The following is a 57,671-nucleotide window of genomic DNA, read 5'->3' on the forward strand; positions in this document are numbered from 1 at the left end:
TAGTCGAAATCATCGATGTCGAGAAGGTACTGGCGGAAGTTGCGCCGACACCCGAAGCGATTTCGGTCGGCGTGGTCGATGTCGAGACCCAGCACAAGGCGTTGTCGTTGCGGGTGTTGACGGTCGATGACTCGTCGGTGGCGCGCAAGCAGGTCTCGCGTTGCCTGCAAACGGTCGGCGTCGAAGTGGTGGCGTTGAACGACGGCAAGCAGGCGCTGGATTACCTGCGCAAGCTGGTCGATGAAGGCAAGAAGCCGGAAGAAGAGTTCCTGATGATGATCTCCGACATCGAGATGCCGGAGATGGACGGGTACACCCTGACGGCGGAGATCCGCAGCGACCCGCGCATGCAAAAGCTTCATATCATCCTGCATACTTCGTTGTCCGGGGTATTCAATCAGGCGATGGTCAAGAAAGTCGGTGCCGATGACTTTCTGGCCAAATTCCGCCCTGATGACCTGGCATCCCGGGTAGTCGACCGGATCAAAGCAGCAGATATCAGCTAGGGGCGTTTTGTCCCTGGTGATCAACACGATTTAAGAGGCGGCATCATTGTCTACGGGTAATTTGGATTTCGAACAGTTCCGGGTCTTCCTGGAAAAGGCCTGTGGCATTTTGCTCGGCGAAAACAAGCAGTACCTCGTCTCGAGCCGTCTCAACAAACTGATGGAACAGCAAGGCATCAAATCCCTGGGTGAGCTGGTTCAGCGCATCCAGACCCAGCCGCGCAGTGGTTTGCGCGAGCAAGTGGTCGATGCCATGACGACCAACGAAACCCTGTGGTTTCGGGATACCTATCCGTTTGAAGTCTTGAAGAACAAGGTGCTGCCCGAGGCGATCAAGGCCAGCCCCAACCAGCGTCTGCGGATCTGGTCGGCGGCCTGTTCGTCGGGTCAGGAACCGTATTCGCTGTCGATGTCGATTGACGAGTTCGAGCGCGTTAACCTCGGTCAGTTGAAGATGGGCGTGCAGATCGTTGCCACTGATCTGTCCGGTCTCATGTTGAACAACTGCAAGACCGGCGAGTACGACAGCCTGGCAATCGGTCGCGGTTTGTCGCCCGATCGCCTTCAGCGTTACTTCGACCCGAAAGGGCCGGGCCGCTGGGCAATCAAGGCGCCGATCAAGAACCGCGTGGAGTTTCGCTCGTTCAACCTGCTCGACAGCTACGCCGCTCTGGGCAAGTTCGACATCGTGTTCTGCCGCAACGTACTGATCTACTTCTCCGCCGAGGTGAAGAAAGACATTCTGTTGCGTATTCACAGCACGTTGAAGCCGGGTGGTTATCTGTTCCTTGGCGCTTCCGAAGCGCTGAACGGTTTGCCGGATCATTACCAGATGGTCCAGTGCAGCCCGGGGATCATTTACCAGGCGAAATGATTGCAGCGGCAATACAAAAAACGGCAGGCCCGCAAAGGCCTGCCTTTTTTTTTGCCCGGAGAAATTCTCCCAGACACCAAAAATCCCTGTGGGAGTGAGCTTGCTCGCGAAGATGCCGTCATATTCTGCATTTGCATTGGCTGACACTCCGCCTTCGCGAGCAAGCTCGCTCCCACAGTTGTCCGGTGGTGACAGTAAGAGGGGGGGGGGCAAGCGGCAGAAAAGCGGCATCTGGCGGAAACCGGTTGCCGCTTTTCTGGCATTGCCGCATTGCCGTTGCCCGCAAAGCCCCGGTTTTCGGGGGTTTTAAAATTGGCACGCGGCTTGCTATAGCCCTGTTACGAAAAACCCGGTCACCTGAAGGTTCCCGACATGAGCATCAGCTTCGATAAAGCGCTCGGAATTCACGAAAAAGCCCTGGGCTTCCGCGCCCAGCGTGCCGAAGTCCTGGCCAACAACATCGCCAACGCCGATACCCCGAACTACAAGGCTCGGGATCTGGAATTCTCCAAAGTGCTTGAAGCACAGAGCCAGAAAACCAACAACGGCACCATCGCCCTGAACATGACCAACAGCCGTCATATCGAGGCCGAGGGTCTGGGCAATGGCGACGAGTCGCTGATGTATCGCACGCCGATGCAGCCTTCGATCGACCAGAACACCGTGGATGCCCAACTGGAACAGTCCAACTACGCGGAAAACGCCGTGGGCTTCCAGGCCAGCTTCACCCTGCTCAACAGCAAATTCAAAGGGCTGGTTTCAGCCCTGCGCGGAGAGTAATTCATGTCTCTATCCAGTGTTTTCAACATTGCCGGTAGCGGCATGAGCGCGCAGACCACGCGTTTGAACACCGTGGCCTCGAACATCGCCAACGCCGAAACCGTCTCGTCGAGCATCGACCAGACCTATCGCGCCCGTCACCCGGTGTTCGCCACCATGTTCCAGGGCGGCCAGAGCGGCGGCAGCGATTCGCTGTTCCAGAACCAGGACGCTGCCGGCCAGGGCGTACAAGTCATGGGCGTGGTCGAAGACCAGAGCAACCTCGAAGCACGCTACGAGCCGAACCATCCGGCGGCCGATGCCAAAGGCTACGTCTACTACCCGAACGTCAACGTGGTGGAAGAGATGGCTGACATGATTTCCGCGAGTCGTTCGTTCCAGACCAACGCCGAAATGATGAACACCGCCAAAACCATGATGCAGAAGGTACTGACCCTCGGTCAGTAATAAGGGGCGACTGCGATGAGTGTTTCCGATATCAGCAACACCATAAGCACCAAAGACCTGTTGGCCAACTCGTCGAAAAAGACCGGTTCGACCGCCGATGGCATTGCTTCGGCCACTAACAGTTCCACCGGCGGCCAGGCGCTGGGCAAGGACGCGTTCCTGCAATTGCTGGTTACCCAGCTGAAAAACCAGAACCCGCTCGACCCGCAGGACAACAGCGCATTCGTTGCCCAGTTGGCACAGTTCAGTAGCCTGGAAGGCATCACCACGCTGAACTCTACCGTGAGTGGCCTTGCTGGCAACTACAACTCCTCGCAAGCGCTGCAAGCGTCGTCGCTGGTCGGCCGCAACGTGATCGTGCAGACCAACACGGCACAGCTCGATGATCCGACCAAGGGCCTGACCGGTTCGGTCACAGTGCCTTCGTCCATCGCTGGTGGCACCGTGACCATCACCGACAAGGACGGCAAGACTGTTCGCACTATCGACTTGGGTAGCCGCGCCGCTGGCGCCGCCAGCTTCACTTGGGATGGCAAAGACACCGCCGGCACCGTCGTGCCTGTTGGCACATACACCTTTAAGGCCAACGCACCGATCAACGGCACCGCGACGGACTTGGCGACTTACCTTCCAGCTACCGTCAACAGCGTGACGATCAGCCAGACCGGCGGCGAGCTGATGCTAAACCTGGCCGGCAAGGGCTCCGTTGCCCTGTCCAAAGTACAAACCATTGGTATATAGAGCCGACTAACCGGCACAAAGGAGTGGAATATGTCTTTCAATATCGGCCTTAGCGGTCTCTATGCAGCCAACAAACAACTGGACGTGACCGGCAACAACATCGCCAACGTCGCGACCGCCGGATTCAAATCGTCCCGTGCAGAATTCGAAGACGTCTACTCAGCGACTCGCCTGGGTAGCGGCAGCAAAGTGATTGGTAACGGCGTGCGCCTGGCCAACGTTTCCCAGCAGTTCACCCAAGGTGACATAAACAACACCGGTAACGTGTTGGACATGGGTATCAACGGTTCCGGCTTCTTCACCATGAGCAACAACGGCTCGATTTCCTATACCCGTGCCGGTACGTTCAAGGTTGACGACGCTGGTTACATCACCAACACCGATTACACCTCGCGTCTGCAAGGCTACGGTGTGGATGCCAATGGCAAGATCATCAACGGCGTGTTGACTGACCTCAAGCTCGATACTTCGAACCTGGCGCCGAAGTCCTCATCGCTGGTGACATCGAGCATCAACCTGGACTCGACTGCTCCGGTGATCGACGACACAGTGGCGGCCGGCAAGTTCGACCCGACGAACCTTGCGACCTACACCAAGTCGTTCAGCACGCCGATTTATGACAGCCAGGGCAACATGCACCCTATGGATCAGTACGTGGTGAAAACCGGTGCCAATACCTGGAAGGTTTACACCCTGGTAGACGGTCGCAACCCGGATGCTACCGGTAGCGATCCGAAAACCACTCCGCCAGTGGCCTCCACCATGACTTTTGACTCTGCGGGTAATCTGACTCAAATCAGCACGCCTAATCCGGCGAATCCTGCAGCTCCAATCATCAGCAGTGACCTGACCCTGAAAAACTGGAAGCCGGGCACTGTAACCAACGGTACCTTTACGCCTAACGGCGCATCTGCCAACACGGCGGGCGTGACCATTTCCATGGCCAAGACCACTCAATACAACGCTGACACTTCGCGCACGATTCCAACTCAGGATGGCTACGCCACTGGCCAGATCACCAACCTGACCATCGATGGCACCGGTACGCTGTTCGCCAACTTCAGCAACAACCAGAACAAGGCGATCGGCCAGGTTGCTCTGGCCAGCTTCACCAACGAACAGGGCTTGCAGGCAGTCGGCGGTACCAGCTGGAAGGAAACCTTCGCATCGGGGATCCCGGGCTATGACTCTCCGGAAACCGGTACTCTGGGTTCTATCCAGTCCAACTCGCTGGAAGAGTCCAACGTTAACCTGACCAACGAACTGGTAGACCTGATCAAGGGCCAGAGCAACTATCAGGCGAACGCCAAGACCATTTCCACTCAGAGCACCATCATGCAGACCATCATTCAGATGACCTGATATTGATGCTTTGTAAAAAGCTGTAACGGAAAGCCCCTCTTTGAGGGGCTTTCTTGTTTAATGCGCGCGCCGGGGCCATTCGCCTGCGGTAATCGTATTTGGGCGGGCGTATTCATGCGCTTGCTCACGCACTACCCGGGCACCAATGAGCGGTTTGCCCAACCACTGACAGGGATGTAACGATTACTCCATGGTTTTTTTATCTCGCTCCCGAATCGCGTTCGGGACGCTGCCCGTTATTGCCCTGCTGGTCTGGTTTTTATGGGACCAAGGGTGGGGCACCACTCCAAAGAAATACCTGACGACGTCAGTCACCGTCGAAGATCTTGAAGAGACCGTATTGGCCAGCGGTATGGTCAAGCCCTTCCAGCAAGTCAGTGTCGGCGCTCAGGTCAATGGGCAACTCCAGAGCCTGAAGGCCGGGTTGGGCGATACAGTGCGCCAAGGCCAGCTACTGGCAGAAATTGACCCGCTGTTGCAACAGAATGAGCTGCTCAAGTCGCGGGCTGCGTTGCTCAGTGTCCAGGCGCAATATAAAGCCCGGCAGGCGATGATCCGCCAGTACGAGCTTGATTTCCGTCGCAAGCAAAACCTGGTTGCGAGTGAGGCCGGATCGCGGGCCGATCTGGAAATTGCCGAGGCGCAATTGCAAAGTTCGCGCGCCGAATTGGCATCCCTTGCGGCACAAATCTCCCAAGCGGAGATTGAAATCAGGATCGCCGAAGTTAACCTGGGTTACACGCGTATCAGCGCGCCGATGGACGGTGAGGTCATTGCCGTGGTGACCAGGCAAGGCCAGACCGTCGTTTCCGCACAGAGTGTTCCGACATTGCTGATCCTTGCCAGACTGGACCGGATGACAGTCGAGGCGCGGATATCTGAGGCTGACGTGGTTCGGGTCAAGGCAGGCCAAGCCGTATCCTTCAATATTCTGGGCGATCCGGATCGGCGCTTTACAAGTCGTATCCGTGCGGTAGAGCCAGCCCCTGAGTCCATTGCCCGGCAGGATCAAATGCAGGGTTCTGGAGGCTCGACAGCAGGAGGCGCGGACGCGGCGGTGTATTACAACGCTCTGTTTGACGTACCCAATGACGATCGTTCGTTGCGCACCTCGATGACGGCGCAAGTCAGTGTTTTGCTCGATTCGGCGCAAAAAGCTACAACGGTTTCGGTGGCTGCGCTGGGCAAGCGCGCCGCTGACGGCCGCTACGAAGTGCGCCGACTGGTTAATGGTCAACCGCAGACGGTGCTGGTGAAAACCGGTTTGCGCAATGACTTGAATGTTCAGGTGCTGGACGGGCTCAAAGAACATGACGAAGTCGTCCTCGGCGAAGAGCCGGAGCCTCAATGAGCAGCGCCAATGATCTTTGCGGTTTGACGCCAAACCCCTTGAAAGAAGTGCTGCCAGTCACGCCGTTGTTGTCCTTTGAAAGCGTGCAGCGGTGGTTCGCCGATGGCGAGGCCAGGACTCATGTGCTGCGTGACGTGAACCTGGCGATTACCGCTGGTGAAATGGTAGCGATCATAGGGCCTTCCGGCTCTGGAAAGTCCAGTCTGATGAATATCCTCGGATGCCTGGATCGTCCTTCCGCAGGTCGCTACTGCATCAACGGTGTCGATATGGCCCGGATGAGTAGTGATGAGCTGGCAACGCTGCGTCGTGAGCATTTTGGATTCATTTTTCAGCGCTTTCATTTGCTGTCGCATCTGAGTGCCGAGGCCAACGTTCAGGTGCCGGCCATCTACGCCGATCAACCGTTTATCGAGCATCAGCAAAAAGCCAGGGCGCTATTGCTGCGCCTGGGGTTGGGGCAGCGCATGCAGCATCGGCCGGGGCAGCTTTCCGGTGGTCAGCAGCAACGGGTCAGCATTGCCCGTGCGTTGATCAATGGTGGTGCGGTGATCCTTGCCGACGAACCCACCGGTTCGCTGGACTCGCGTAGTGGTGAAGAGGTGATGGCGATCCTGCGCGAGCTACATCGCAGCGGTCACACCGTCATTATCGTGACCCATGATTCGCAGGTGGCGCAGTACGCTGACCGCATCATCGAGATTCATGACGGCGAGATCATCGCTGATCAATTAAATGCCGAGTGCAAAGCGCTTCCGGCACAGACACCTGAGCCTGAAGAAAATACAGATCAAGGTCGCGATGGAGTGGCGGTGCATTGGCGTCGCTTCAGCGAGGCTTTCAAGATGGCCTGGATTTCCCTGTGCAGCCATCGTATGCGTACATTGTTGACTATGCTCGGGATCATCATCGGTATCGCCTCGGTGGTTTCGGTGGTGGCGCTGGGGCAGGGTGCACAGACCCGAGTGCTACGCGATATCAGTGCCATGGGCACCAATACCATCGATGTTTATCCCGGCAAGGATTGGGGGGATGAGCAGGCAAGCTCGATCCGGACATTGCAGCCTGTGGACTTGCGGATCATCCAGGCGCAGTTCTGGGTCGACAGCGTTTCTGCAATGGTCAGTGCCAGCCGGACGATTCGCTACCGCAACCTGCATGTCAACGCTACCGTCGATGGTGTCAGCCAGGATTACTTCCAGGTGATGGGCATCCGCATGACCAAGGGGGCGGTGTTCAGTGCAAGCGATGTGGTGCGCCGCAGTCAGACCCTGGTCATTGACCACAACACTCGACAACGGCTGTTCAAGGACTGGGAGCAACCGCTGGGCAAGGTGATTCTAGTTGGCGATCTGCCTTGCACGGTGGTGGGGGTTATGGAAAGTCGCGATGACGGTTTTTCAGGGCCGAGCCTGCAGGTCTATTTGCCTTATACAACGGTGATGGGGCGTCTATTGGGGCAGAGTCATTTCAGTTCGATCAAGGTTCGGCTCAAGGATCGGGTTGCCAGCGCTGCTGCAGAGCAAGCGCTGCAATCATTGTTGCTGGCACGTCATGGGCGTCCGGATTTTTTCCTCAGTTCCAGCGACAGCATCCTCAAAATTGTGCAAAAAACCACAGACACCCTGACGCTGCTGATCTCTGCTGTGGCGTTTATTTCACTCCTGGTCGGTGGTATCGGGGTGATGAATATCATGCTGGTATCGGTCACCGAACGAACCCGAGAGATCGGCATCCGCATGGCTGTCGGCGCACGGCGTGTAGACATCTTGCAGCAGTTTTTGATCGAGGCAGTGCTGGTATGTCTGCTGGGTGGCTTGCTGGGCGTCCTGTTGTCGTTGTTGATCAGTCAGGTGTTTGGCTACTTCGTGCAGACGATCGTCATGGAGTTCACGGCGCTGGCAATGATTTCAGCCTGTTTGTGTTCGCTTCTGGTCGGGGTGTTGTTCGGTTATATACCTGCGCGCAATGCCGCACGGCTTGATCCTATTCAGGCGTTGTCCCGAGAATGAAATACATGAATTGCAACTGGGCTTCGGTATTGCTGTTGCCTTTGTGTTTGGCGGGGTGTGGCGCTCTGTTGCACAGCGAGTACCGTCAACCGGAGGTGAAGACGCCGGCTTACTGGTTTGGTGATACGTCGCGCGAACGTTCATTGGATTCGGGGGAGCGATGGTGGGAAACATTTGGCGATCAGCGTCTGAATTCATTGATCGGCGACGCCTTGGCGCACAATAACGATCTTGCTGTTGCCGCCCTCAAAGTGCGCCGGGCCACGCTTCAAGCAGGGCTTGCCGGTACCAATATCGCGCCTGATCTGGATGTGGGCGCGGCGGCGGACTGGAGCAGAAGTCTACGTCATGACAGTTCAAGTCAGCGTCGATTTTCCACGACCTCGTCGGTGCGTTACGAAGTCGATTTATGGGGGCGGCTGGCGAGCACGCGTGATGCTGCGCAATGGGCGTTGCTGGCGACCGAGTTTGATCGGCGCGCCAGTGCCTTGAGCTTGATCGGTAACACCGCACGTTGGTACTGGCGAATCGGTCTTTTCAACGAACTGGCCCGGTCGGCCCGAGAAAGTATCCAGTACGCCGAGCAGACGCTGCGATTGGTGCAGTCCCAGCGTCTGGCAGGAGCGGCGACTTGGCTTGAAGAGGCCCAGGCCGAACAAGTAGTGGCAACACAACGCGCTGTATTGAGCGATTATCTTCAGCAACTTGAAGTGGCGCGCAACGCCCTGGCAATTGTCTTTGATCAAGCGCCCGAGCAACGGTTTGCAGAACTTGAACAATTACCTGTCCTGATATTGGCGGGTGTGCCGGCAGGCTTGCCGGCCGATTTGGTTTCGCGGCGCCCGGATCTGCAGGCAACTGAGTGGCGATTGCGTCAGGCGCTGTCGAACTATGATGCAACGCGTGCGAGTTTCTATCCCTCGTTTACGCTGACTGGCAGTCTGTCGACTGGCAGTAGTCGAGAGTTAAGTCAGGTAGTTAATAATCCGGTCACGCTGTTAGGTGTTGGCATAAACTTGCCGTTTGTGCAGTGGAATGTCCGTAAGTACACAGTCGGAATATCCTCGGTGGACTACGAAGCCGCGATTATTGAATTTCGTCAGAACCTTTATACTGCGCTGGCGGAAGTTGAGGATGCGCTTTCGGCACAACTGCAGATTGCTGATCAGGCTGTGCAGCGTGAGCACGCTCTGGCAGCCGCATTGAAAGCTGAAGGGTTAGCAGAGATTCGTTATCGCAGCGGGCAAACCGCGATCAAGGAGTGGCTGGATCTGCAAGAGAGTCGTCGCGCCGCGCAGATCTCGCTGGCGCAAAATCGCTTCGAGCGGTTACAGGCGCAAATGGGCCTGTATCTGGCGCTGGGTGGAGGCTTCGCGCGTTAGTTCTTTACGTATCTAGACGTTAATGTGATGGAAGTTTTTTTGTAATCAAGGAAGGTTGTGTTGCGAGTCTGAGTTTATTTAGTTTGTTCTATTGATGTTGATCAATATTTTTTATGCAATATAGGTTGTAGGGTTTTTCTTGTTTGTCGATTTTCGGTTTGTTTATTTAATTAATAAATAGTCTGGTTTCTTTGGTTTTGCTTTATTGTTTTTAGTTGTCTCGTAACGTAAGGTGCGCGCTCTTTCGTCAGGGTCCTTGATGATGGGGTGGGTACTCGCTTGCAGTACTCTTATTGTAATCTCTGATTGAGTCGGCAAGATGATGAGCTCTTTGAGTTCATGGTGCCGATAGCAGTCTGAGACGTTTATTTGAAATGGAGATCGTTATGTCGTTGCGTATGGGTTTTGGTCTGACTTTGGCCGCAAGTTTGTTGCTGGGCGCTGTAATTGTTCAAGCTGCCCCGGCTTCCTGGTGGCTTTACGAGTCGGCATCGACCGGCCGCACTATGTGCAGCAATGTTCCGCAAGCCAGCGGTTGGGTGCGTGTTGCGGGTCCTTACAATAACGGCGGCTGCCGCAGGTAAGCATCGATAAGAGGCTCCTTCTGTGAAGGGGCCTTTTTTGTATCTGCTAAAACCTGTTCGTTAGAATCACGGTTTTTTTCAGGTCAAAAGAAAACCCCCGACAAACCAGAAGTCTGTCGGGGGTTTTTTTTGCCTGAACAGTATCAGGCGTCTCGCAACGCCTGAATCAGCTCAGCTTATTGGCAAGCTTCGCAATCCGGCTCGTCAATTGCACAAGCCTTTGGCACTGGAGCCGGGCCGGCAGGGGCTGCCAGAACCGAATCGTCGCCGTGGTTGCCGCCGCTGGATACAGCGTTCAGCTTGCCGGTGTTGATGGTCGACTTCTCGGTGCTGGTCGCGGCCAGGGCACGGAGGTAGTAAGTGGTTTTCAGACCACGGTACCAGGCCATGCGGTAGGTCACGTCGAGTTTCTTGCCCGATGCGCCAGCGATGTACAGGTTCAGCGATTGGGCCTGGTCGATCCACTTCTGACGACGGCTTGCCGCGTCAACGATCCACTTGGTGTCCACTTCGAAGGCAGTCGCGTAGAGCTCTTTGAGTTCTTGCGGGATGCGCTCGATCTGCTGAACCGAACCGTCGTAGTACTTCAGGTCGTTGATCATGACCGAGTCCCACAGACCGCGAGCCTTGAGGTCGCGAACCAGGTACGGGTTGATCACGGTGAATTCGCCCGACAGGTTCGATTTCACATACAGGTTCTGGTAGGTCGGTTCGATCGACTGCGATACGCCAGTGATGTTGGCGATGGTTGCGGTCGGAGCGATGGCCATGATGTTGGAGTTACGAATGCCTTTCTGTACACGGGCGCGAACCGGTGCCCAGTCCAGGGATTCGTTCAGGTCAACATCGATGTACTTCTGGCCACGTTGCTCGATCAGGATCTGTTGCGAATCCAGTGGCAGGATGCCTTTGGACCACAGCGAGCCCTGGAACGTCTCGTAAGCGCCGCGCTCGTCGGCCAGGTCGCAAGAGGCCTGGATAGCGAAGTAGCTGACCGCTTCCATCGACTTGTCGGCGAACTCGACGGCAGCGTCGGAACCGTAAGGGATGTGCTGCAGGTACAGCGCGTCCTGGAAGCCCATGATGCCCAGACCGACCGGACGGTGCTTGAAGTTGGAGTTCTTCGCTTGTGGCACCGAGTAGTAGTTGATGTCGATAACGTTATCGAGCATGCGAACGGCGGTGTTCACGGTGCGTTCCAGCTTGGCGGTGTCCAGCTTGCCGTTGACGATGTGGTTCGGCAGGTTGATCGAGCCCAGGTTGCAGACAGCGATCTCGTCCTTGTTGGTGTTCAAGGTGATCTCGGTGCACAGGTTCGAGCTGTGAACCACGCCGACGTGCTGCTGCGGGCTACGCAGGTTGCACGGGTCCTTGAAGGTCAGCCAAGGGTGGCCGGTTTCGAACAGCATCGACAGCATCTTGCGCCACAGGTCTTTGGCCTGGATGGTCTTGAACAGCTTGATCTTGCCCGGGTACTGGGACAGAGCTTCGTAGTACTCGTAACGCTCTTCGAAGGCTTTACCGGTCAGGTCGTGCAGGTCCGGTACTTCGGATGGCGAGAACAGGGTCCACGGGCCGTCATCGAAGACGCGCTTCATGAACAGGTCAGGGATCCAGTTGGCGGTGTTCATGTCGTGGGTACGACGACGATCATCACCGGTGTTCTTGCGCAGCTCGATGAACTCTTCGATGTCCATGTGCCAGGTTTCCAGGTAGGCGCAGACAGCGCCTTTGCGCTTGCCACCCTGGTTAACGGCTACAGCGGTGTCGTTCACTACCTTGAGGAACGGAACCACGCCTTGCGACTTGCCGTTGGTGCCCTTGATGTACGAACCCAGTGCGCGCACCGGAGTCCAGTCGTTGCCCAGGCCACCAGCGAATTTCGACAACATGGCGTTGTCGTGGATCGCGTGATAGATGCCCGACAGGTCATCCGGCACGGTGGTCAGGTAGCAGCTCGACAGCTGTGGACGCAGGGTACCGGCGTTGAACAGGGTCGGAGTCGAGGACATGTAGTCGAAGGACGACAACAGGTTGTAGAACTCGATCGCACGATCTTCTTTATTCTTCTCTTCGATCGCCAGGCCCATGGCCACGCGCATGAAGAAGATCTGCGGCAGTTCGAAGCGCACGCCATCCTTGTGGATGAAGTAGCGGTCGTACAGGGTTTGCAGGCCCAGGTAGGTGAATTGCTGATCGCGCTCGTGGTTGATCGCCTTGCCCAGTTTTTCCAGGTCGAAGGTGGCCAGCACCGGGTTCAGCAGTTCGAACTCGATACCCTTGGCGATGTAGGCCGGCAGTGCCTTGGCGTACAGGTCGACCATTTCGTGGTGGGTAGCGCTTTCGGCCACGCCGAGGAAGCCCAGGCCTTCGGCACGCAGGGTGTCCATCAGCAGGCGGGCGGTCACGAACGAGTAGTTCGGCTCGCGCTCAACCAGAGTACGGGCGGTCATCACCAGAGCGGTGTTGACGTCGGTCAGAGCCACGCCGTCGTACAGGTTTTTCAGGGTTTCGCGCTGGATCAGGTCGCCGTCGACTTCTTCCAGACCTTCGCAGGCCTCGGTGACGATGGTGTTCAGGCGGCCCATGTCGAGCGGCGCGAAGCTGCCGTCGGCGCGGGTGATGCGGATCGACGGGTGAGCGTTGACCGCTTCTTCGGTCGGCGCGTGGGCAGCGCGTTCTTTCGAACGACCGTCACGGTAGATCACGTAGTCACGCGCGACTTTCTGCTCGCCGGCACGCATCAGGGCCAGTTCGACCTGGTCCTGGATTTCTTCGATGTGGATGGTGCCGCCCGAAGGCATGCGACGCTTGAAGGTCGCGGTGACTTGTTCGGTCAGGCGGGCAACGGTGTCGTGGATTCGCGACGAAGCGGCAGCGGTGCCGCCCTCAACTGCGAGAAACGCTTTGGTGATAGCGACGGTGATCTTGTCATCGGTGTAAGGAACGACAGTGCCATTACGCTTGATCACGCGCAGTTGGCCCGGTGCGGTGGCAGCCAGATCCGAATTCGAATCAGCGGCCTGCGGCAAGGTGCCCTGCGGGTTCTCGCGAGTTGTGTCGGTTTGCATGGGTGTCTCCACGTTCTCTATGTTTGTTTGGGCACCATCACGGTGCCCACCGTTCCGTCCTGAAGCACTACAACCGGCGGGGGCCGGGCATAACGACTTCGGGACAGTTCAGGAAGGGGCCTTGTGGGCGCCGCTTCCATGCCGAAGTCTTCGGTTCGCGCTGTACGCGTGAAACCGCATTCCGTTGGGGGGCAGTTTCGGACTGCAACACCCGTACCGTTATCGCCGTGGTCGGCTGAAAAACAGTAGCCATCCGCAAGTGCGGTTTGGTCTTCTGAAAATACGTTTGGTTCAACCCGACAATGGCAATAAAAAGCCTTGAAATCACTGTCTGGTTTGTGTTTGGTTTTTTAGCGTCAAACCCTACATGTAGGGTTTTTTTGCGCTCGGGCTACAAGATAATGCGTTTTGGGGGGTGATTGCAACGCACAGCCTGTGGATAAACCTGTGCGTAAATTGTGTGTGAAAGAGCGAAAGAGCGTGTAGGCCGCGAACCTGCTGAGCTAGACCGTTTGTCACTGTTTTTTTGTCTGGAAAAACGCTTCAGCGGATTTTTAAGGGCGCGAACCCTATCACAAAAAACCGCCTTGTCCGAACGCATTTAGCGACTTGTGTTCTCGTCGTACGCCGTTTATACAATCGGCCCATGCGTACGCATTCTTATCCTCCCAAAACATGACAAAAAGACGGGAGGATAGTGTGGCGAGGGAGCTTGCTCCCGCTGGGGCGCGAAGCGGCCCTTCTGTTGATCCATAGAAGAGGGACTGCTGCGCAGTCCAGCGGGAGCAAGCTCCCTCGCCACAAAAGCCCTTCCTTTATTCCTAACTTTGGCAAGCAGAGGTCACCGGTGGAGCAAGAAGCCTGGCAGGTATTGATAGTCGAGGACGACCAGCGTCTGGCCGAACTCACCCGCGAATACCTGCAAGCCAATGGACTGCGCGTGGCGATTGAAGGCAATGGGGCGCTGGCGGCGGCGCGGATCATCAAGGAACAGCCGGATCTGGTGATCCTCGACCTGATGCTTCCCGGTGAAGACGGCCTGAGCATCTGCCGCAAGGTGCGCGACCGTTATGAAGGACCGATCCTGATGCTCACCGCACGCACCGACGACGCCGACCAGATCCTCGGCCTCGACCTTGGTGCCGACGATTACGTGTGCAAACCGGTGCGCCCACGGCTGTTGCTGGCGCGGATTCAGGCGCTGTTACGCCGCAGTGACAGCGCCGAGCCGGTTTCGGAAAAACCGCGACGTCTGCAATTCGGCCCGTTGGTGGTCGACAACGCACTGCGTGAAGCCTGGCTCAGTGACAACGGCATCGAGTTGACCAGCGCCGAATTCGATCTGCTCTGGCTGTTGGTGTCCAACGCCGGGCGGATCTTGTCCCGCGAAGAAATCTTCACCGCCCTGCGCGGCATCGGCTACGACGGCCAGGATCGCTCTATAGACGTGCGCATCTCGCGCATTCGCCCGAAGATCGGCGACGATCCCGATCATCCGCGCCTGATCAAGACCATCCGCAGCAAAGGCTATCTGTTCGTCCCTGAAGCCTGCGCAGACATGCCGCTGTGAACTCGATCTTCCTGCGGATTTATGGCGGCATGTGCGCGGCGCTGATTCTGGTCGCGGTGCTTGGTGTTCTGGCGCTGCACCTGCTCAATCAGGTGCGCAGCGAGCAATATCGCGAGCGGTTGGCGCACGGCACGTTCTCGCTGATGGCTGACAATCTGCAACCGATGAATCAGACCGAGCGCCATCGTGCGTTGCTGGTGTGGGAGCGCTTGTTGGGAATTCCGCTGGCGCTGCAAACCTTTCCTCAGACCGATCTTGATCTGACCCAGCGCACCCGTGTGCTGCGCGGTCAGGCGCTGGTCGAGCAGACCGGCCCGCATGCGGCGAAGGTTTATCGACTGGTCAGTGACAAGGAACAAACTGTGCTGGTCGGCGAAGTGCAGCAGATCAGCGAGCAACTCGCTCGGGCGACTATTTACCTGCTATCCGATGAGCTGGTGCGGGTGCCGGTGGCCGATCAGCCCAAGCGGCTGGCACAACTGAAGGAAGACAAAGGTTTCGGTTTCGATCTGCGGCTGGTCACGGTCAACGAAGCCGACATGGATGAGGATCAGAGCCGTCGCGTTTCCGAGGGCGATACGGTGATGGCGCTGGGTAAGGGCGGCGATTCGATCCGCGTGTTTGCCGGCATGGTTGGTACGCCGTGGGTGCTGGAGATCGGCCCGCTGTATCAGATGAATCCGTATCCACCGGAATGGCTGGTGCTGATCGCGGCCCTCGGCTTGAGCCTGATCGGTTTGATTGTTTATCTGCTGGTGCGGCAGTTGGAGCGGCGTTTGCGCGGCCTCGAAGCGGCGGCGACACGGATTGCCAAGGGCAGCCTGGAAACCCGCGTACCGGCTCGCGGCGCTGACTCGGTCGGCAAACTCGCTGCGGCGTTCAACGGCATGGCCGAGCACTTGCAGCAGTTGCTGGCAATCCAGCGTGAGCTGGTGCGCGCCGTTTCCCATGAGTTGCGCACACCAGTGGCACGCTTGCGTTTCGGGCTGGAGATGATTGGCACGGCGACCACCCCGCAAGCACTGGAAAAGTACCGCGAGGGCATGGATCACGACATCGAGGACCTCGATAAGCTGGTGGACGAAATGCTCACTTACGCGCGGTTGGAGCAGGGTTCTCCGGCGCTGACTTTCCAGCGCATCGACCTTGATGCGTTGGTCAATCAAGTCATCGAGGAGTTGGCGCCGTTGCGCGCCGAAGTCACGGTGCAGCGCGGGATGTGTCTGTCGGCGGCGGATTGCGATGATGCCTGGGTCGAAGCTGAGCCGCGCTTTCTGCATCGTGCGTTGCAGAATCTGGTGAGCAACGCGATGCGCCATGCGCGCTCGAAGGTCACGGTGAGTTATCAGGTCGGGCAGTTACGCTGTCGGGTCGACGTCGAGGACGATGGGCCGGGTGTGCCGGAAACGGCGTGGGAGCGGATTTTCACGCCGTTCCTGCGTCTGGATGACAGCCGCACCCGGGCGTCGGGCGGGCATGGTCTGGGGTTGTCGATTGTGCGGCGGATCATCCACTGGCATGACGGCCGGGCGATCATTGGCAAGAGCAAGAGTCTGGGCGGGGCTTGTTTCAGCCTGAGTTGGCCGAGGAATCAGGAGCGCAGGTGAGATTTTGTGTTGGCTTTGCGGGCCCCATCGCTGGCAAGCCAGCTCCCACAGTGTTCGCGGCGAACGCAGATTTTGTGTACACCCTGAAACCTGTGGGAGCTGGCTTGCCAGCGATGAGGCCCTGTCAGGCCCCCAAAGATCTCAAGCGCTGATGCTGACCAGACTCAACAACTGCCCATCCTGCATGCCGAACTGTGCATCCAGCTCCGTGCCATGGCACCACTCTGCGGACAAATCCGTCAGCAGCCGCAAACGCACATCCCCTTGTTCACTCCACTCCAGCACTTCGGCGTGCTCAAAGTAGAAGCGCTTCTGCACAATTGGATAGAGCGCCTTGAACAGGCTTTCCTTCACCGAAAACGTCAGCGTCACCAGTAACGCCAATTGCTCGCGTGACCCCGCCGTCATGCGCTGCATTTCTGCAGGAGTGAGAATCTCTCCAGCCAGACGCTCGGCGCGTTCGGTATTGAGCAGGTTTTCCAGATCCATGCCCAGACCGCGCCAATGCTGTTTATTGGCGACGATAGCGGCGGCACGGCCGGTGCTGTGGGTGATCGAACCGCAGATGTGCGCCGGCCAAACCGGTGCGCGATCTTCGCCAATCGCCGGAATCACGCTGGAACCTTCCAGTTGTTGCAGCGCGGCGCGGGCGCAGATCCGTCCGGCGAGAAACTCTGCCTTACGCTTGGCCACTGAACGCTGAATGCTCGCAGGCGCCTCGACGGCGCTGCGCTGGAAGTCATCGCCGAGCAATCGGGCCGGATCGAAATGGGTGCTCAGCAACACGGTGTCGGGCAACGTAGTCGGCAACGGCCAATGAGCGTCGAGCGGCGTGCAGCAGGCGGGAAGGGCAGGGGTTGAATTCATGGCGGCATTTTGCCGGTTAGAGTTGTAAGCGCATAGAGGCTGCAATGCTTTTGTGGCGAGGGAGCTTGCTCCCGCTCGGCTGCGTAGCAGTCGCAATAACTGCAAGCGAGATCTGCCTGAGATATCTCGGTCTTAGAGATTGAGGGCGCTTTGCGCCCCAGCGGGAGCAAGCTCCCTCGCCACAGAACTCATTCAGGTCCTGGTTTAGCTGAAGATTTTCTGGAAGAACGCTTTCATGTCTGCCCAGGATTTTTCATCCGCTGCCTTGTTGTAGCCGATATCCGGGCCACCGTGATCGCCGTGGCTCAAACGGTCGGCGTCCGGGTTGCTGAAGCCGTGCTTGGCGCCATCGAGGCTGACGAAAGTGTAGTCGGCGCCGGCCTTGTCCATTTCAGACTTGAACGCGGTGACGTTGTCCGGCGTGACCATGCTGTCCAGTGCGCCATGTTCGACCAGCACTTTGGCTTTGACGCTGCCCGGTGTCGCCGGGGTATTGGTCGCCAGCGCGCCATGGAAACTCACCGCGCCCGCCAGTGGTTCACCCTGCCGCGCCGCGTTGAGCACCACACCACCGCCGAAGCAGTAACCGATGGCGCCGAGTTTTTGCGGATCGGTCTGCGGTTGTTTCTTCAGCAGATCCAGTCCGGCCTCGAAGCGTTTACTCGCAGCGCCCGCGTCTTTATTGGCGGCCTGCATGAACGCCATCGCATCTTTCGGGTGCTCGGTGTTCTTGCCTTCGCCGTACATATCGATTGCCAGCGCGCTGTAACCGAGCCCGGCCAGATCCCGTGCGCGACGCTTGGCGTAATCGTTCAGGCCCCACCATTCGTGGACGACCACGATGCCCGGGCGCGGGCCTTTTATCGCGTCGTCGTAGGCGTAATAACCGATCAACTTGGTGCCGTCGGCGCTCTGGTAGGGAATTTCCTCAGTCTTGATTGCAGCTTGAGTGAGGCTGCTTAACGTCAGCAAGGCGAGGGTGAGGAACAGGCGCATGGTCGGTCTCCTTATCGAAAGTGGTCAAAACAGCCTAGTCGATTTGATTCGACAGAGGTTCAAGGAACGTTCAGGGGCGGTACAGGGGGCGGACAGTAACCTAGTGCCATACTCAAACCGTGCCGTGTTGTTTGAACAACTGCTGCTGGATCACAGACCACGCCAAACGTCTGACTTCGCCAGCTCGCACAATGGCATTAGACTGCGTCAGGAGTTCCTGGCAGTCAGCCTTGTGCGAGTGAAGATTCGGCGATTCCACAGGTACGCTGTTGGAGATTCTGATTTACCCGGGAGAGCGTTATGAAATTGTTGGTCGTCGAAGATGAAGCGCTGTTGCGCCATCACCTGCAAACCCGTCTCACGGAGAGCGGCCACGTGGTCGAAGCCGTGGCCAATGCGGAGGAGGCGCTGTACCAGACCGGTCAGTTCAACTTTGACCTGGCGGTGATCGACCTCGGTCTGCCGGGCATGGGTGGCCTCGATCTGATCCGTGAACTGCGCTCTGGCGGCAAGAGTTTTCCGATCCTGATTCTCACCGCGCGTGGCAACTGGCAGGACAAGGTCGAAGGCCTGGCCGCCGGCGCCGACGACTATGTGGTCAAGCCGTTCCAGTTCGAAGAACTCGAAGCGCGACTGAATGCGCTGCTGCGTCGCTCCAGCGGTTTTACCCAATCGACCATCGTTGCCGGCCCGCTGTTGCTCGACCTCAATCGCAAGCAGGCTTCGCTCGACGAACAGCCACTGGCGCTGACCGCATACGAATACCGCATCCTTGAATACCTGATGCGCCATCACCAGCAAGTGGTGCCCAAGGATCGCCTGATGGAGCAGCTCTACCCGGACGACGACGAGCGCGATCCGAACGTGATCGAAGTGCTGGTCGGGCGCTTGCGCCGCAAGCTCGAAGGCCCCGCCGGGTTCAAGCCGATCGATACCGTGCGTGGTCTGGGCTACTTGTTCAATGAGCGCTGCACTTGATCCGTTCGCTACGCGTTCGGCTAATGCTTGCCGCCACCACGTTGGCGGTGTTGTTCATGCTCGCGTTGCTCCCGGCAATGCAGGGTGCTTTCAGTCTGGCGTTGCAGGATTCGATCGAGCAACGCCTGGCCTCTGATGTGACCACGCTGATTTCCGCCGCTCGCATTGAAAATGGCCGGCTGGTGATGCCGGCGCAGTTGCCCGATGAGCGCTACAACCTGACTGATGGCCGGTTGCTCGGCTACATCTATGACCGTGAAGGTCATCTGGTCTGGCGTTCCAAAGGCACGCAGGAAGAGCAGATCAACTACAAACCGCGCTACGACGGAAAGGGCAACGAGTTTGCGCGGATTCGCGAAGCCAGTGGTCAGGAGTTCTTCGTCTACGACGTCGAAGTCAAACTGCTCGGCGGCAAGAGCGCTGCCTACAGCATTGTCGCGCTGCAACCGGTGCGCGAATACGAATCCACCCTTGAAGGCCTGCGCGAGAATCTCTATCTGGGGTTCGGCGCGGCTTTGCTGGTGTTGCTGGCGTTGCTGTGGATCGGTTTGACCTGGGGCCTTAAAGCCTTGCGTCGATTGAGTCAGGAACTCGATGAAATCGAAGGCGGTACCCTTGAGAGTCTCAGCGAGCAGCATCCGCGCGAGTTGCTGCGTCTGACCGGTTCGCTTAACCGTTTGCTGCACAGTGAGCGTCAGCAGCGCAGTCGTTATCGTGATTCTCTGGATGATCTGGCGCATAGCCTGAAAACGCCGCTGGCGGTGTTGCAGGGGGTCAGTGAAGACATGGCGCAGCGTCCTGAGGATCGGGATCAGGCCTGGGTGTTGCAATCGCAGATCGAGCGGATGAGCCAGCAGATCAGTTATCAGTTGCAGCGGGCCAGTTTGCGTAAAAGTGGTCTGGTGCGACATCAGGTGCGGCTGCAACCGGTGTTGAAAAGTCTGTGCGATACGCTGGACAAGGTTTATCGCGACAAGCGGGTGCGGGTGGCGTTTGATTTGCCGGAACATTGTTATGTGCCGATCGAGCAGGGTGCTTTGTTGGAGATGATGGGGAATTTGCTGGAGAACGCTTATCGGCTGTGTCTTGGTGAGGTGCGCATCAGTGTGCGTGAGAGCCTGGCCGGGGTTGAGTTGTGTATTGAGGATGATGGGCCGGGGGTGCCGCCGAATCAGCGGGCGCGGATTCTTGAGCGTGGTGAGCGGCTGGATCGGCAGCATCCGGGGCAGGGGATCGGGTTGGCGGTGGTGAAGGATATTATCGAGAGTTATAACGCGAAGTTGATGTTGGGGGACTCGCCGATGGGGGGGGCTGCGTTTCGGATTCATTTTCCGGCGGTTTGAGACTTGGCGGCCTTTGGGCCGACCATGCTCTTGGGGTTTTGGGTGTATATCCGTTGCTTCGGTAGCTGCGGCTGGCGGTTTCGCTTTTACAGCGACTCACTTTGGCAAACGCCGGAGTGCCGGCCCAGCCCAAAGTAAGCAAAGGTCTGGGCCCCAACGTTCGGCCCGCTCGCTGGGGCTCGGGGTTCCTTCGCTCCGGGTTTCATCCGGGGGGATCGCCTACGGTTTGCTGCGCTGCACCTCCTCTCGATCTGTTTGGCTCCGCCAAACGGCGCTGCGCGCCTCCCCCCGGATGAATCCCTCCACTCAGCCTGCCGACGGGGCCATGTGGATCAAGGTCAAGAGCACAGTCGAGCTAACGCTCATTCTGTGAGTGGTTAAAAGCGGCGCGGGGCTGCTGGAGTGAGCCTGCTCGCGATGGCGGCCTGACAGCCGACCTGTCTCTATATGATGTACCCAATCCCTGTGGGAGCTGGCTTGCCAGCGAAGGCGACCTGCCATCCAACCATTCTCTATCAGATACACATCAATCATGTAGGAGTGAGCCTGCTCGCGATGACGGCCTGACAGCCGACCATTTCCTGTCAGATGTAAATCAATCCTTGTGGGAGCTGGCTTGCCAGCGATGGCGGCCTGCCAGCCAACCATTCTCTATCAGATACACATCAATCCTGTGGGAGTGAGCCTGCTCGCGAAGACTGCCTTTCAGCCAATCAATCTCTGTCAGATGCACCCCTCCTCATTGCTCCTGTGCCCGATAAGCCCCCGGTGTCAGCCCCGTCCATTTCTTGAACGCCCGGTGAAACGCCGAAGGTTCTGAAAATCCCAGCTGCTCGGCGATCTGTTGCAACGACAGATCCGCCCGTCCCAAATGGTAGATGGCGATATCCCGCCGCAGTTGATCCTTCAGTTCCTGAAAACTCGTTCCTTCCTCACGCAAATGCCGGCGCAGGGTCTGTGGGCTGATGTGCAGATGGGCCGCCACTGCTTCCAGATCCGGCCAGCGTGCGCTGTCGCTGCTGAGCAAGCGGCGCAGGCGGCTGCTGAGGCTGTCGCCGTCGTCCGGGCGTGAAAGCAGGTCGGCGGGGGAGCGTTCGAGGAAGTGTTTGAGGGTGCGTTCGTCCTGCAAAAGGGGCATGTGCAGGTAGCGGCTGTGGAACAGCAGGCTGCTCTGGTCCGTGGAGAAACTCATGGGGCAGGGGAACAGCAGGTCGTATTCGGCGCCGTGGGCGGGTTTCGGGTAGCTGAATGTCACTTGTTCCAGGCGGATTCGCTGGCCGATCAGCCAACTGCCGAGGCGATGCCAGATCACTAGCAGGCTTTCGCTGAGGAAGTGATCCGGGTCCCGGAACGTTGAATCATCAAGGCTCAGGCGCACCCATTCGTCTTCGCGGGTGAGGCTCAGGCGCGGGGCTTCGGGGAATAGGCTATAAAACAATAAGCCGCGTTGCAGAGCCTTTTCCAGATTGCGGCAATGAATCGAGGCATGGCACATCATGGCGAAGCTGCCGGGTTTGCTCGGCGCGTTGCCGAAACCCAGGTATTCGTCGTCCAGTGCCAGCCACAGGCTCTGGATCAGGCGGGTGAACTGTTCCGGGGCGATGCGCGCGCGTGGTTCGTCGAGCAACTCGGGGCTGATCCCCAGTTGCAGCAGCAGGCCCGAGTAGTCGAACCCCGAGCGGCGTGCGCCACCGAGGGCGGCACGGGCGAAATGGCTGGCGATGGTGCGTTCACGCATAAGCGGCAAATCCTTCCTCTGGCGCCGGATCTTAGCTGTGGGTTGGCGATGGCAACAAGGCGGATTTCCGCCAAATTGTAGGACGAGGTTCGGTGAGTTGGCGGAAATCCGCCACTCTCGGGTAACCGGATAGCGACACAGAAAGCGCTGTAACCCCTGATGTCAAAAGGCTTGCAGCGAAATGCACCAAAGTGGCACGAGGTTTGCGATAAGAGCGACAGAAGCGTGCGTCGAGCCTGTCCGGAAAGCGCCGCTCGAACAACAAATCCCTCCAGTGCAGGAGGGTTCGCAATTCAGGTTTCGCCAGCAACAGATGGATGTTGCGCGCGGAGCTCTTGAGGAAACTTGCAATGACGACTCGTCAGCCACTCTACAAATCCCTGTATTTCCAGGTGATCGTCGCAATCATCATCGGTATTGCGCTCGGTCACTACTACCCGCAGTTCGGCGTGGCCGTAAAGCCGCTGGGTGACGGGTTCATCAAACTGATCAAAATGATCATCGCCCCAATCATCTTCTGCACCGTGGTCAGCGGCATCGCCGGCATGCAGAGCATGAAGTCGGTCGGCAAGACTGGCGGTTATGCACTGCTGTACTTCGAAATCGTTTCGACCATCGCTTTGCTGGTCGGCCTGCTCGTGGTCAACATCGTGCAACCGGGCAACGGCATGCACATCGACGTCGCTACCCTCGACGCCTCGAAAGTCGCCTCTTACGTGGCTGCTGGCGCTGATCAGAGCGTTGTCGGCTTCCTGCTCAACGTGATCCCGACCACCATCGTCGGCGCGTTCGCCACTGGTGACATCCTGCAAGTGCTGATGTTCTCGGTGATCTTCGGTTTCGCCCTGCATCGCCTGGGCGCCTACGGCAAGCCGCTGCTGGACTTCATCGATCGCTTCGCCCACGTCATGTTCAACATCATCAACATGATCATGAAGCTCGCGCCAATCGGTGCCTTCGGTGCGATGGCGTTCACCATCGGTGCCTACGGTGTCGGCTCGCTGGTGCAGCTGGGTCAACTGATGATCTGCTTCTACATCACTTGCCTGTTGTTCATCCTGATCGTGCTGGGCGGTATCGCTCGCGCTCACGGTTTCAGCGTGCTGAAGATGATCCGCTACATCCGTGAAGAACTGCTGATCGTACTGGGTACTTCCTCGTCGGAATCGGTTCTGCCGCGCATGCTGATCAAGATGGAGCGTCTGGGGGCGAAGAAGTCGGTAGTGGGTCTGGTGATCCCGACCGGTTACTCGTTCAACCTCGACGGTACTGCGATCTACCTCACCATGGCGGCCGTGTTCATTGCCCAGGCAACTGACACCCACATGGACATCACTCACCAGATCACCCTGCTGGTGGTGTTGCTGCTGTCCTCCAAAGGCGCTGCCGGTGTGACCGGTTCGGGCTTCATCGTGCTGGCGGCAACGCTGTCGGCAGTTGGCCACCTGCCGGTTGCCGGTCTGGCGCTGATCCTCGGTATCGACCGCTTCATGTCCGAAGCGCGTGCCCTGACCAACCTGGTGGGTAACGCCGTTGCCACCATCGTTGTTGCCAAGTGGGTAAAAGAGCTGGACACCGATGTACTGCAATCCGAGCTCGCCTCGGGCGGTCGCGGTATCGTTGACACCCGCGTTGACGACGACCTGGGTGTGGCCGAAGGCCCAACCCCGAGTAACGTGAAGTAAACGATTGGTAATACCTTGTGGCGAGGGAGCTTGCTCCCGCTGGGTCGCAAAGCGGCCCCGCTCTTTAAGGACGGGCCTGCTGCGCAGTCCAGCGGGAGCAAGCTCCCTCGCCACAGATGTACAGAAAACCTGCTTCGGCAGGTTTTTTATTGCCTGCGATTTGAGCGCAACGGTCACTGCCGCTGATGGATTCGGTGATTGCTGCATGGGCATGTGCTGCCTAGGCTGAGTGCATCGCCCAAGGAGATCGCCCATGTCTGCACCGCTGGCCTCACTGAAGATTCTGGATTTCTCGACCCTGCTACCGGGGCCGTTCGCCTCGCTGTTGCTGGCAGACATGGGCGCCGAGGTGCTACGTATCGAGTCGCCGGCCCGCCTCGATCTGCTGCGGGTGCTGCCGCCCCACGACGGCGGAATATCCGCCAGCCACGCGTATCTGAACCGCAACAAGCGCAGTCTGGCGCTGGATCTGAAACAGCCCGAGGCGCTGGACGTGGTCAAGCAGTTGCTGGGCGATTACGACATCGTCCTCGAACAATTTCGACCCGGAGTGATGGAGCGTTTGGGCCTGGGCTACGAGGCGCTGAAAGCGATCAATCCGCAGCTGATTTACGTCTCGATCACCGGCTACGGCCAGACCGGGCCGTACAAGGATCGCGCCGGGCACGACATCAACTATCTGGCGTTGGCCGGGCTCTCCAGCTACACCGGCCGCGCCGACAGCGGGCCGTTGCCGTTGGGCATGCAGGTGGCGGATGTCGCGGGTGGCTCGCTGCACGGGGTGATCGGTCTGCTGGCGGCGGTGATTGCCCGGCAGCAAACCGGGCAGGGCACGCATCTGGACGTGAGCATGACCGACTGCGCATTCAGCCTGAACGCCATGGCCGGTGCCGGCTATCTGGCCTGCGGCGAGGAGCCGGGCCGGGAAGACCAGATGCTCAATGGAGGCAGTTTTTACGATTACTACCGCTCGCTCGATGGGCGCTGGATGTCGGTGGGCAGTCTGGAACCGGGGTTCATGCAGCAATTGTGTACGGCGTTGGGACGGCCGGAACTGGCGGCGCAGGGCTTATCACCGAAACCCGAGCAGCAGCGGGCGTTGAAAGAGGCATTGAAAGTCGAGTTTGAGAAGCATGACTTTGCCGAACTGTGCGAGTTGTTTGCCGGGGTTGATGCGTGTGTCGAGCCGGTGCTGAACTTGAGCGAGGCGGTGCAGCACCCGCAGTTGCAGGCGCGGGAGTTGATGACGCAAGTGCCGCGTGGGGACGGTACGACGCAGGCGCAGATGGCTTGCCCGCTGAAGTTTTCCGAAGCGTTGCCGGCGCCACGGCATGTCGGGGCGGTGCTGGGGCAGCATACGGATCAGGTGTTGCGGGAGTTGGGGTTCAGTGCTGAGCGGATTGCTGAACTGCGTCGGGCCAGGATAGTTCTTTAGCGTCAATGCCGGCCTCATCGCTGGCAAGCCAGCTCCCACAGGTTTTTGTGTGAACAGCCCGGACATTGTGGGAGCTGGCCTGCCAGCGATAGCGGTGTGTCAGCCAGCAAATATTTTGAATGTACCGACGCCATCGCGAGCAGGCTCGCTCCCACAGGTTTTGTGGTGTGAGCACAGCATTCAGCTTCGCCACGGACATTGTGGGAGCTGGTCTGCCAGCGATAGCGGTGTGTCAGCCAGCAAATATTTTGAAGGTACCGACGCCATCGCGAGCAGGCTCGCTCCCACAGGTTTTGTGGTGTGAGCACAGCATTCAGCTTCGCCACGGACATTGTGGGAGCTGGCCTGCCAGCGATAGCGGTGTGTCAGCCAGCAAATATTTTGAATGTACCGACGCCATCGCGAGCAGGCTCGCTCCACAGGTTTTGTGGTGTGAGCACAGCATTCAGCTTCGCCACGGACATTGTGGGAGCTGGCCTGCCAGCGATAGCGGTGTGTCAGCCAGCAAATATTTTGAATGTACCGACGCCATCGCGAGCAGGCTCGCTCCCACAGGTTTTGTGGTGTGAGCACAGCATTCAGCTTCGCCACGGACATTGTGGGAGCTGGCCTGCCAGCGATAGCGGTGTGTCAGTCAGCTGAGATTTTGAATGTACCGACGCCATCGCGAGCAGGCTCGCTCCCACAGGTTTTGTGGTGTGAGCACAGCATTCAGCTTCGCCACGGACATTGTGGGAGCGGGCTTGCCCGCGATAGCGGTGTGTCAGTCAGCAAATATTTTGAATGTACCGACGCCATCGCGAGCAGGCTCACTCCCACAGGTTTTGTGGTGTGAGCACAGCATTCAGCTTCGCCACGGACATTGTGGGAGCTGGTCTGCCAGCGATAGCGGTGTGTCAGCCAGCAAATATTTTGAAGGTACCGACGCCATCGCGAGCAGGCTCGCTCCCACAGGTTTTGTGGTGTGAGCACAGCATTCAGCTTCGCCACGGACATTGTGGGAGCTGGCCTGCCAGCGATAGCGGTGTGTCAGCCAGCAAATATTTTGAAGGTACCGACGCCATCGCGAGCAGGCTCACTCCTACAGGTTTTGTGGTGTTAACACAGCATCCAGCCAAGCCACGGACATTGTGTGCGGGCTTGCCCGCGATGAGGCCAGCCGCTACACCACAAACCTTCTATTCGACTCGCATCTCGCCTGTGAACACCAGCGTACTGCGACAGCGCCGGCACAAATACCGCCGCCCCTTGCTCACCAGCCCATGACGCTGCGCCGAGAACGGAAAATCACTGTCCACGCACGGACATTTATAGATATAGCGCGTCACGCTGCGGCGCTTGATTGCGTAGGTGTGGCACCGATCCGGCGGTAGTTCATAGACCCCGCGCATGATCAATTGCCACTCCTCGCCGTGCGGCTGGATGCGGTCGCCGAACAGTTGATGGGCGATCAGGTGTGCGACTTCGTGGGCCACGGTTTGCTTGAGGAAGTGATCGGTGTTTTCCCGGTACAGCTGCGGATTGAAGCGCAGCAGATTCTCGTGCAAATGCGCGACTCCGGCTTTTTGCCCGCGCAGCTTGAGGCTCACCACAGGGCGTTGGAAATGACGTTTGAAAAAGGATTCAGCGAGTTGGTAACAGTCTTCGACGCGGGTATTGAGTTGCTCGGGCATGCTTGATGGATCTCCAGAGCTTGCGAGTATGCCGCAACCCCGAGGCGTTGCGAATCGCCAAACTGCCGAATGGTCATGGTGTTTCTGCGTGAACATGAGAAGGCCGCCTTGCGGCGGCCTGTGTTGGCGGATCTTGTTTTTCTCAGGCTTGCCAGCTAGTTGGTGTAGACGGGCCCCACGCCCAGTCCCCAGACGATCACGGTGAACGCCATGATGGCCACCAGCACCACCAGACCTACCGCCAGCACCGAGCTGGAAAACAGGAACCCCTCATCCGAAGGGATGTTCATAAAGGTCGGCAGCCCGACATACAGCAGATAAACCGTGTAGCAGATGGCCGCCGTGCCGACGATCATCCCCAGCCACATATGCGGATACAGCGCCGCCAGCCCGCCGACGAACAACGGGGTTGCGGTGTAGGTGGCGAACGCGACGCAACGGGCCAGACTCGGGTTGGCGTCATAAGTGCGCGCCATCCAGTGCACGAAGGCACCCATGACTGCGACTCCGCCGAGCATTGCCAGGTACGACATGACGGTCATCCACACCGCGCTTTCGACGGTGAGCATCACCGGTGCGCGATTGCCGATGACCCAGCCGACCTGAGTGGTGCCGATAAACGCCGAGACAGCGGGGATCGCCGCCAGTATCAGCGTGTGCGTCAGGTACATGTGGCTGATGCTTTCCTCTTGGTCGCCACGGATTTCTTTCCATTCCTGATCGGGGTGGGTAAAGAGTCCCACTACGTGATGGATCATGCCAGTCACTCCTCTTGTTATTGCCATCGCCCCCCAACGGAGCGCCTACGGGCCAAGGTGGCCGAGCAAATTCAGGTCTTTGGATGTGTGCGACCTTATGTCGCAGTATAGAAAGGACTTAACCGCACAGGTATTAGGGGCTTAGAGCAAATCGCGCTGTAAACACAGGGCTTAATCGCCGTGAGGTCTTGCAGTGGTACGTGAAACTGTGGCGAGGGGATTTATCCCCGTTCGGCTGCGTAGCAGTCGCCAATCCATTACAGCAGTTTGTCAGTCGAATCGAGTTTTAGGGTTTGTGGGGGCGGCTTCGCCGCCCAACGGGGATAAATCCCCTCGCCACGGGTTTCTTTGCGTATTCAAAAGCACAGACCCACGGCCCTTCGCCCTCAGGCGGTTTTTGCGTAAAATGCCGCCTTTCGTCACACCTCACGGATCTCGCGTCATGGGCACTCTTACGGTCAACCAGAACAAACTGCAAAAGCGCCTGCGCCGCCTGGCCGGTGAAGCGGTCGCCGACTTCAACATGATTGAAGACGGCGACAAGGTCATGGTCTGCCTGTCCGGGGGCAAGGACAGTTACACCATGCTCGACGTGCTGATGCACCTGCAGAAGGTTGCACCGATCAAGTTCGAGATCGTCGCCGTGAACATGGACCAGAAGCAGCCGGGTTTCCCCGAGCACGTGCTGCCGGCCTACCTCAAAGAGTTGGGCGTCGAGTACCACATCGTGGAGAAAGACACTTATTCGGTGGTCAAGGAACTGATCCCGGAAGGCAAGACCACCTGCTCGCTGTGCTCGCGCCTGCGCCGTGGCACGCTGTACACCTTCGCCGACGAAATCGGCGCGACCAAGATGGCCCTCGGTCACCATCGCGATGACATCGTCGAGACGTTCTTCCTCAATATGTTCTTCAACGGCAGTCTCAAGGCGATGCCGCCGAAGCTGCGCGCCGATGACGGGCGCAACGTGGTGATTCGTCCGCTGGCCTACTGCAACGAGAAAGACATTCAGGCGTACTCGGACTTCAAAGAGTTCCCGATCATCCCGTGCAACCTTTGCGGTTCGCAGGAAAACCTGCAGCGTCAGGTGGTCAAGGACATGCTGCAGGACTGGGATCGCAAGACCCCGGGCCGAACTGAAAGCATTTTCCGCAGTCTGCAGAACGTGATCCCGTCGCAACTGGCCGACCGTAACCTGTTCGACTTCACCAGCCTGAAGATCGACGAGAGCGCCGCTTCGCGCTTCGTCAACATAGTGAACCTCTAAACACCATCCCTGTGGGATCGAGCTTGCTCGCGAAGGCTCCGTGTCAGCCGACATCAATGTTGAATGACACGGAGCCTTCGCGAGCAAGCTCGATCCCACATTAAGTTCTTCGTTTTACTTATCAGGAGAGGGCATGCGCGATTACAAGTGGCTGCACGAATACTGTCTGAACCGCTTCGGTTCGGCAGCTGAACTGGAAGCCCATCTGCCCGTTCCCAAGACCCCGGCGCAATTGCGCAAGATCAGCGACGACCGTTATTTGTCGACCATGGCCCTGCGCGTGTTTCGCGCCGGGCTCAAGCACAGTCTGGTGGACGCCAAGTGGCCGGCCTTCGAAGAAGTGTTCTTCAAGTTCGACCCGGAAAAAGTCGTACTGATGAGCGCCGAACACCTTGAACGCCTGATGCAGGACGCGCGGATCATCCGCCACCTGGGCAAGCTCAAGAGCGTGCCGCGCAATGCGCAGTTCATCCTTGATGTCGAGAAGGAGAAGGGTAGTTTCGGCGCGTTGATCGCTGACTGGCCGGTGACCGATATCGTCGGTCTGTGGACGTACCTGAAAAAGCACGGTCATCAATTGGGCGGGCTGTCGGCGCCACGATTTTTGCGCATGGTTGGCAAGGATACGTTTGTGCCGAGTTACGACGTGGTCGCGGCGCTGAACGCGCAGAAGATCGTCGACAAGGCGCCGACCAGTCAGCGCGATCTGGCGGCGGTGCAGGCGGTGTTCAACCAATGGCATGAAGAGAGCGGTGGGCGGCCGATGAGCCAGATCTCGATGATGCTGGCCTATACCGTCAATCATTGAGACCGAGCCGCTCCAATCGCCAGCAGGCTGGCTCCCACATTGGATCTGCGATGTTCACAGATCCCCTGTGGGAGCGAGCTTGCTCGCGAAGACTTTCTGTCAGGCGACGGCAATCTCGCCTTCGCCCGCCAGTTTGCGGTTCAACTGATACCGCCACCGCACATACAGCAGCGCCGAGCAGAACACCGCCAGGCTGACAATCATCTCCAGCACACCAAACAACTGCCGGCTCGGGTCATACGCCGCCAGTGCGCCTTTGATGAAATACAGATTCACCACAAAGCACATCCACGAATGCCCGCGCGCGCTGCCCATGATCATCCCCGGAGCGAGGACGATCCACGGTATCAACTCGACCAGCAGAATCACCCATGGTCGGGCGCCATGCAGGTCGGCGAAGATCAGGTAGTAAGCAGCGAGCAGCCCGGCGAGGCCGAAAAAGCACAGCAGGCTGATGATCCGCATGGCTTTCACTCGCGGTTCAAGCCATTCGACCGAGGGCAGGATTTTCGGCTTCTTCGCCATATCAGCCCACCAGTTTCTGAGCGGTTTTCGCCAGGCGCAGACCCAGTGCGCGACACAGTGCGATTTCGTGCTGGTCGAGGCCGCTTTTGCCGTCAGCCCCGGCATGGTGGCTGGCGCCATACGGCGTGCCGCCGCCCTGGGTTTCGAGCAACGCCGACTCGCTGTAAGGCAGGCCGGTGATCAGCATGCCGTGGTGCAGCAGCGGCAGCATCATCGACAGCAGAGTGGTTTCCTGACCGCCGTGCAGGCTGGCGGTGGAGGTGAACACACCGGCCGGTTTGCCGACCAGGGCGCCGGTCAGCCACAGGTTGCTGGTGCCGTCTAGGAAGTATTTGAGCGGCGCGGCCATGTTGCCGAAACGGGTCGGGCTGCCGAGCGCCAGACCGGCGCAGTTTTTCAAATCATCAAGCGTGGCGTAGAGCGGGCCATCTGCCGGGATGTCGGGCGACACCGCTTCGCACTCGGTGGAAATCGCCGGCACGGTACGCAGGCGCGCTTCGAGCCCGGCCTGTTCAACGCCCCGGGCAATTTGCCGGGCCATCTCGTTGGTCGAGCCACTGCGGCTGTAATACAGAATCAGAATGTAGGGCGCGCTCACGGCAGCAACTCCAGCACGTTTTCCGGTGGACGACCGATCACGGCTTTGTCGCCGACTTCGAGAATCGGCCGCTCCATCAGTTTCGGGTGTTCAGCGATGGCGGCGATCAGTTGCGCCTCGCTGAGGCTGCTGTCGGCCAGTTGAAGCATTTTGTATTCATCTTCCCCGGTGCGCAGCAGTTGCCGTGCGCTGATGCCGAGCTTGCCCAGCAGCGCCTTGATTTGACCTGCATCCAGCGGGGTTTCGAGGTAACGCACCACGTTCGGCGCCAGGCCTCGGGCCTCAAGCAGTTCGAGCGCACCGCGGGATTTCGAGCAGCGCGGGTTGTGATAAAGCGTCAGATCGGTCATGGCGGGTCGCTTCTGGCGTAAAGTGACGGCTATTCTAACTGTGCAGCGCGCAATCCTGAACCGTGGGAGGCGATGGGTCGCAGGCGCAATCAATTTTTCACAAGGAACACGACATGACACGGCGATTGGCAGCGGCATTGACGATAATCGGGGCGTTGATGCTGGGGGGCTGCGGTAACGACTATGGTATCGACCAGAATGGCCAGAAGGTCGCTTCCGAGCGTCTCGACAAGCAATGGGTAGTGGTCAACTACTGGGCCGAATGGTGCGGCCCGTGCCGGACTGAAATCCCGGAACTCAACCATTTGGCTGATGAACTCAAGAGCAAGAACGTCGGCGTGTTCGGGGTCAATTTCGATAACGTGCAGGGCGAAGAACTGAAGAGCGCCAGTGAAAAACTGGGCATCAAGTTCACCGTGCTGGCGCAAGACCCTGCAGAGCTGTTCGACCTGCCGCGCAGCGAAGCATTGCCTGTGACGTACATCATCGACAACAAGGGCAAGGTGCGTGAGCAGATGATGGGCGAGCAGACGGCGGCGGGAGTGTTGGCGAAGCTTGAGGCGTTGCAGGCGACCAAGTAAGTCGCATGTTTTCTTGCTTGGTGCTTCTGTGGTGAAGGGGTAAATCTCCTTCACCACAAAGGCTCTGACTGGTTGATAGAGGGGGTTAACCCTCTTCCAGCCACCAGCGCAAAGGCTTGCCTTCAGCCGGCCAGAAGCGCATCTGCTCGATCGGCGAAATGTCCCAGCGTTGCACCCCTTCGAGGGCTTGCAGGAAGCGTTGTTCCTGCTCCATCAGTGCCGGGGCGCAGAGTTTGCGGGTCTTGCCGATCTTGCCGAAGCTCAGCTTGTCGCCATCCAGCGTGTACGGCGCGAACCAATGATTGCAGCCGCCGTTGCCGTAGGCGCGACCGTCATCGCCCAGGGTCACGGTCAGATGGCTGTAATCCATCAGTGGCCGCTCGCCGATCCATTCCAGAATGTAGCTGCGGTTCTGTTGCAGTTGCACCGGTTCTGCGGCGCAACCCACCAGTGCGGCACCGACCAGAGCGGTCAGGGCAAGGCGTTTCATCACGCAGGCTCCTGACATTTCGGGCAGACATGCTTCTCGCCAACGGCTTTCCAGCCGAGCTCGGCGATGCGCGCAGTGGCGGCGACTTTTTCAGCCGGTTTGCCAAGCTTGGCGTCTACCGCGAATTCAAAGCTCAGCTCTTTCGCGCAGCTGTCGCAGTTGACCTGCCAGGTGTGGATCGCCAGTTCGCCAAACACCGGGCCGGTGGTCATTGCTGTCCATTGGCCGGGCGGGTTGATCAGATGGCGCACGGTCTCGACGGTCAGGCGCATGGACAAGTCCTTGCTGCCTTTGAGGGTGACCAACAGCGCATCACCGATGCGGATCGAGCCACCGTTGCCGGTGACCTGATAGCGGCCCGGTACGAGGGCGCGGCATTCGGTGAGGGTGTGTTGCGGGTTCATCAGGTTGTAGCGGAAATCGTGTTCGACCATGGGTCCTCCAAATATGCGCGACATGCTAGCACGGGCGGGATTACAGGATGGCGCGCGCTTGCGACCTTCGATCAGGTTCAAATCGACTCGCGCTCATGGCAAACTGCCGCCCTTGACTCTGAAGGAACGGAAACATGGCGCTGATTGAATGTTATGAATGCAAACGCAGCATCAGCTCGCAAGCGACTGCGTGCATCCATTGCGGGGCTCCGATGGCGGAGCAGCCGATCGAGCAATCGCCAGTTCCAGTCGCAGCGCCGCCACAGGCCGCTGCCGCAGCGCCAGGTGCTTCGACGATTTCCTTTGGCAGCCTGCCACGCAACAAAGCTGTCCCCGAGGCTTACGTCGCGCCTGCCGAATCCGAGACGAAAGCCGTTCCTGTTGCCGTTGGCCGTCGCCGTCGGACGCAAGCCGCCGAGCCGGTTCAGCCGCTAGTGAATGCCGATGGCTCGCGCCCGGTGGAAGGCTGGTTGAAGATCATGGCGTTTCTGATGCCAATGATTTTTGTCTGGTTCCTGCTGCGTTCCGGGCATTCGCTGAAGCAGCGCGTGATCGGCTTCGGCTGGCTCGGCCTGCTGATCCTGTGTGTAGCGATCACCCCGACGCCACCGCCGGTCTGATCGCCGACAATTCAGCCCTCGACCTGGTTCTGCGGCGTACCTGCCGCCCAGGTCGCGATGTTGTGCAGCGTGGTTGCGGCAATCGCGCCCAGCGCTTCGTGAGTCAGAAAAGCCTGATGCGCCGTGACGATCACGTTCGGGAATGTCAGCAACCGCGCCAGCACATCGTCCTGCAACGGCAGATCCGAGCGATCCTCGAAAAACAGCTGCGCCTCTTCTTCATACACATCCAGTCCCAGATAACCCAATTGGCCATCCTTCAGCGCATCGATCAGCGCCGGGGTATCCACCAGACCGCCGCGCCCGGTGTTGATCAGCATTGCGCCCGGCTGCGTGTGCGCCAGTGATTCGCGGTTGATCAGGTGTTTGCTCTGTTCGTTGAGCGGGCAGTGCAGGCTGATGATTCGTGACTGCGCGAGCAGTTCCGGCAGACTCAGATAGCGCGCCCCCAGAGCCAGAACCTCCGGGTTTGGAAAAGGATCGTAAGCCAGCAATTCACAGCCGAAACCGTGCATGATTTTCGCGAACGTGGCGCCGATCTGTCCGGTGCCGACGATGCCCACAGTCTTGCCCACCAGATCAAAACCCGTCAGCCCGTGCAGGGTGAAATCGCCTTCACGAGTGCGGTTGTAGGCGCGGTGCAGGCGCCGGTTGAGTGCGAGGATCAGCGCGACCGCGTGTTCGGCCACGGCATGCGGCGAATAGGCGGGCACCCGCACCACCGCCACGCCGAGGCGTTTTGCTGCGACCAGATCGACATGGTTGTAGCCCGCCGAACGCAGGGCGATCAGTCGCGTACCGCCCGCTGCCAAGCGTTCCAGCACTGGGGCGCTGAGATCATCGTTGATAAACGGGCAGACCACTTCATGCTGCTCGGCCAGTGCCACGGTGTCGAGACTCAGTCGGGCCGGTTGAAAGTGCAGTTCGATATCGGCCGGACAATTGGCGGCGAGGAAGCTGTCGCGGTCGTAGGTCTGGCTACTGAAAACGATCGTGCGCATGAAATCCTCCTGGAGCAACGACTCGGGCAGAAATCACCCGCGAACACTTTAGCTGCGTATGCGTTTAGCGGCATTGCCGTGGATCAGGCGCTGATCTTCGCCTGTGTGGCCAGACGATTGATCGCCCGTTCCAGTTCATCCAGTGCCTGCGTTGCTTTCGGATCGTCCTGTTTGAGCAGGGTTTCGCTGCGTTGGCAGGCCGCGCGCAATTGCGGCACGCCGCAGTAACGCGTGGCGCCGTGCAGGCGATGCACGCGTTCGATCAAGGCGTTTTGATCGTTGCTGTCGCGGGCAGTGCGGATCGCTTCGCGGTCGGCTTCCAGTGACGCCAGCAACATCGCCAGCATGTCCGCCGCCAAATCAGCCTTGCCCGCGGCCAGGCGCAGACCTTCGTCGTGGTCAAGTACCGGTAAATCATGACTGCCGATGGCGCTTTCGCTGGAGCGATCCGGTGCCTGATTGCGCAGGGCCAGGCCGGTCCACTTCAGTACGACCTGCGCCAGTTGCCGCTCGCTGATCGGTTTGGTCAGGTAGTCATCCATGCCGCTTTGCAGCAAGGCGCGTTTTTCGTTGGCCATGGCGTGGGCGGTGAGGGCGACAATCGGCAGCGGCGTGCAATGCCGTTCGCTTTCCCATTGGCGGATGGTTTCGGTGCTCTGGCGTCCGTCCATGCCGGGCATCTGCACGTCCATCAGCACCAGATCGAAAGATTCGGTCTGCACCGCTTTGACTGCGGCGTAACCGCTTTCCACCGCGAGCACCTTGGCGCCCATGTCTTCGAGCAAGGTCTGCACCAGCAACAGGTTGGCCGGGTTGTCGTCGACGCACAGCACTTTCGGCGGACGACTCGACAACGGTTCGTTCGGCTCGTTGCGGGTCTGGCGCGGATTGGCCAGATCCGACAAGGCACGCCGCAATTTACGCGTGCACGCCGGTTTGGCCTGGAGCTGACTGTGCGGGTTCGGCACCGAGAGGTGGAACAGAGTCTGCTCTGTGGTCGGGCAAAGCACCAGCACCTTGCAGCCGAGATGTTCCAGATCCCAGATATGTTGGTTCAAGCGCTCCGGGAGCATGTCGTTACTGGTGATGCCGAGCACGGCGAGGTCGATGGCCTGCTCGGTCTGGTGCGCGCCGGTAACGCCGTTGGTCAGGCTTTCCAGGGTATTGAAGGTGGTGACGTCGAGGCCGCAATCTTCCAGTTGATGCTGCAATGCCTGACGCGCCAGTTCGTGATTTTCCAGCACCGCCACGCGACGCCCGAGCAGCGGCGCGGACGGCAGATCGTCGGTGTCGTCACGGGTTTTCGGCAGGCTCAGGCTGATCCAGAATTCCGAACCTTCGCCCGGCGTACTGTCGACGCCGATCTCGCCGCCCATCTGTTCGATCAGGCGCTTGGAAATGACCAACCCGAGGCCGGTGCCGCCCGGCTGACGCGAGAGTGAATTGTCGGCCTGACTGAAGGCCTGGAACAGCGCCCGCACATCCTGACTCGACAAGCCGATGCCGGTGTCCTGAATGCTGATGCGCAACTGCACGCGATCCTCGTGTTCTTCTTCAAGCATGGCACGGGCGACTATGGTGCCTTCGCGGGTGAACTTGATCGCGTTGCTGACAAGGTTGGTGAGGATCTGCTTGAGGCGCAGCGGATCGCCGACCAGCGACAGCGGCGTGTCGCGATACACCAGACTGACCAGCTCAAGCTGTTTGGCGTGAGCCGCCGGGGCGAGGATGGTCAGGGTGTCCTGCAACAGATCGCGCAGGTTGAACGGAATGTGGTCGAGCACCAGTTTGCCGGCCTCGATCTTCGAGAAATCGAGGATCTCGTTGATGATCCCGAGCAAGCTGTCGGCGGACTTTTCGATGGTGCCCAGATAGTCGAGCTGGCGCGGGGTCAGTTCGCTTTTCTGCAATAGATGCGTGAAGCCGAGAATGCCGTTGAGCGGCGTGCGGATCTCATGGCTCATGTTGGCGAGGAACTCGGACTTGATCCGGCTCGCTTCCAGCGCCTCTTTGCGCGCCAGGTCGAGTTCGATGTTCTGGATCTCGATGGTTTCCAGATTCTGCCGCACGTCTTCGGTGGCTTGATCGACGCTGTGTTGCAGTTCTTCCTGAGCGTTTTGCAGGGTGCCGGCCATGCGGTTGATGCCGTCCGCCAGTTCATCCAGCTCCTGACTGCCGAGCGGCGGCAGGCGGGTTTCCAGGTGGCCGTCCTTGAGTTGCGCGACGGCGTGTTTGATCTGGCTCAGCGGATGGTTGATGGTGCGGCCCATGCGCAGTGCGAGCAGCGCCGCACCGGCGAGGCCTGCGCCAATCAACAGCAGACTGGCGAACAGACTGCGATAACCGCGCAGCAACATGCCATTGTGTGACAGCTCCAGTTCTACCCAGCCAAGCAATCGCTCGGATTCTGCGGGGATCAGTTCACCCGCCAGATTGCGGTGCTTACCCAGAACCGGCAGCAGATAACGGGTCGCGTCGTTACCGCTGCGGCGCAGCAGTTGCGCGCTGTCGCCGCTCGGCGCCTGATTGAGCATGGTCGGGCCGGCGTGGGCCAGCGGCGTGTGGTCGGGGGCGAGGAAGGTCACCGCGCGCACATCGGGCTGTTCGAGGGATTGGGTGGCGATGCGTTCGAGCAGTTCACTGTCGCCACGGCCCATGGCCGGGGCCACCAGCGGGGCCAGTTGCTCGGCGATCATTTCGCCGCGCTGCATCAATTGGGCTTGCAAGTCGGACTGTTGCGTCCAGGTGAAATAACCACCGAGCACCAACGCCATCAGGCTGGTGGGCAACAGGGTCAGCAACAATACGCGACCTTTGATTCCCAGTTTCTTGAGCACGCCCATCTCCCGCATCCAGCTGATATGTTGACTCAAACGTGCGTCCGGCACGTGACATTGGCGCAGTGTAGCGATTTGCTCGCGGGCAATCCTCGGAAAAATGCTGCCGTGGTACGTCTGTTTGCGAGCGCTCGTTTGTCCGACAGGTCAGCATTGGGTTGCCCGATGCTCGGCAATCTTGAATAATCGGCACAACTGAGAATTATTTGCAGATAGTCATGACTCTTGTCTCTGTTGGCCAGCCACGCATTCTTTCCATCGAAGACGACCCGGTGCTCGGAGCCTATGTTCACGAACATCTGGGGCGCAGCGGGTTTCAGGTGACCTGGTGCCAGAACGGTCAGGAAGGTCTGAACATGGCTCAGCGCCAGCCGTTCGACGTGGTGTTGATGGACATTTTGTTGCCGGGTTTGAACGGCCTCAAGGTGTTGACCCAGTTGCGCCAGAGCCAGTCGACGCCAGTGCTGTTGATGTCGGCACTGGGGGCCGAGGCTGATCGCATCAGCGGTTTCCGCCTCGGTGCCGATGACTATCTGCCCAAACCGTTCAGCATGGCCGAGCTGCATGTGCGGATCGAAGCGATTTTGCGCCGGGTCGCGCTGGATCGTCGTCCGGCGGCACTGGCCGAGCCGGTGGCGAGCGGCGCCTTGCGTTTCGACGACGAGGCTTGCGAAGTGTTTTACCGTGAGCAGCCCGCCGGTCTGACCCGCAGCGAATATCGCTTGCTGGAAACCCTGCATCGCAACGATGAAGAAGTGCTGAGCAAGGCCTTCCTTTATCAGCATGTCCTGCAACGCGGTTACGCAGCTCACGACCGCAGCCTCGACATGCACATCAGCCAGATCCGCCGCAAACTCAAAGCCATCGGCTACACCGAACGCGAAGTGCGCACGGTGTGGGGCAAAGGCTACGTGCTGAGTACGCCCGATGAAACTGTCTGACCTGCCGGGTCGGCATTCACTGTTCTGGAAACTGGCCTGCCTGCTGGTGGCGTTTTGTTTGCTGATGATCTGGCTGAGCTGGTCCTGGGGCCGCTATATGGAGGAACGCAACCAGTTCCTCTCTGACGAAGCGCGCGCAACCTTGTCGCGCTATGCCGCTGAAGCCGAGCAGGCGTGGCAGCGAGCCGAGCGTGACGGTATTGATAGCTGGTTGCAGAGCATGGAGCTGCGTGAAGCCGGTTGGGTCGGGGTGATCGGCGGCAATTTGCAGTCGCTGAGCAGCGATCCGCTGAATGAGCAGGAAACCCAGCACCTGACCTTCCTGCGTGGCCTCGACTGGCCGATTCACAAGCAGGGGCGACCATGGCTGCGGGTGCCGTTTCCTCAAGACCCGTCCGCCGGAATTTTGGTGATTGAACTGCCCGAGCGTTTTCTGCCGGGCAAGTATCGAGTGTTCTGGCGAGTCATCACCAACGGCGTGATTCCCGGTCTGTTCACCTTGCTGCTGTGTATCGGCCTGTACCGTTTGCTGGTGGTGCCGCTGAACAATCTGCGCGAGCAGGCCAACGCCTGGCGCGCTGACCAATTGAATGTGCGGCTGTCGAGCGGGATCACCCGGCGCCCGGACGAACTCGGTGAACTGGCCCGGGCATTCGATTCGATGTCCGAACGCTTGCAGTCCACGGTCTCCCTGCAACAACAATTACTGCGTGATCTCTCTCATGAACTGCGCACGCCGCTGAGTCGTCTGCGAGTGGCCAGTGAAAGCGAGCAGGATCTACTGCAATTGCGTGAGCGCATCGGCCGTGAAGTTGATGGCATGCAACGGCTGGTGGAAGACACTCTGCAACTGGCGTGGCTCGACACCGACCGCGCTCCGCTGCCGGACGAAGCGATCCAGATTCAGGCGCTGTGGGAAATGCTCACCGAAAACGCCTGCTATGAAAGCGGCTGGCCAAGTCTGCAATTGCAGTGCGCAGTGCCGTCCTCGTGCTGGGTGCGCGGCAACCTCAATACGTTGGCGCAAGCGCTGGAAAACATCCTGCGCAACGCCATTCGGCATTCACCCGAGGGCGGCATCGTGCGGCTGGACGGCCAGCGTGATGGTGATTTCTGGCACCTGTGGCTGGACGATCAGGGAGGCGGGGTGGATGGGCAGGAACTGGAACGGATCTTCGACCCCTTCACCCGACTCGACGGCTCGCGCCCCGGCAATGGCGGCTTCGGCCTCGGCCTGAGCATCGCGCGCAACGCGGTACAGCGCCAGGGCGGGACTATGTGGGCGCAGAACGTGCGTGGCGGGTTGCGGATGAATTTGCGCTTGGTGGCGGAGGGTGGTGTTGGCAGTCCCGGCCCCATCGCTGGCAAGCCAGCTCCCACAGTGGATCTCTATCAGCCACAAACCGTGTGAACCATTCGTAAGAATGTGTCAGCACTGCTGGCACTATTAATGAACAGCGCAACCTCTGTGGGAGCTGGCTTGCCAGCGATAGGGCCCTTGGCATCACCGCTAAACAAAAGTCGCACCACTGGCGCGACTTTTGATTCGCTTATTCCCAGAAACCATAAGCACCATACTTTGCGTGATATGGCCTGCGCGGGTTTGCCGGTATGATAGGCGCCCCCGCACGTCTGGATTGCGAATACGCCATGACCCTGCAGTACCCAACTATCGCCGATTGCGTCGGCAACACTCCGCTGGTGCGTTTGCAGCGCCTGCCCGGTGAAACCAGCAACACCCTGTTGCTCAAGCTCGAAGGGAATAACCCGGCGGGTTCGGTCAAGGACCGTCCGGCGCTGTCGATGATCACCCGTGCCGAATTGCGCGGGCAGATCCACGCCGGCGATACGCTGATCGAAGCGACCTCGGGCAACACCGGGATCGCGCTGGCGATGGCTGCCGCGATCAAGGGTTACAAGATGATCCTGATCATGCCGGACAACTCCAGTGCCGAACGCAAAGCGGCGATGACTGCTTATGGCGCCGAGCTGATTCTGGTCACCCAGGAAGAGGGCATGGAAGGCGCTCGCGATCTCGCGCAGCGGATGGAAGCCGAAGGCCGTGGCAAGGTGCTGGATCAGTTCGCCAACGGTGACAATCCGGAGGCGCATTACACCACCACCGGCCCGGAAATCTGGCGTCAGACCGAGGGCACGATTACCCATTTCGTCAGCTCAATGGGCACCACCGGCACCATCATGGGCGTATCGCGCTACTTGAAAGAGCAGAGCGACAGCGTGCAGATTGTCGGTCTGCAACCGATGGAAGGCTCGGCCATTCCCGGTATTCGCCGCTGGCCGCAGGAATACCTGCCGAAGATTTATCAGGCCGACCGCGTCGACCGCATCGTCGACATGGCGCAAAGCGAGGCCGAAGACGTCACTCGTCGTCTGGCCCGCGAAGAAGGCATCTTCTGCGGCGTGTCCTCGGGCGGTGCGGTGGCAGCGATGCTGCGCCTGTCCAAAGAAGTTGAAAATGCGGTGATCGTCGCGATCATCTGCGACCGTGGCGACCGTTACTTGTCGACCGGCATTTTCGACGCGCCCAACTGATGGCCAAGCAAGAGAGAGGCCTGCGCTTCCAGCCCACCGGCGGCAGCAAGGCCCCGCAAATCCCTACCGGTAAAAAGCAGCGCTTGAGCATCGAGCGCCTGGCTAATGACGGTCGCGGTATCGCGTTTTTCGAAGGTCGTACCTGGTTCGTCCTCGGTGCCCTCGCGGGTGAAGAGGTCGAAGCACGGGTGCTCGGTGCCCACGGCAAAGTGGTCGAGGCGCGCACCGAGCGTGTGTTCAAGGCCAGCGAACTGCGCCGTCCGGCACCGTGTCAGCATGCCGGCCGCTGCGGCGGTTGCAGCGTGCAGCATCTGCCCCATGCCGAACAGCTTGCCCTGAAACAGCGCATGCTCGCCGAGCAATTGTCCAAGGTCGCTGGCGTCGAGCCTGAAGAATGGGCCGCACCGCTGACCGGGCCGGAATTCGGCTATCGCCGCCGTGCCCGGATTGCCGTGCGCTGGGACATGAAGGCAAAAAATCTCGAAGTCGGTTTCCGTGCTGCCGGCAGTCAGGACATCGTCGCGATCAGCGAATGTCCGGTGCTGGTACAGCCCTTGCAACCGATCATGACCCGCTTGCCGGAGATGCTCCGTCGCCTGAGCAAACCGCAGGCGCTGGGGCATGTGGAGTTGTTCAGCGGCTCGTCGCTGGCGGTGTTGCTGCGGCACATGGCGCCGTTGTCCGAAGCGGATCTGACCATCCTCAAGGATTTCTGCGCATTCCATGAAGCGCAATTGTGGCTGCATGGTGAAGGCGAACCGCAACCGGTCGATGCCTCGCAGTCGCTGGGCTATCGCCTGGAGCAGTGGGATCTGGAGTTGGCTTACCGGCCGGGAGATTTCATTCAGGTCAACGCCGGGGTCAACGAGGCGATGGTTGCCCAGGCGCTGGACTGGCTGAAACCGACCAGTGATGAACGTGTGCTCGATCTGTTCTGTGGCTTGGGCAACTTCGCGCTGCCGCTGGCCAAGAGCGTGCGTGAAGTGGTGGCGGTGGAAGGGGTGCAGACCATGGTCGAGCGCGCCGAAGCGAACGCCGCTAGTAACAATTTGCATAACACAAAGTTTTTTCAAGCCGATTTATCCCAGCCTTTGACCGATGCCCAGTGGATCGGAAACGGCTTTTCTGCGGTACTCTTGGACCCACCGCGTGACGGTGCTTTCGAGGTGGTGCGCAAGCTTGCGACCCTCGGTGCCAAGCGGCTGGTTTATGTGTCGTGCAACCCTGCAACTCTGGCGCGCGATACGGTCGAATTGATCAAGCAGGGCTACCGGTTAAAACGTGCCGGGATTCTCGATATGTTTCCTCAGACGGCACATGTCGAGGCCATGGCGTTATTTGAAGCGAGCTAGGACGGCTCGTCTGATCCGTCTGGTCTGCCCGTACAGCGTTCGCATTAGCCCCGCGAATGCGAGCGGGCATTGAAGATCAGCGATTTGACGCATTGAATCTGCGTCGTAGGGAAGGTAAAGCAAGATGGTACAGGTGAGAGCACACCAGCCGATCAACACCGACGGCAGTATCAATCTCGAGGCTTGGCTCGATCATGCGGTCAGTGTCGATCTGGCACTGGATCGCGAAGCCTTGAAAGACGCCTGCGAGTTCGCTCGCGAGGCCGAACAACAGTCCAATGCGGCGAAGAATCTGTGGGCCGAAGGCAGTGGCAGTTTCAGCGCCGGCCTGGAAATCGCCGAGATTCTGGCCGACCTCAAGCTGGATCAGGATTCGCTGGTCGCGGCGGTCTTGTACCGTGGCGTGCGTGAAGGTCAGATCGAACTCGCGGCGGTCAGCCAGCGCTTCGGCCCTGTGGTTGCCAAGCTGATCGACGGCGTGCAGCGCATGGCGGCGATCAGTGCCAGCCTCAGCCCGCGCCAGTCGATGGTAATGGGCACGCAAGGGCAGGTGGAAAACCTGCGCAAGATGCTCGTGGCGATGGTCGATGACGTCCGCGTCGCGCTGATTAAGCTCGCCGAGCGTACTTGTGCGATCCGTGCGGTAAAAACCGCCGATGACGAGAAACGCAACCGGGTCGCCCGGGAAGTCTTCGACATCTATGCGCCACTCGCGCACCGACTCGGTATCGGCCATATCAAATGGGAACTGGAGGACTTGTCCTTCCGTTATCTCGAGCCCGATCAATACAAACAGATCGCCAAGTTGCTGCACGAGCGGCGGCTGGATCGTGAGCGTTTCATCAGCGATGTGATGACCCAGCTCAAGGATGAGTTGCAGGCCACTGGCGTCGATGCCGACATCAGTGGCCGGGCCAAACACATCTACTCGATCTGGCGCAAAATGCAGCGCAAGGGTCTGGAATTCAGCCAGATCTACGACGTGCGTGCAGTGCGCGTGCTGGTGCCGGAAATGCGCGATTGCTACACCGCGCTCGGTATCGTCCACACCTTGTGGCGGCACATCCCGAAAGAATTCGACGACTACATCGCCAACCCGAAAGAGAACGGCTACCGTTCGCTGCACACCGCGGTAATCGGTCCGGAAGGCAAGGTGCTTGAGGTGCAGATCCGCACCCATTCCATGCACGAAGAAGCCGAACTTGGCGTGTGCGCGCACTGGCGCTATAAGGGCACCGACGTCAAATCGGGTTCGAACCATTACGAAGAGAAAATCTCCTGGCTGCGTCAGGTGCTCGAATGGCACGAAGAGCTGGGCGATATCGGTGGTCTGGCCGAGCAACTGCGGGTCGATATCGAACCGGATCGGGTCTACATTTTCACCCCCGATGGTCACGCCATCGACTTGCCGAAAGGCGCGACGCCGCTGGACTTCGCCTACCGCGTGCACACCGAGATCGGTCACAACTGCCGTGGCGCCAAGATCAACGGGCGCATCGTGCCGCTCAACTACAGCCTGCAAACCGGTGAGCAGGTCGAGATCATCACCAGCAAACACGGCACGCCAAGCCGTGACTGGCTGAACCCGAACCTCGGCTATATCACTACTTCGCGGGCGCGGGCGAAGATCGTTCACTGGTTCAAATTACAGGCGCGTGACCAGAACGTCGCGGCCGGTAAAACCCTGATCGAGCGTGAACTGAGTCGCCTCGGCTTGCCGGCGGTGGATTTCGAGAAGCTGGCCGACAAGGCCAACATGAAAACCGCCGAAGACATGTTCGCGGCCCTTGGCGCTGGCGATCTGCGTCTGGCGCAACTGGTCAATCTGGCGCAACAACTGGTCGAGCCGGAACGCGGCAACGAACAGCTGGAGCTGATCCCGCGCAAGGCCACCGGTTACAAACCGGGCAAGCGCGGCGACATCCAGATTCAGGGCGTCGGCAACCTGATGACGCAGATGGCCGGCTGCTGCCAGCCACTGCCGGGCGATGCGATTGTCGGTTACATCACTCAGGGTCGCGGTGTGAGCATTCACCGTCAGGACTGCGCCTCGGTGCTGCAACTGGGCGGGCGTGAGCCGGAGCGGATCATCCAGGTCAGCTGGGGCCCGGTGCCGGTGCTCACCTATCCGGTGGACATCGTCATCCGCGCCTACGACCGTTCCGGTCTGCTGCGTGACGTCTCGCAGGTGCTGCTCAACGAGCGCATCAACGTGCTGGCGGTCAACACTCGCTCGAACAAGGAAGACAACACGGCGTTGATGTCCCTGACTATCGAGATCCCGGGTCTGGACGCGCTGGGGCGGTTGCTGGGCCGGATTTCCCAGCTGCCGAACATCATCGAGACGCGGCGTAACCGCACCCCTTGAATTTGACCTTGTAGGAGTGAGCCTGCTCGCGATAGCGGCGCATCAGTCACCATCAATGCTGACTGATGCGGCCTCATCGCGAGCAGGCTCGCTCCCACATGGGTTTTGTGGTGAGAGATAAATGATGTACAGCCTTGAAGACCTGTTGCACCTGATGAACCGTCTGCGTGATCCGCAGTACGGTTGCCCGTGGGACATCAAGCAAACTTACGCGACCATCGTCCCGCACACCCTCGAAGAAGCCTACGAAGTCGCCGACGCCATCGAGCGGGGTGACTTCGATCATTTGCAGGGCGAGTTGGGCGATCTGCTGTTTCAGGTGGTGTATTACAGTCAGTTGGCGCGGGAAGAAGGGCGGTTCGAATTCGCCGGGGTGATCGATAGCATTACCCGCAAACTGATTCGCCGTCATCCGCATGTGTTCCCCACTGGCGATCTGTATGCGCCGCTGGACGTACCGCAGTTGACTGAAGAACAGGTCAAGCAGCGCTGGGAAGAGATCAAGGCTGAAGAGCGCGCCGAGAAATCCACCGCGCCGCAGCAACTGTCACTGCTCGACGACGTTCCGGCAACATTGCCGGCGCTGTCACGTTCGGCCAAGTTGCAGAAGCGTGCAGGGCAGGTTGGTTTCGACTGGCCGGATGCACTGCCGGTGCTGGACAAGGTGCGTGAAGAGCTCGATGAAGTGCTTGAGGCGATGTCGGAAAACGACCCCGAGGCAGTGGCAGACGAGATCGGTGACCTGCTGTTTTCCGTGGTCAATCTGGCCCGGCATCTGAAGGTCGATCCGGAAACCTCGCTGCGTGGCGCCAACGCTAAATTCGAAAGACGCTTCCGTTTTATCGAACAGGCATTGCGCGACACCCACCGTCCCATAGAAGATTGCACCCTCGAAGAGTTGGACGCCCTGTGGGGTGAAGCCAAACGTCAGGAAAAGAATTTGCCCAGCTGCGGTTGAGCAGTTGCCTAAGTGAGAAATAAGCACCATGAGCATTTCCCTTCGCGACCAGTTGCTCAAAGCAGGGCTGGTCAATCAGAAGCAGGCCAAGCAGGTCAGCAAAGACAAGCAGAAACAACAGCGTCTGGTTCACAAAGGCCAGATCGAACTGGATGACTCGCAACAACGTGCAGCCCAGGAAGCCCAGGCCGAGAAGGTCAAGCGCGACCAGGAACTGAACCGTCAGCAGAAAGAGAAGGCCGAGGCCAAGGCTCGTTCCGCGCAGGTCAAGCAGTTGATTGAAGTCTCGCGTCTGCCGAAGCTGACCACCGAGGACTACTACAACTTCGTTGACGACAAGAAGGTCAAGCGCATCTCGGTCAACACGCTGATGCGCAACAAGCTCAGCAGCGGTTCGCTGGCGATCGTGCACCACGCCGGCGGCTACGAAGTGATCCCGCGTGAAGCGGCCCTGAAGATCCAGGAGCGCGATCCGCAGCGCATCGTGCAGCTCAACGTACAGACCGAGGAAGTCAGCACTGAAGACGATCCGTACGCGGCCTATCAGATCCCTGACGATCTGATGTGGTAAATCGTTAAAGCTGTAACAACGACAAACCCCGCTCATGGCGGGGTTTGTCGTTTTCAATGCTGTGGTTGATTCAGGAGGAACTGGCTTCGCGTTGTTGCTCTTGCACGTCGAGTTCGGCCTTGTAGCTGTGGGCGTCGTTCTCGTTGTGGAACATGCCGACCAGCAAGTCTTGTTGATGCACGTCCCAGATCCGGATACCGGCGGCTACGCCTTCGTGGGACATGTGTGAATCGTCGCGTTCAGTTACTTTTACAGTCATCTGCTAGCTCCAATCTCTGTTATCTGCAGCAAGGCGTGTGCAGGACTTCTTTATAGAGTTTGTTAGCTTGCTAAGTAAACGGCTGATTTGTGCAATGTGTTGTTGCGGTTTTTGCAACAGTGCTGCAGCCCGCGCAATACGCGACATTCGGTCGCAGGGCGACTGGTTGCATGACAGAAGTTTCATCTTCAAACCCACCACAACCCCTGTAGGAGTGAGCCTGCTCGCGATAGATGAGTGTCAGTTTTCGGAGATATTGACTGAAAAACCGCTATCGCGAGCAGGCTCACTCCTACAGGGTTTTGGGTCGTGGCGGAGGGTTTTGAAGGCAAAAAAAAACGCCCCGAACCAGTCGGGGCGTTTTTATGTGTGGCTCAGCAGTGGGGAATTACTTGCCTTCCCAACGCTTCAGTACCAGCGTGGCGTTGGTGCCGCCGAAGCCGAAACTGTTGCTCATCACGGTGTTGATGGTGGCGTTTTCGCGAGTCTTGGTCAGGATCGGCATGTCTGCCACCTGCGGGTCCAGCTCGTCGATGTTGGCGGAGCCCGCCATGAAGTTGCCTTCCATCATCAGCATGCAGTAGATCGCTTCGTGAACGCCGGCGGCGCCCAGGGAGTGACCCGACAGGCTCTTGGTGGAGCTGATGGCTGGAGCCTTGTCGCCGAACAGCTTGCGGACACCTTCCATTTCCTTGACGTCGCCGACCGGGGTCGAGGTGCCGTGGGTGTTCAGGTAGTCGATCGGGGTGTCGACGGTGGACATGGCCATTTCCATGCAGCGCACAGCGCCTTCACCACTTGGGGCAACCATGTCGTAACCGTCGGACGTCGCGCCGTAGCCAACGATTTCCGCGTAGATTTTTGCGCCGCGAGCCAGAGCGTGTTCCAGCTCCTCAACCACCACCATGCCGCCACCGCCAGCGATGACGAAACCGTCACGCTTGGAGTCATAGGCGCGGGATGCTTTTTCCGGGGTGTCGTTGTATTTGCTGGACAGTGCGCCCATGGCGTCGAACAGGAACGACTGGCTCCAATGCTCTTCTTCACCGCCGCCAGCGAACACGATGTCCTGCTTGCCCATCTGGATCTGTTCCATGGCGGTACCGATGCAGTGAGCACTGGTGGCGCAGGCAGATGCGATGGAGTAGTTCAGGCCCTTGATCTTGAACGGCGTGGCCAGGCAAGCGGAAACGGTGCTGCTCATGGTACGGGTCACGTAATACGGCAGGACTTTCTTGATGCCTTTTTCGCGCAGGATATCCAGCGCTTCCATCTGGTTCAGCGTGGAAGCACCACCGGAGCCGGCGATCAGACCGGTACGCGGGTTAGACACCTGCTCCTCGGTCAGACCGGAGTCTTCTACGGCGTTCTTCATGGCGACATAGGCATAAGCCGCTGCCTGGCCGACGAAGCGGAAGGTCTTGCGATCAATCAGATCCTTGAGCGGCAGGTTTTTGTCGATGGAACCGGAAACCTGGCTTTGCAGACCCATTTCAGCATATTCCGGGTTGAACCGGATGCCAGGGCGGCTTGCACGCAGGTTAGCGGAGACGGTCTCTTTGTCATTGCCCAGGCACGAAACAATGCCCAGACCAGTGATAACGACGCGGCGCATGCGGATAACCCTTAGAAGTTTTCAGTGGAGGTGAACACGCCGACCCGGAGGCCTTCGGCGGTGTAGATTTCGCGGCCATCGACACTGACCGAACCATCGGCGATTGCGAGGTTCAGCTTGCCCTTGAGGACGCGCTTGATTTGAATGTTGTAGGTGACTTTCTTGGCGGTCGGCAGGACCTGGCCAAAGAATTTCACTTCGCCCGAACCCAGCGCACGGCCGCGGCCCGGCAGGCCTTGCCAGCCCAGGAAGAAACCGACCAGTTGCCACATGGCATCCAGACCCAGGCAGCCCGGCATCACCGGATCACCTTCGAAGTGGCAAGCGAAGAACCACAGCTCAGGATTGATATCCAGTTCGGCGACCAATTCACCTTTGCCGTACTTGCCACCCTCTTCACTGATATGGGTGATGCGATCCACCATCAGCATGTTCGGGGCGGGCAGTTGCGCGTTACCTGGGCCGAACAGCTCACCGCGACTGCAGCGCAGCAGATCTTCCCGAGTAAAGGCGTTTTGTTTGGTCATGCGAGCTCCTCAATAATCCCATGCGGCAGGTGGGGCAAATCTTCCCGACCGTTCGAAGCGTTCATGCCTCGAACCGGCAGCCTACTCATAGACTATTGCGTTGTGGTGAAAGTCACAGCACCAAGGACATGAATGTACACTTGTGCACTGAAATTTTTATTCAAGCCCCTTTTGAGGCTCGTTCGGGTGCCTAAGACTGCCGCACTTTCGCTTTTCACGCCAGTCACAGATGGTCGAAAGGCCCCCACTAATGCACCCATCGCTGCAGAATCTGCTGTAGATCATTACGTTTGAACGGCTTGGCCAGGTAATCATTCATGCCGGCCGACAGGCACATCTCGCGATCACCCTGCAGAGCATTGGCAGTCAGCGCGATGATCGGCACTTCGCCACGGCCGGGCAGTTGACGGATCTGCCGGGTCGCTTCGTAACCATCGATGATCGGCAAACGGCAATCCATCAAGATTGCCTCAAACTCGCGGCCTTCCGCGCTGCGTACCGCTTGCGCGCCATCGGTGGCGACGCTCACAGTAAAGCCCAGACTGCGCAACATCGCTTCGATCACCGTCTGGTTGACCGGGTTGTCTTCTACCAACAGCACGTTGCGACCCTCGCCATGACCGTTGCCATTCGCCGTGCGCGGGGCGGTCAATTGCGGCAATGCCTGCTTATATAGCGCCAGCGGGATTTCCAGAGTAAACACCGAACCCAGACCTTCCTCACTCTGCGCCCGCAACGTACCGCCCATGCGCTCGGCGAGGGTGCGGGCGATCGGCAGCCCAAGACCGGTGCCGCCATAACGACGTGAAATCGAACTGTCGGCCTGCTGGAACGCATTGAACATCAGCTCCAGACTTTGCTCCGAGATGCCGATGCCGCTGTCACGCACCGAACAGGTGAACCACAGCAGTTCGTGATCCAGCGACTGCCATTGCGCCTCGATACTGACCCGGCCGCGCTCGGTGAACTTCAAGGCGTTGCCCACCAGATTCACCAGAATCTGCCGAATCCGCGTCGGATCACCCTGCACCTGCAAGCCGCGCATATCGTCGGGAATCCGCAATTGCAGATCCAGCCCGCGTTGCGCCGCGCTGTGCTGGAACGACTGGGCGCAGGCGCTGATCAGGTCGGCCAGGTTGAACGCGATGTGCTCCAGCTCCAGCTCCGAACGTTCGATACGCGAGAAGTCCAGAATATCGTTGATGACCTTGAGCAAATGTTCGGTGGACTCGGAGGCAAGCGCCGCGTACTCGACCTGTTCCTCGGTCATGTCGGTGGTTTCCAGCAACTGCAACATGCCCAGCACGCCGTTCATGGGGGTGCGCAGTTCATGGCTCATCATCGCCAGAAAATCCGATTTGGCATTGTTGGCTTTTTCCGCTTCTTCGCGGGTCTGGATCAGTTGCTCCATCGCCTGATGCTGTTCGCGGCTGGCCTGTTCCAGCGCCTGGGCAAGGTTGTTGATGTGCTGCGACAGCGCACCGAGTTCGGTGTCATCGACAATCGGCAGCGGGGTTTTATAGTCGCCATCCTGAATCGCCTTGACCGCGTTGCCGATATCGCGAATCGGATGCGACAGGCTGCCCGCCAGCCGCCGTGCCAGGACAAAGGTAAAGAGCAGGGCGAACAGCGCCAGAATCCCGGCCTTGAGCAGAATTTCCTGTTGGCGCTGACTGAAAGCATCGTTGGACAGGCCGACGATCACTCGCCCCAGATAATCCTCGCTGGGCACATTGGCGCCGAGTTTGGCGTCCTGAAAAAAATCGTTGTGCAGGGCGATCCGTTGCAGGCGTACCGGCGCTTGAAAGACTTCGACCTGATGCGGCCGATTGTGGGTGTCGGATGCCTGTTCGACATATGCCAGAATCCGGTTGGCGCTGTCCTGTACTTCCAGAAAGCGCACGTTCGGCGTGGCCAAAGTGGCCTTGAGCAGGCTTTCCAGCACTTCGTTGTTACCGGAAATCACCCCGTACTCGGTGGCGGGCGCCAGTTGGTTGGCGATCAGTTGGCCGGTGTGGTTCAGCTCCTGACGCAAATCCTGAATACGCACGAAGGTAAAGAAGCTGATCAGCAGCAACGTCAACAGCAGCGCAGGGCCGAGACTGATCAGCTGCGTGCGGGTGTTGATGTCCCAGCGGCGACGCAAACTCATGGGTGGCGTTCTCCTTCGGCCAACTCTCGGGCGACAGACACTTCATCGATCGGCTCGATACCTAAAGAACGAGCTACCTGCGCATTACTTGAGACTTTGAAGCGCTCGGGGTAGAGCGTTCGCGGCCAATCGGCGGGTTGCCGGTCAAGCAGGTCGTCGAGGATTGCCAGCCAATCGGCCTGATCGCTGTAACTGCTGGCCAGACTGCCGGCGCGGACGAACGCAGCGTTGGGGCCGATCAGCGCGACTTGTCGGGCGTAACTGCTGAGCAGCAGGTTCTTCGCGGTTTTCGGGTTATACAGGTCTGGATCGTCGAGCCCCAGCAACACGTCGCTTTTTTTCAACACACTTTGCAACGGACGGCTGTCGAGGGTGTTGTCCCAGCGCTGACTGACGATTTTCAGTTTCAGTGGTTTGGCCGCCAGATTCAGCTCATCCAGCAAAAACTCGCTGTGCTGATCGAACAGCACGCCGACTCGACGCGCCTGCGGCAGAATTCTGCGGATCAATTGCAGTTGGCGGCCCAACGGCGGATCGCTCCACAACAGGCTCAAGTGTGGCGGTTGGGCATTGCCCAGACGTTGTCGGGCTTGCAGGCGACTGATGCGCAGCACAAGTGTCGCCGGGCCACGGGAGTCTTGCAGGCGCCAGTCGAGACTCGGCAGATCGAGCAGAATCATGCGCAGGTTGCCCGGTAACTTGCCCGGCGCTGGCAGACTGGCCAAGGGCTGGAAACGTACGGTGTCGGTCGGGCGCAACTCGCTCAGTGCCTGCACGAATGCCTGCACCCCGGGGCTTTCCTCGGCGCCGGTCAACAGAATGTCGGCGGCCTGTACCGCGACGCCATGCAGCCAGGCAGTCAAAAACAGGCATGCCCCGGCCAGCCAGTGGCCAAGAGTTGGCATCCTGCGCGACCTGCCCGGGCGCATCTAAAACTCCAGCTCTGCGCTGAAGTACATCACTCGGCGCTCGTCATAATTGTTGTCGACGAAAGTGGTCGGCTGATTGTCGAGGCGTTGCTGCAGGACGCCGGCCAATTGCAGTTGCGCCTTGCCCAGAGGGATGCGTTTGGCGATGCGCGTGTCGACCCGTTCAAAGCGGTAGCCGTTGAGCGCGTTGTCGCCATAGTAGAAGAGCGCACTGTTCCAGCCCTGACCCCAATCGCGCAGCCATCCGGCAGAGCCGCTGTTGCTTGCGGTGAATTGCTGATCCAGCGGATTGCTCGCCTCGGCATCGACGTAGGCATAGGTCAGGCGCAAGCGGTCGGCGCTGCTCAGGCGCCAGTCGAGTTGGGTTTCCGTACCGCGATAACGTGCGCTGTTGGCGTTGCTGGCGATGTATTGGTTGTTGCGCAGCGGCTCGCTGATCATGCCGGTGATTTCGTCGTAAAACAGTTTTACGTCGACTGCCAGGCCCCACTCTGCGAAAAAACCGTTGTAGCCCAGTTCCCGCGAGCGCATGTGTTCCTGATCAAGATCGCCGGGGCCGCGAGTCTTGACGAAATATCGGGCTGAAGACTGGCCGTAGGCGGAGGGCCGCAGCTTGCTCACCTGATAGCTCCAGTTGACGTTGTTCTCGAACATGTCCGGTGAGCGGATCGCTTCCGAATACACCGCGCGCAGGCTGTGGCGCGGGTTGATCAGGTAATTGATCGCGAAACGCGGGGTCAATGAACTGCCGATCAGTTGCGTGTCTTCGAACATCGCGCCGCCCTGCAGCAGCCAGTGCTCGCTGGCGCGCCACTCCAATTGACCGAATGCGCGCCAGGTGGTGTCGTCCAGCGTGCCGTTGAAGTAGGTCTCGGAATCGGCCCGGTCATAACGATAGTTCATGCCGCTGACCAGCCGCAGACTGTCGGACAGGCTGAGGGTGTCTTGCAGTTCGAGGTCGTAGCGCGATTCCCGGGCGCTCTGGTCAATATCGCCGCACAAAGTCTGGCTGGCGCCGTTGCGCCATTGATCGAGCACTTGATTGGCCAAGGCCATTTCCTGTGGGGTTCCGGCCTCCGGGCCGGGGCCGGTGAAACTAGTGATATTGCGCGCCAGACGCTCGGTGTAATTCGGATTGAGCTGCCACAGTTGCGTCAATTGCGGGCTGAACGACACTTCGGCATCGCATGCACGCCAGACCTGCTGACGATCCCAGTGCTGCGCCGAGCCTTGTATATAAAGGCTGTGATCAGGGTTGATGTCGAGATTCCAGCGCACCGAGCCGGCGTAATCCTTGGCATCGACGTCGGAATTATTCCCGGCAGCGGTAATCCCCGAGAACACCGGGTGATAGGTGTACGGCCGCTGATTGGTGCCGTCCTTTGCGTTGAGCTGCCAGTCGAGGCTCTGGTTCTCGCTGAGGGTGTGACTGACCGCGAGACTGAAGCGGTTCAAGCGGCGACTGTCACGGTAATCGGCGCCGCTGCGGTCGCTGTCGAAGCCGTCGTCTTCCTGGCCGGACAGCGACAAACGCAGATCGCCGCCATTCCAGCCGGTGCCCTGACTGGCATAGAAGTCATTGATTCCGCGCTGGCCACGGGTGATTTTCAGTCGAGTGCCGTGGCTGTCCGCCGGGTTGCGCGTGATGATATTGACCACCGCCATTAGCGCATTCGCGCCGTAACTGACGGTGTTCGGGCCGCGAAAGACTTCGATGCGTTCGATGTCCTCGATGGCCACCGGAATATCGCTCCAGTCCACCGTGGCCAGACCTGCGCGGTACACCGAGCGGCCATCGATCAGTACCTGCATGCGCCGCGCTTCACTGGCGTTGGTGCCGTGATAGTTCACCGCTGCCTGATTGCCACTGATGTTGCCGACCATCATCCCCGGCACCAGTCGCAGCAGCTCGCTGATATCGCGGGCGCCGCTGGCGGTGATCAGTTCGCTGTCGAGTACGGTCATGCTCCCCGGTACTTCCGCAGGCGTCTGTTTCAGGCGCGTGGCGGTCAGCACCTGCGGCAGTGCTTCGTTGTCGACAAACAGGTCGTCCGCCTGCAAAACCGGACTGAATAGCAGCGCCAGCAACAGGGACGAACGCGGGGAGGGTGGACCGAAGGACACTGCACAACCTTGATACGAAATAATTGGCGCGCATGTTAACCGACGACAGTGATTTTTCCGTCACGTTGCGGGCATTTTCCTCGGTTTTATTGGTCTTCTTCCTACAGGTGTCGGTAATTGACGCAGGGGCTGGCCGCGACTGGGCCGCCCCGTATAATGCCGCCATCGCCACTGGTATGGATTAACGGATTGCATATGACTGAACAGCGCCCGATTGCGGTCCTGGGAGGCGGAAGTTTTGGTACCGCCGTGGCCAATCTACTGGCCGAGAACGGCCATCAAGTCCTGCAGTGGATGCGTGACCCCGAACAGGCCGAAGCCATTCGGGTCAATCGCGAGAACCCGCGTTATCTCAAAGGCATCAAGATTTTGCCGGGTGTGACCGCGGTCACCGACCTGCAAGCCACGCTCGACGCCTGCGACCTGTGTTTTGTTGCGCTGCCATCGAGCGCCTTGCGCACGGTGCTGGCCAGCCACGCCGAACGTCTGGGCGGCAAAATGCTGGTCAGCCTGACCAAGGGCATCGAAGCCCACACGTTCAAGCTGATGAGCCAGATCCTCGAAGAGATCGCCCCGCAAGCACGCATCGGCGTGATCTCCGGGCCGAATCTGGCGCGGGAAATCGCCGAACACGCGCTGACTGCCACGGTGGTCGCCAGTGAAGACGAAGATCTGTGTCAGCAAGTGCAAGCTGCGCTGCATGGCCGCACGTTTCGTGTTTACGCCAGTGCCGACCGTTTCGGCGTGGAGTTGGGCGGGGCGTTGAAAAATGTTTACGCGATCATTGCCGGCATGGCAGTGGCGCTGGAAATGGGCGAGAACACCAAGAGCATGCTGATCACCCGCGCTCTGGCGGAGATGACCCGGTTTGCGGTGAATCAGGGCGCCAATCCCATGACCTTCCTCGGTCTGGCCGGAGTTGGTGATTTGATCGTCACCTGCTCGTCGCCGAAAAGCCGCAATTATCAGGTCGGTTTCGCCCTCGGTCAGGGGCTGAGCCTTGAGGATGCGGTATCGCGCCTTGGCGAAGTCGCCGAAGGGGTGAACACGCTGAAGGTGCTCAAAGCCAAGTCCCAGGAAGTCGGCGTCTATATGCCGCTGGTCGCCGGGCTGCATGCGATCCTGTTCGAGGGGCGCACGCTTGAGCAAGTCATCGGTCTGTTGATGCGTGGCGAGCCGAAAACCGACGTCGATTTTATTTCCACCAGTGGTTTCAACTGATTCAGCAGGGAGCGAGCCATGAACGATCCGAAAACCGAAGCCAAATACGAGTCCATCCTCCTGCGGGTGTTGTGGATGATCGTCTATCTGGTGGTCTGGCAAGTGGCGCAGTTCATTCTTGGCGCTGTGGTGCTGGTGCAACTGATCTATCGTTTGATTTATGGCGCGCCGAACGCGGGCCTGATGAATTTCGGCGACAGTCTGAGTCAGTTTCTGGCGCAGATCGGTCGTTTCGGCAGCTTCCACAGCGACCAGAAACCGTGGCCGTTTGCCGACTGGCCAACGCCGCGTGCCCCGGAAGGGGAAGCGCCTCATGCGGTGCCAGCGGCAGCGCATCCGGCCCGGGATGAGGAACCGAAACTATGAAAATCTGGGTATTGCGCCATGGCGAGGCGGTGCCTCATGGGTCGAAGCCTGATCCTGCGCGGGAGTTGACCGAGCAGGGTCGTAAAGAGGTGTTGAGCAGTGCCACTGAATTGGTGGGGCAACCGCTGACGGCGATTTATGCCAGCCCGTATTTGCGTGCTCAGCAAACGGCGCAACTGGTGCGGGAGGCTTTGGGGTTTGAGCCGGAGATTCGTACGGTTGATTGGCTGACGCCTGAGGCTGATCCGGATCGGGTTGCCGATCAATTGGTGGCGGTCAGTGATGTGTTGTTGGTCAGTCATAATCCTCTGGTGGGGAATTTGCTTAGCTATCTGCAGCATGGGGCTGGGTATCCGCCGGAACGGGTGGGTACGGCGGGGCTGGCTGAGCTGGAGGGGGATGAGTTGGTGATTGGGGCTATGAGGCTTAATAGTCTTAAGCATCCTTGATTCTTTGGGGTATATCCGTTGCTGCGGGCGTGGCTGCTTAAGTTCCGCCCTTACGGCGGGTCACTTTTTCCAGACGCCCGGAATGCCGGCCCAGAAAAAAGTAACCAAAAAGGCTTTGTCCTGACGTTCGGCCCGCTCGCTAAGGCTCGGGGTTCCTTCGCTCCGGGATTCATCCGGGGGCATCGCCTACGGTTTGCTTCGCTGCACCTCCTCTCGATGCATTTGGCTTCGCCAAACGGCGCTGCGCGCCAACCCCCGGATGAATCCCTCCACTCAGCCTGCCGACGGACCTTGCAGATCAAGATCAAGATCAAGAGCACAGCCGAGCTAACGCTCATCCTGTGAGTGGTTAAAAGCAACGCGGGGCTGCTTTGTTTTTGCTTTTCTGTCGGAGTGAGCCTGCTCGCGATGGCGGCCTGCCAGCCGACCAATCTCTTTTAGAAGTACTCAATCCTGTGGGAGCTGGCCTGACCGCCGACCAATCTCTTTTGGATGTACTCAACCTGTAGCTGCCGAAAGCTGCGATCTTTTGATCTTGTTTCCGCGTGTTAAAAAATCAACCAAGCACTTGCTTGGTTGACTACGCTTGCTCCAGACCAAAAAAACAGGAGCGAGTCGCATGTCTGCCGCATTCCGTTTGCCGCTGGATGTGTTTTACGAGCGTGAGGCCCGGCACCCGCGCCTGCGTTTTCTGGTGCAGCCGGTCGGCGGCGGGCAGGTCGAGACGCTGACTTGGGCGGATGTCGCTCATCAGGCGCGTTGCGCGGCTCATTGGTTGTGCGCGCGGGAGTTGCCGCAAGGCAGTCATATCGCGCTGATTTCGAAGAATTGTGCGCACTGGATCATTGCCGATCTGGCCATCTGGATGGCCGGGCATGTCTCGGTGCCGTTGTATCCGAATCTCACTGCGGATTCTGCGGGGCAGGTGCTGATCCATTCGCAAAGTGTGTTGGCGTTTATTGGCAAGCTTGATGATTGGCCCGGGATGTCGAAGGGTGTGCCGGCGGATCTGCCGACGATCAGTCTGCCGCTGCATCCGCCCGGTGATTTCGATTTCAGTTGGGACGATCTCCAGCGCAGTTCGCCGATTCAGGACGACCCGCGTCCGGCCGCCGAGCAACTGGCGACGATCATTTACACCTCTGGCACCACTGGCATGCCCAAAGGCGTGATGCACAGTTTTGCCAATCTCGGTTTTGCCACTACTCAAGGCACCCAACTGTTCGGTCTCAATGAGAATGATCGGCTGTTGTCGTATTTACCGCTGTGTCATGTCGCCGAGCGGATGTTCGTCGAGCTGGCCTCGATTTATACCGGCCAGACCGTGTTTTTCGCTGAGAGCCTCGACACCTTTATCACCGACCTGCAACGGGCCCGGCCGACCGCGATGTTCGGCGTGCCGCGCATCTGGACCAAATTCCAGATGGGCGTGTACAGCAAGATCCCGGCGAAGCGTCTGGATTTCCTTTTGGGGCTGCCGTTTATTGGCAAGCGCGTTGGCCACAAAGTGCTCGCGGGTCTGGGGCTGGATGCCTTGCGCGTTGCCTTGTCCGGCGCAGCACCGGTACCGCAGACTTTGCTCAGTTGGTACCAGAAGCTCGGGCTGGAGGTGCTGGAGGTTTACGGCATGACCGAAAGTTGCGGTTATTCGCACATTTGCCTGCCGGGCCAGTACAAACAAGGCTGGATCGGTAAACCGTGCCCGGACGTCGAGGTGCGTATCGATGAGTCCGGCGAGGTGCAGGTACGCAGTCAGGCGAACATGCTCGGCTATTTCAAGGAACCGCAAAAAACTGCCGAGACCATCACCGCAGATGGTTTTCTGCGCACGGGTGACAAGGGTGAGCAGGACGCTGAAGGTCGCTTGCGCCTGACCGGGCGGTTGAAGGAGATCTTCAAGACCAGCAAGGGTAAATACGTCGCGCCGGCGCCAATTGAAAATCGCCTGGCGGTGCATTCGCGGATCGAACAGGTGTGTGTAGTCGGGGATGGCCTGAGTGCGCCGCTGGGCCTTT

The 57,671-nt window shown here is 59.1% G+C and carries 49 protein-coding genes (2 of these 49 cut by a window edge); 30 read left to right on the forward strand and 19 right to left on the reverse strand.

Annotated elements, in window-relative coordinates; genetic code table 11:
• From ACTWLJ_RS14570 to ACTWLJ_RS14610, 9 genes are all read left to right on the forward strand, one after another.
• Positions 1-506, forward strand: the 3' portion of a protein-coding gene (locus ACTWLJ_RS14570; RefSeq protein ID WP_445181307.1) for a chemotaxis protein CheV. Its footprint begins 427 nt before the window's first position; only the last 506 of its 933 coding nucleotides appear in the window; its start codon lies off the left edge, out of view; it ends in the stop codon at positions 504-506.
• 46 nt (positions 507-552) lie between these two features.
• Positions 553-1,380, forward strand: coding sequence for a protein-glutamate O-methyltransferase CheR (cheR, locus tag ACTWLJ_RS14575; RefSeq protein WP_401220119.1), 828 nt, complete (start codon positions 553-555; stop codon positions 1,378-1,380).
• Between the two features lie 372 nt (positions 1,381-1,752).
• A complete protein-coding gene (flgB, locus tag ACTWLJ_RS14580; protein ID WP_401220116.1) occupies positions 1,753-2,160 on the forward strand; it encodes a flagellar basal body rod protein FlgB in 408 nt (135 codons plus the stop codon).
• 3 nt (positions 2,161-2,163) lie between these two features.
• Positions 2,164-2,607 (forward strand): flagellar basal body rod protein FlgC, encoded by a 444-nt coding sequence (gene flgC / locus ACTWLJ_RS14585; RefSeq protein WP_034146132.1) that lies wholly within the window; start codon positions 2,164-2,166, stop codon positions 2,605-2,607.
• A gap of 15 nt (positions 2,608-2,622) precedes the next feature.
• Positions 2,623-3,348: a flagellar hook assembly protein FlgD gene (gene flgD / locus ACTWLJ_RS14590; protein ID WP_445181308.1), complete on the forward strand. Its 726-nt coding sequence runs from the start codon at positions 2,623-2,625 to the stop codon at positions 3,346-3,348.
• Positions 3,349-3,378: 30 nt separating this feature from the next.
• Positions 3,379-4,710 (forward strand): flagellar hook protein FlgE, encoded by a 1,332-nt coding sequence (gene flgE, locus ACTWLJ_RS14595; RefSeq protein WP_445181309.1) that lies wholly within the window; start codon positions 3,379-3,381, stop codon positions 4,708-4,710.
• 190 nt (positions 4,711-4,900) lie between these two features.
• On the forward strand, positions 4,901-6,061 hold the full coding sequence (locus ACTWLJ_RS14600) for an efflux RND transporter periplasmic adaptor subunit (RefSeq protein WP_445181310.1): 1,161 nt from the start codon (positions 4,901-4,903) through the stop codon (positions 6,059-6,061).
• Positions 6,058-8,073, forward strand: a complete 2,016-nt coding sequence (locus tag ACTWLJ_RS14605) for a MacB family efflux pump subunit (RefSeq protein WP_445181311.1) — start codon at positions 6,058-6,060, stop codon at positions 8,071-8,073. The genes ACTWLJ_RS14600 and ACTWLJ_RS14605 overlap by 4 nt, the downstream gene beginning before the upstream one ends.
• Complete coding sequence (locus tag ACTWLJ_RS14610; RefSeq protein WP_445181312.1) at positions 8,070-9,455, forward strand: efflux transporter outer membrane subunit; 1,386 nt, start codon at positions 8,070-8,072, stop codon at positions 9,453-9,455. The genes ACTWLJ_RS14605 and ACTWLJ_RS14610 overlap by 4 nt, the downstream gene beginning before the upstream one ends.
• A gap of 760 nt (positions 9,456-10,215) precedes the next feature.
• On the opposite strand, the gene ACTWLJ_RS14615 is transcribed toward ACTWLJ_RS14610, so the two are convergent.
• Positions 10,216-13,110, reverse strand: coding sequence for a ribonucleoside-diphosphate reductase subunit alpha (locus ACTWLJ_RS14615; RefSeq protein WP_445181313.1), 2,895 nt, complete (start codon positions 13,108-13,110; stop codon positions 10,216-10,218).
• Positions 13,111-13,957: 847 nt separating this feature from the next.
• Between ACTWLJ_RS14615 and ACTWLJ_RS14620 the strand changes: the two genes are divergently transcribed.
• Complete coding sequence (locus ACTWLJ_RS14620) at positions 13,958-14,680, forward strand: response regulator (protein ID WP_445177350.1); 723 nt, start codon at positions 13,958-13,960, stop codon at positions 14,678-14,680.
• Positions 14,677-16,287, forward strand: a complete 1,611-nt coding sequence (locus ACTWLJ_RS14625; RefSeq protein WP_401221132.1) for an ATP-binding protein — start codon at positions 14,677-14,679, stop codon at positions 16,285-16,287. Before ACTWLJ_RS14620 ends, ACTWLJ_RS14625 begins: the two co-directional genes overlap by 4 nt.
• A gap of 141 nt (positions 16,288-16,428) precedes the next feature.
• On the opposite strand, the gene ACTWLJ_RS14630 is transcribed toward ACTWLJ_RS14625, so the two are convergent.
• Both ACTWLJ_RS14630 and ACTWLJ_RS14635 read right to left on the reverse strand, forming a co-directional pair.
• Complete coding sequence (locus ACTWLJ_RS14630) at positions 16,429-17,154, reverse strand: 4'-phosphopantetheinyl transferase family protein (RefSeq protein WP_445177351.1); 726 nt, start codon at positions 17,152-17,154, stop codon at positions 16,429-16,431.
• A gap of 204 nt (positions 17,155-17,358) precedes the next feature.
• The gene (locus ACTWLJ_RS14635) at positions 17,359-18,150 is read right to left on the reverse strand and encodes a dienelactone hydrolase family protein (RefSeq protein ID WP_445177352.1); all 792 of its coding nucleotides are present in this window, start codon (positions 18,148-18,150) and stop codon (positions 17,359-17,361) included.
• Positions 18,151-18,450: 300 nt separating this feature from the next.
• Here ACTWLJ_RS14635 and ACTWLJ_RS14640 point away from each other — a divergent pair, with 300 nt between their 5' ends.
• Both ACTWLJ_RS14640 and ACTWLJ_RS14645 read left to right on the forward strand, forming a co-directional pair.
• Positions 18,451-19,128, forward strand: a complete 678-nt coding sequence (locus tag ACTWLJ_RS14640; RefSeq protein WP_401221140.1) for a response regulator — start codon at positions 18,451-18,453, stop codon at positions 19,126-19,128.
• Entirely contained in the window at positions 19,125-20,471 is a 1,347-nt protein-coding gene (locus tag ACTWLJ_RS14645) for an ATP-binding protein (protein ID WP_445177353.1), read from the forward strand. The genes ACTWLJ_RS14640 and ACTWLJ_RS14645 overlap by 4 nt, the downstream gene beginning before the upstream one ends.
• Positions 20,472-21,210: 739 nt before the next feature.
• Here ACTWLJ_RS14645 and ACTWLJ_RS14650 read toward each other — a convergent pair.
• Positions 21,211-22,209 carry an AraC family transcriptional regulator gene (locus ACTWLJ_RS14650; protein WP_445177354.1) on the reverse strand — a complete coding sequence of 333 codons (999 nt, stop codon included), beginning with the start codon at positions 22,207-22,209 and terminating at the stop codon, positions 21,211-21,213.
• Positions 22,210-22,559: 350 nt separating this feature from the next.
• On the opposite strand from ACTWLJ_RS14650, the gene ACTWLJ_RS14655 reads away from it, so the two are divergent.
• Positions 22,560-23,894, forward strand: coding sequence for a dicarboxylate/amino acid:cation symporter (locus ACTWLJ_RS14655; protein WP_445177355.1), 1,335 nt, complete (start codon positions 22,560-22,562; stop codon positions 23,892-23,894).
• Between the two features lie 253 nt (positions 23,895-24,147).
• Positions 24,148-25,329 (forward strand): CaiB/BaiF CoA transferase family protein, encoded by a 1,182-nt coding sequence (locus ACTWLJ_RS14660; protein ID WP_445177356.1) that lies wholly within the window; start codon positions 24,148-24,150, stop codon positions 25,327-25,329.
• A 1,178-nt stretch (positions 25,330-26,507) separates the two neighbouring features.
• On the opposite strand, the gene ACTWLJ_RS14665 is transcribed toward ACTWLJ_RS14660, so the two are convergent.
• Together ACTWLJ_RS14665 and ACTWLJ_RS14670 are read right to left on the reverse strand one after the other, a co-directional pair.
• On the reverse strand, positions 26,508-27,002 hold the full coding sequence (locus ACTWLJ_RS14665) for a SprT family zinc-dependent metalloprotease (RefSeq protein ID WP_401219549.1): 495 nt from the start codon (positions 27,000-27,002) through the stop codon (positions 26,508-26,510).
• A gap of 155 nt (positions 27,003-27,157) precedes the next feature.
• A complete protein-coding gene (locus tag ACTWLJ_RS14670; protein ID WP_201231077.1) occupies positions 27,158-27,760 on the reverse strand; it encodes a Yip1 family protein in 603 nt (200 codons plus the stop codon).
• Positions 27,761-28,202: 442 nt separating this feature from the next.
• Between ACTWLJ_RS14670 and ttcA the strand changes: the two genes are divergently transcribed.
• Complete coding sequence (ttcA, locus tag ACTWLJ_RS14675; RefSeq protein WP_401219546.1) at positions 28,203-29,027, forward strand: tRNA 2-thiocytidine(32) synthetase TtcA; 825 nt, start codon at positions 28,203-28,205, stop codon at positions 29,025-29,027.
• A gap of 133 nt (positions 29,028-29,160) precedes the next feature.
• On the forward strand, positions 29,161-29,835 hold the full coding sequence (locus ACTWLJ_RS14680; protein ID WP_445177357.1) for a DNA-3-methyladenine glycosylase I: 675 nt from the start codon (positions 29,161-29,163) through the stop codon (positions 29,833-29,835).
• Positions 29,836-29,934: 99 nt separating this feature from the next.
• Here ACTWLJ_RS14680 and ACTWLJ_RS14685 read toward each other — a convergent pair whose 3' ends face one another.
• Genes ACTWLJ_RS14685 through arsC form a run of 3 tightly spaced genes read right to left on the reverse strand, consistent with a single transcriptional unit; the run spans position 29,935 to position 31,308 of the window.
• Positions 29,935-30,360, reverse strand: coding sequence for a DUF2069 domain-containing protein (locus ACTWLJ_RS14685; RefSeq protein WP_401219540.1), 426 nt, complete (start codon positions 30,358-30,360; stop codon positions 29,935-29,937).
• Position 30,361: 1 nt separating this feature from the next.
• Complete coding sequence (gene wrbA / locus ACTWLJ_RS14690; protein ID WP_445177358.1) at positions 30,362-30,958, reverse strand: NAD(P)H:quinone oxidoreductase; 597 nt, start codon at positions 30,956-30,958, stop codon at positions 30,362-30,364.
• Positions 30,955-31,308, reverse strand: coding sequence for an arsenate reductase (glutaredoxin) (gene arsC / locus ACTWLJ_RS14695; protein ID WP_445177359.1), 354 nt, complete (start codon positions 31,306-31,308; stop codon positions 30,955-30,957). Before arsC ends, wrbA begins: the two co-directional genes overlap by 4 nt.
• Before the next feature lie 113 nt (positions 31,309-31,421).
• Here arsC and ACTWLJ_RS14700 point away from each other — a divergent pair, with 113 nt between their 5' ends.
• Positions 31,422-31,889, forward strand: coding sequence for a TlpA disulfide reductase family protein (locus tag ACTWLJ_RS14700; RefSeq protein WP_401219532.1), 468 nt, complete (start codon positions 31,422-31,424; stop codon positions 31,887-31,889).
• 85 nt (positions 31,890-31,974) lie between these two features.
• Here ACTWLJ_RS14700 and ACTWLJ_RS14705 read toward each other — a convergent pair whose 3' ends face one another.
• Both ACTWLJ_RS14705 and ACTWLJ_RS14710 read right to left on the reverse strand, forming a co-directional pair.
• Positions 31,975-32,379 carry an META domain-containing protein gene (locus tag ACTWLJ_RS14705; protein ID WP_401219529.1) on the reverse strand — a complete coding sequence of 135 codons (405 nt, stop codon included), beginning with the start codon at positions 32,377-32,379 and terminating at the stop codon, positions 31,975-31,977.
• Positions 32,379-32,813 carry a hypothetical protein gene (locus tag ACTWLJ_RS14710; protein WP_445177360.1) on the reverse strand — a complete coding sequence of 145 codons (435 nt, stop codon included), beginning with the start codon at positions 32,811-32,813 and terminating at the stop codon, positions 32,379-32,381. Before ACTWLJ_RS14710 ends, ACTWLJ_RS14705 begins: the two co-directional genes overlap by 1 nt.
• Before the next feature lie 134 nt (positions 32,814-32,947).
• Between ACTWLJ_RS14710 and ACTWLJ_RS14715 the strand changes: the two genes are divergently transcribed.
• A complete protein-coding gene (locus ACTWLJ_RS14715; protein ID WP_445177361.1) occupies positions 32,948-33,433 on the forward strand; it encodes a hypothetical protein in 486 nt (161 codons plus the stop codon).
• 11 nt (positions 33,434-33,444) lie between these two features.
• On the opposite strand, the gene ACTWLJ_RS14720 is transcribed toward ACTWLJ_RS14715, so the two are convergent.
• Positions 33,445-34,434: a 2-hydroxyacid dehydrogenase gene (locus tag ACTWLJ_RS14720; protein ID WP_445177362.1), complete on the reverse strand. Its 990-nt coding sequence runs from the start codon at positions 34,432-34,434 to the stop codon at positions 33,445-33,447.
• A gap of 83 nt (positions 34,435-34,517) precedes the next feature.
• Entirely contained in the window at positions 34,518-37,271 is a 2,754-nt protein-coding gene (locus tag ACTWLJ_RS14725) for a response regulator (protein WP_445181357.1), read from the reverse strand.
• A 218-nt stretch (positions 37,272-37,489) separates the two neighbouring features.
• Between ACTWLJ_RS14725 and ACTWLJ_RS14730 the strand changes: the two genes are divergently transcribed.
• The 7 genes from ACTWLJ_RS14730 to ACTWLJ_RS14760 all read left to right on the forward strand — a co-directional run bounded on the left by ACTWLJ_RS14730 (position 37,490) and on the right by ACTWLJ_RS14760 (position 46,014).
• On the forward strand, positions 37,490-38,212 hold the full coding sequence (locus ACTWLJ_RS14730; protein ID WP_445177363.1) for a response regulator transcription factor: 723 nt from the start codon (positions 37,490-37,492) through the stop codon (positions 38,210-38,212).
• The gene (locus ACTWLJ_RS14735) at positions 38,199-39,623 is read left to right on the forward strand and encodes a histidine kinase sensor domain-containing protein (RefSeq protein WP_445177364.1); all 1,425 of its coding nucleotides are present in this window, start codon (positions 38,199-38,201) and stop codon (positions 39,621-39,623) included. Before ACTWLJ_RS14730 ends, ACTWLJ_RS14735 begins: the two co-directional genes overlap by 14 nt.
• A 239-nt stretch (positions 39,624-39,862) precedes the next feature.
• Entirely contained in the window at positions 39,863-40,765 is a 903-nt protein-coding gene (cysM, locus tag ACTWLJ_RS14740) for a cysteine synthase CysM (protein ID WP_445181358.1), read from the forward strand.
• Entirely contained in the window at positions 40,765-42,117 is a 1,353-nt protein-coding gene (gene rlmD / locus ACTWLJ_RS14745) for a 23S rRNA (uracil(1939)-C(5))-methyltransferase RlmD (protein WP_445177365.1), read from the forward strand. The genes cysM and rlmD overlap by 1 nt, the downstream gene beginning before the upstream one ends.
• Before the next feature lie 124 nt (positions 42,118-42,241).
• Positions 42,242-44,485, forward strand: a complete 2,244-nt coding sequence (relA, locus tag ACTWLJ_RS14750; protein WP_445177366.1) for a GTP diphosphokinase — start codon at positions 42,242-42,244, stop codon at positions 44,483-44,485.
• 124 nt (positions 44,486-44,609) lie between these two features.
• Entirely contained in the window at positions 44,610-45,443 is an 834-nt protein-coding gene (mazG, locus tag ACTWLJ_RS14755) for a nucleoside triphosphate pyrophosphohydrolase (protein ID WP_401219513.1), read from the forward strand.
• A 28-nt stretch (positions 45,444-45,471) separates the two neighbouring features.
• Entirely contained in the window at positions 45,472-46,014 is a 543-nt protein-coding gene (locus ACTWLJ_RS14760; RefSeq protein WP_401219511.1) for a DUF2058 domain-containing protein, read from the forward strand.
• 70 nt (positions 46,015-46,084) lie between these two features.
• On the opposite strand, the gene ACTWLJ_RS14765 is transcribed toward ACTWLJ_RS14760, so the two are convergent.
• From ACTWLJ_RS14765 to ACTWLJ_RS14790, 6 genes are all read right to left on the reverse strand, one after another.
• On the reverse strand, positions 46,085-46,273 hold the full coding sequence (locus ACTWLJ_RS14765; protein WP_401219508.1) for a hypothetical protein: 189 nt from the start codon (positions 46,271-46,273) through the stop codon (positions 46,085-46,087).
• Positions 46,274-46,661: 388 nt separating this feature from the next.
• Entirely contained in the window at positions 46,662-47,888 is a 1,227-nt protein-coding gene (gene fabB / locus ACTWLJ_RS14770; protein ID WP_401219505.1) for a beta-ketoacyl-ACP synthase I, read from the reverse strand.
• 11 nt (positions 47,889-47,899) lie between these two features.
• The gene (fabA, locus tag ACTWLJ_RS14775; protein ID WP_445177367.1) at positions 47,900-48,415 is read right to left on the reverse strand and encodes a 3-hydroxyacyl-[acyl-carrier-protein] dehydratase FabA; all 516 of its coding nucleotides are present in this window, start codon (positions 48,413-48,415) and stop codon (positions 47,900-47,902) included.
• A gap of 247 nt (positions 48,416-48,662) precedes the next feature.
• Positions 48,663-50,567, reverse strand: coding sequence for an ATP-binding protein (locus ACTWLJ_RS14780; RefSeq protein WP_445177368.1), 1,905 nt, complete (start codon positions 50,565-50,567; stop codon positions 48,663-48,665).
• On the reverse strand, positions 50,564-51,496 hold the full coding sequence (locus ACTWLJ_RS14785) for an ABC transporter substrate-binding protein (protein ID WP_445177369.1): 933 nt from the start codon (positions 51,494-51,496) through the stop codon (positions 50,564-50,566). The genes ACTWLJ_RS14780 and ACTWLJ_RS14785 overlap by 4 nt, the downstream gene beginning before the upstream one ends.
• On the reverse strand, positions 51,497-53,620 hold the full coding sequence (locus ACTWLJ_RS14790) for a TonB-dependent receptor plug domain-containing protein (protein WP_445177370.1): 2,124 nt from the start codon (positions 53,618-53,620) through the stop codon (positions 51,497-51,499).
• A 195-nt stretch (positions 53,621-53,815) separates the two neighbouring features.
• Here ACTWLJ_RS14790 and ACTWLJ_RS14795 point away from each other — a divergent pair, with 195 nt between their 5' ends.
• From ACTWLJ_RS14795 to ACTWLJ_RS14810, 4 genes are all read left to right on the forward strand, one after another.
• Positions 53,816-54,841, forward strand: coding sequence for an NAD(P)H-dependent glycerol-3-phosphate dehydrogenase (locus ACTWLJ_RS14795; RefSeq protein WP_401219820.1), 1,026 nt, complete (start codon positions 53,816-53,818; stop codon positions 54,839-54,841).
• A gap of 18 nt (positions 54,842-54,859) precedes the next feature.
• Positions 54,860-55,207, forward strand: coding sequence for a DUF4389 domain-containing protein (locus ACTWLJ_RS14800; RefSeq protein ID WP_445177371.1), 348 nt, complete (start codon positions 54,860-54,862; stop codon positions 55,205-55,207).
• Positions 55,204-55,656, forward strand: coding sequence for a phosphohistidine phosphatase SixA (gene sixA / locus ACTWLJ_RS14805; protein ID WP_445177372.1), 453 nt, complete (start codon positions 55,204-55,206; stop codon positions 55,654-55,656). Before ACTWLJ_RS14800 ends, sixA begins: the two co-directional genes overlap by 4 nt.
• 619 nt (positions 55,657-56,275) lie before the next feature.
• Positions 56,276-57,671, forward strand: partial view of an AMP-binding protein gene (locus ACTWLJ_RS14810; protein ID WP_445177373.1) — the 5' portion only. It continues 272 nt past the right edge of the window; the window shows 1,396 of its 1,668 coding nt (coding positions 1-1,396); its start codon is at positions 56,276-56,278; its stop codon lies off the right edge, out of view.

Source organism: Pseudomonas sp. McL0111 (genome assembly GCF_052567255.1).

What these genes read in the sequence shown, in the direction of transcription:
- flgB (WP_401220116.1), top strand. Translation starts at nt 1,753, where the DNA reads ATGAGCATCAGCTTCGATAAAGCGCTCGGAATTCACGAAAAAGCCCTG.
- flgC (WP_034146132.1), top strand. Translation starts at nt 2,164, where the DNA reads ATGTCTCTATCCAGTGTTTTCAACATTGCCGGTAGCGGCATGAGCGCG.
- flgD (WP_445181308.1), top strand. Translation starts at nt 2,623, where the DNA reads ATGAGTGTTTCCGATATCAGCAACACCATAAGCACCAAAGACCTGTTG.
- flgE (WP_445181309.1), top strand. Translation starts at nt 3,379, where the DNA reads ATGTCTTTCAATATCGGCCTTAGCGGTCTCTATGCAGCCAACAAACAA.
- ACTWLJ_RS14600 (WP_445181310.1), top strand. Translation starts at nt 4,901, where the DNA reads ATGGTTTTTTTATCTCGCTCCCGAATCGCGTTCGGGACGCTGCCCGTT.
- ACTWLJ_RS14605 (WP_445181311.1), top strand. Translation starts at nt 6,058, where the DNA reads ATGAGCAGCGCCAATGATCTTTGCGGTTTGACGCCAAACCCCTTGAAA.
- ACTWLJ_RS14610 (WP_445181312.1), top strand. Translation starts at nt 8,070, where the DNA reads ATGAAATACATGAATTGCAACTGGGCTTCGGTATTGCTGTTGCCTTTG.
- ACTWLJ_RS14615 (WP_445181313.1), bottom strand. Translation starts at nt 13,110, where the DNA reads ATGCAAACCGACACAACTCGCGAGAACCCGCAGGGCACCTTGCCGCAG.
- ACTWLJ_RS14630 (WP_445177351.1), bottom strand. Translation starts at nt 17,154, where the DNA reads ATGAATTCAACCCCTGCCCTTCCCGCCTGCTGCACGCCGCTCGACGCT.
- ACTWLJ_RS14635 (WP_445177352.1), bottom strand. Translation starts at nt 18,150, where the DNA reads ATGCGCCTGTTCCTCACCCTCGCCTTGCTGACGTTAAGCAGCCTCACT.
- ACTWLJ_RS14640 (WP_401221140.1), top strand. Translation starts at nt 18,451, where the DNA reads ATGAAATTGTTGGTCGTCGAAGATGAAGCGCTGTTGCGCCATCACCTG.
- ACTWLJ_RS14650 (WP_445177354.1), bottom strand. Translation starts at nt 22,209, where the DNA reads ATGCGTGAACGCACCATCGCCAGCCATTTCGCCCGTGCCGCCCTCGGT.
- ACTWLJ_RS14655 (WP_445177355.1), top strand. Translation starts at nt 22,560, where the DNA reads ATGACGACTCGTCAGCCACTCTACAAATCCCTGTATTTCCAGGTGATC.
- ACTWLJ_RS14660 (WP_445177356.1), top strand. Translation starts at nt 24,148, where the DNA reads ATGTCTGCACCGCTGGCCTCACTGAAGATTCTGGATTTCTCGACCCTG.
- ACTWLJ_RS14665 (WP_401219549.1), bottom strand. Translation starts at nt 27,002, where the DNA reads ATGCCCGAGCAACTCAATACCCGCGTCGAAGACTGTTACCAACTCGCT.
- ACTWLJ_RS14670 (WP_201231077.1), bottom strand. Translation starts at nt 27,760, where the DNA reads ATGATCCATCACGTAGTGGGACTCTTTACCCACCCCGATCAGGAATGG.
- ttcA (WP_401219546.1), top strand. Translation starts at nt 28,203, where the DNA reads ATGGGCACTCTTACGGTCAACCAGAACAAACTGCAAAAGCGCCTGCGC.
- ACTWLJ_RS14680 (WP_445177357.1), top strand. Translation starts at nt 29,161, where the DNA reads ATGCGCGATTACAAGTGGCTGCACGAATACTGTCTGAACCGCTTCGGT.
- ACTWLJ_RS14685 (WP_401219540.1), bottom strand. Translation starts at nt 30,360, where the DNA reads ATGGCGAAGAAGCCGAAAATCCTGCCCTCGGTCGAATGGCTTGAACCG.
- arsC (WP_445177359.1), bottom strand. Translation starts at nt 31,308, where the DNA reads ATGACCGATCTGACGCTTTATCACAACCCGCGCTGCTCGAAATCCCGC.
- ACTWLJ_RS14700 (WP_401219532.1), top strand. Translation starts at nt 31,422, where the DNA reads ATGACACGGCGATTGGCAGCGGCATTGACGATAATCGGGGCGTTGATG.
- ACTWLJ_RS14705 (WP_401219529.1), bottom strand. Translation starts at nt 32,379, where the DNA reads ATGAAACGCCTTGCCCTGACCGCTCTGGTCGGTGCCGCACTGGTGGGT.
- ACTWLJ_RS14710 (WP_445177360.1), bottom strand. Translation starts at nt 32,813, where the DNA reads ATGGTCGAACACGATTTCCGCTACAACCTGATGAACCCGCAACACACC.
- ACTWLJ_RS14715 (WP_445177361.1), top strand. Translation starts at nt 32,948, where the DNA reads ATGGCGCTGATTGAATGTTATGAATGCAAACGCAGCATCAGCTCGCAA.
- ACTWLJ_RS14720 (WP_445177362.1), bottom strand. Translation starts at nt 34,434, where the DNA reads ATGCGCACGATCGTTTTCAGTAGCCAGACCTACGACCGCGACAGCTTC.
- ACTWLJ_RS14730 (WP_445177363.1), top strand. Translation starts at nt 37,490, where the DNA reads ATGACTCTTGTCTCTGTTGGCCAGCCACGCATTCTTTCCATCGAAGAC.
- ACTWLJ_RS14735 (WP_445177364.1), top strand. Translation starts at nt 38,199, where the DNA reads ATGAAACTGTCTGACCTGCCGGGTCGGCATTCACTGTTCTGGAAACTG.
- cysM (WP_445181358.1), top strand. Translation starts at nt 39,863, where the DNA reads ATGACCCTGCAGTACCCAACTATCGCCGATTGCGTCGGCAACACTCCG.
- rlmD (WP_445177365.1), top strand. Translation starts at nt 40,765, where the DNA reads ATGGCCAAGCAAGAGAGAGGCCTGCGCTTCCAGCCCACCGGCGGCAGC.
- relA (WP_445177366.1), top strand. Translation starts at nt 42,242, where the DNA reads ATGGTACAGGTGAGAGCACACCAGCCGATCAACACCGACGGCAGTATC.
- mazG (WP_401219513.1), top strand. Translation starts at nt 44,610, where the DNA reads ATGTACAGCCTTGAAGACCTGTTGCACCTGATGAACCGTCTGCGTGAT.
- ACTWLJ_RS14760 (WP_401219511.1), top strand. Translation starts at nt 45,472, where the DNA reads ATGAGCATTTCCCTTCGCGACCAGTTGCTCAAAGCAGGGCTGGTCAAT.
- ACTWLJ_RS14765 (WP_401219508.1), bottom strand. Translation starts at nt 46,273, where the DNA reads ATGACTGTAAAAGTAACTGAACGCGACGATTCACACATGTCCCACGAA.
- fabB (WP_401219505.1), bottom strand. Translation starts at nt 47,888, where the DNA reads ATGCGCCGCGTCGTTATCACTGGTCTGGGCATTGTTTCGTGCCTGGGC.
- fabA (WP_445177367.1), bottom strand. Translation starts at nt 48,415, where the DNA reads ATGACCAAACAAAACGCCTTTACTCGGGAAGATCTGCTGCGCTGCAGT.
- ACTWLJ_RS14780 (WP_445177368.1), bottom strand. Translation starts at nt 50,567, where the DNA reads ATGAGTTTGCGTCGCCGCTGGGACATCAACACCCGCACGCAGCTGATC.
- ACTWLJ_RS14785 (WP_445177369.1), bottom strand. Translation starts at nt 51,496, where the DNA reads ATGCGCCCGGGCAGGTCGCGCAGGATGCCAACTCTTGGCCACTGGCTG.
- ACTWLJ_RS14795 (WP_401219820.1), top strand. Translation starts at nt 53,816, where the DNA reads ATGACTGAACAGCGCCCGATTGCGGTCCTGGGAGGCGGAAGTTTTGGT.
- ACTWLJ_RS14800 (WP_445177371.1), top strand. Translation starts at nt 54,860, where the DNA reads ATGAACGATCCGAAAACCGAAGCCAAATACGAGTCCATCCTCCTGCGG.
- sixA (WP_445177372.1), top strand. Translation starts at nt 55,204, where the DNA reads ATGAAAATCTGGGTATTGCGCCATGGCGAGGCGGTGCCTCATGGGTCG.